General features: G+C 53.0%; 52 protein-coding genes, 2 tRNA genes and 3 pseudogenes (1 of these 57 running past the window's edge). 29 read left to right on the forward strand and 28 right to left on the reverse strand.

Annotated features, from left to right (window positions below; genetic code table 11):
* Positions 1–71: 71 nt before the first annotated feature.
* Together FY046_RS08305 and pqqU are read right to left on the reverse strand one after the other, a co-directional pair.
* The gene (locus FY046_RS08305; protein ID WP_167864118.1) at positions 72–2,453 is read right to left on the reverse strand and encodes a glucose/quinate/shikimate family membrane-bound PQQ-dependent dehydrogenase; all 2,382 of its coding nucleotides are present in this window, start codon (positions 2,451–2,453) and stop codon (positions 72–74) included.
* Positions 2,454–2,609: 156 nt separating this feature from the next.
* Positions 2,610–4,715 (reverse strand): TonB-dependent receptor PqqU, encoded by a 2,106-nt coding sequence (gene pqqU, locus FY046_RS08310; RefSeq protein ID WP_446186062.1) that lies wholly within the window; start codon positions 4,713–4,715, stop codon positions 2,610–2,612.
* Positions 4,716–5,232: 517 nt separating this feature from the next.
* On the opposite strand from pqqU, the gene FY046_RS08315 reads away from it, so the two are divergent.
* From FY046_RS08315 to FY046_RS08325, 3 genes are all read left to right on the forward strand, one after another.
* On the forward strand, positions 5,233–5,613 hold the full coding sequence (locus tag FY046_RS08315; protein ID WP_133845659.1) for a hypothetical protein: 381 nt from the start codon (positions 5,233–5,235) through the stop codon (positions 5,611–5,613).
* A 19-nt stretch (positions 5,614–5,632) separates the two neighbouring features.
* Complete coding sequence (locus FY046_RS08320) at positions 5,633–6,775, forward strand: iron-containing alcohol dehydrogenase (protein ID WP_133845660.1); 1,143 nt, start codon at positions 5,633–5,635, stop codon at positions 6,773–6,775.
* A 164-nt stretch (positions 6,776–6,939) separates the two neighbouring features.
* Entirely contained in the window at positions 6,940–7,359 is a 420-nt protein-coding gene (locus FY046_RS08325; RefSeq protein ID WP_133845661.1) for an RcnB family protein, read from the forward strand.
* A 209-nt stretch (positions 7,360–7,568) separates the two neighbouring features.
* Here the strand turns inward: FY046_RS08325 and FY046_RS08330 are convergent, their stop codons facing one another.
* The 14 genes from FY046_RS08330 to FY046_RS08395 form a co-directional block, all read right to left on the reverse strand.
* Positions 7,569–9,224, reverse strand: coding sequence for a methyl-accepting chemotaxis protein (locus FY046_RS08330; RefSeq protein WP_446185951.1), 1,656 nt, complete (start codon positions 9,222–9,224; stop codon positions 7,569–7,571).
* Positions 9,225–9,342: 118 nt separating this feature from the next.
* Positions 9,343–10,935 (reverse strand): ABC transporter ATP-binding protein, encoded by a 1,593-nt coding sequence (locus FY046_RS08335; RefSeq protein ID WP_446185952.1) that lies wholly within the window; start codon positions 10,933–10,935, stop codon positions 9,343–9,345.
* A 3-nt stretch (positions 10,936–10,938) separates the two neighbouring features.
* Positions 10,939–11,748: an ABC transporter permease gene (locus tag FY046_RS08340; RefSeq protein ID WP_133845664.1), complete on the reverse strand. Its 810-nt coding sequence runs from the start codon at positions 11,746–11,748 to the stop codon at positions 10,939–10,941.
* Between the two features lie 70 nt (positions 11,749–11,818).
* Positions 11,819–12,808: an ABC transporter permease gene (locus tag FY046_RS08345; RefSeq protein ID WP_446185953.1), complete on the reverse strand. Its 990-nt coding sequence runs from the start codon at positions 12,806–12,808 to the stop codon at positions 11,819–11,821.
* A gap of 6 nt (positions 12,809–12,814) precedes the next feature.
* Positions 12,815–14,359, reverse strand: a complete 1,545-nt coding sequence (locus FY046_RS08350) for an ABC transporter substrate-binding protein (protein WP_227535842.1) — start codon at positions 14,357–14,359, stop codon at positions 12,815–12,817.
* 62 nt (positions 14,360–14,421) lie between these two features.
* The gene (locus FY046_RS08355) at positions 14,422–15,324 is read right to left on the reverse strand and encodes a homocysteine S-methyltransferase family protein (RefSeq protein ID WP_446185954.1); all 903 of its coding nucleotides are present in this window, start codon (positions 15,322–15,324) and stop codon (positions 14,422–14,424) included.
* Positions 15,325–15,465: 141 nt separating this feature from the next.
* Positions 15,466–15,834 (reverse strand): DUF1640 domain-containing protein, encoded by a 369-nt coding sequence (locus tag FY046_RS08360; protein ID WP_133845668.1) that lies wholly within the window; start codon positions 15,832–15,834, stop codon positions 15,466–15,468.
* Positions 15,835–16,079: 245 nt separating this feature from the next.
* A complete protein-coding gene (locus tag FY046_RS08365) occupies positions 16,080–16,532 on the reverse strand; it encodes an RcnB family protein (protein ID WP_133845669.1) in 453 nt (150 codons plus the stop codon).
* A gap of 168 nt (positions 16,533–16,700) precedes the next feature.
* Positions 16,701–17,132 carry an OsmC family protein gene (locus FY046_RS08370; RefSeq protein WP_159337466.1) on the reverse strand — a complete coding sequence of 144 codons (432 nt, stop codon included), beginning with the start codon at positions 17,130–17,132 and terminating at the stop codon, positions 16,701–16,703.
* Positions 17,133–17,155: 23 nt separating this feature from the next.
* Positions 17,156–18,220 (reverse strand): hypothetical protein, encoded by a 1,065-nt coding sequence (locus FY046_RS08375; RefSeq protein WP_446185955.1) that lies wholly within the window; start codon positions 18,218–18,220, stop codon positions 17,156–17,158.
* A 213-nt stretch (positions 18,221–18,433) separates the two neighbouring features.
* Positions 18,434–19,693, reverse strand: coding sequence for a c-type cytochrome (locus FY046_RS08380; RefSeq protein WP_446185956.1), 1,260 nt, complete (start codon positions 19,691–19,693; stop codon positions 18,434–18,436).
* 4 nt (positions 19,694–19,697) lie between these two features.
* Positions 19,698–21,467: a GMC family oxidoreductase gene (locus FY046_RS08385; protein WP_167864111.1), complete on the reverse strand. Its 1,770-nt coding sequence runs from the start codon at positions 21,465–21,467 to the stop codon at positions 19,698–19,700.
* A 171-nt stretch (positions 21,468–21,638) separates the two neighbouring features.
* Positions 21,639–22,364 (reverse strand): gluconate 2-dehydrogenase subunit 3 family protein, encoded by a 726-nt coding sequence (locus FY046_RS08390; protein WP_446185957.1) that lies wholly within the window; start codon positions 22,362–22,364, stop codon positions 21,639–21,641.
* A gap of 354 nt (positions 22,365–22,718) precedes the next feature.
* Positions 22,719–23,732 (reverse strand): LacI family DNA-binding transcriptional regulator, encoded by a 1,014-nt coding sequence (locus FY046_RS08395; RefSeq protein ID WP_446185958.1) that lies wholly within the window; start codon positions 23,730–23,732, stop codon positions 22,719–22,721.
* A gap of 168 nt (positions 23,733–23,900) precedes the next feature.
* Between FY046_RS08395 and FY046_RS08400 the strand changes: the two genes are divergently transcribed.
* On the forward strand, positions 23,901–23,999 hold the full coding sequence (locus FY046_RS08400; protein WP_227535840.1) for a YoaK family small membrane protein: 99 nt from the start codon (positions 23,901–23,903) through the stop codon (positions 23,997–23,999).
* Positions 24,000–24,001: 2 nt separating this feature from the next.
* Here the strand turns inward: FY046_RS08400 and FY046_RS08405 are convergent, their stop codons facing one another.
* From FY046_RS08405 to FY046_RS08415, 3 genes are all read right to left on the reverse strand, one after another.
* Positions 24,002–24,646, reverse strand: coding sequence for an SMI1/KNR4 family protein (locus FY046_RS08405; RefSeq protein WP_159337471.1), 645 nt, complete (start codon positions 24,644–24,646; stop codon positions 24,002–24,004).
* A gap of 87 nt (positions 24,647–24,733) precedes the next feature.
* Positions 24,734–25,006, reverse strand: coding sequence for a cold shock small protein YmcF (gene ymcF, locus FY046_RS08410; protein WP_420361215.1), 273 nt, complete (start codon positions 25,004–25,006; stop codon positions 24,734–24,736).
* Positions 24,954–25,895: a LysR family transcriptional regulator gene (locus tag FY046_RS08415; protein WP_446185959.1), complete on the reverse strand. Its 942-nt coding sequence runs from the start codon at positions 25,893–25,895 to the stop codon at positions 24,954–24,956. Before FY046_RS08415 ends, ymcF begins: the two co-directional genes overlap by 53 nt.
* Before the next feature lie 146 nt (positions 25,896–26,041).
* Between FY046_RS08415 and FY046_RS08420 the strand changes: the two genes are divergently transcribed.
* The 7 genes from FY046_RS08420 (at position 26,042) to FY046_RS08450 (ending at position 32,606) form a co-directional block, all read left to right on the forward strand.
* Positions 26,042–26,683 carry an ankyrin repeat domain-containing protein gene (locus tag FY046_RS08420; RefSeq protein ID WP_446185960.1) on the forward strand — a complete coding sequence of 214 codons (642 nt, stop codon included), beginning with the start codon at positions 26,042–26,044 and terminating at the stop codon, positions 26,681–26,683.
* A complete protein-coding gene (locus FY046_RS08425; RefSeq protein WP_446185961.1) occupies positions 26,676–28,064 on the forward strand; it encodes an amidohydrolase family protein in 1,389 nt (462 codons plus the stop codon). Before FY046_RS08420 ends, FY046_RS08425 begins: the two co-directional genes overlap by 8 nt.
* 89 nt (positions 28,065–28,153) lie before the next feature.
* Entirely contained in the window at positions 28,154–28,516 is a 363-nt protein-coding gene (locus FY046_RS08430; RefSeq protein ID WP_133845680.1) for a copper resistance protein, read from the forward strand.
* 45 nt (positions 28,517–28,561) lie between these two features.
* The gene (locus FY046_RS08435) at positions 28,562–30,592 is read left to right on the forward strand and encodes a protein-disulfide reductase DsbD family protein (protein ID WP_446185962.1); all 2,031 of its coding nucleotides are present in this window, start codon (positions 28,562–28,564) and stop codon (positions 30,590–30,592) included.
* Positions 30,589–31,308 (forward strand): DsbA family protein, encoded by a 720-nt coding sequence (locus tag FY046_RS08440; protein WP_133845682.1) that lies wholly within the window; start codon positions 30,589–30,591, stop codon positions 31,306–31,308. Before FY046_RS08435 ends, FY046_RS08440 begins: the two co-directional genes overlap by 4 nt.
* Positions 31,305–31,808 (forward strand): protein disulfide oxidoreductase, encoded by a 504-nt coding sequence (locus FY046_RS08445; RefSeq protein WP_159337476.1) that lies wholly within the window; start codon positions 31,305–31,307, stop codon positions 31,806–31,808. Before FY046_RS08440 ends, FY046_RS08445 begins: the two co-directional genes overlap by 4 nt.
* A gap of 126 nt (positions 31,809–31,934) precedes the next feature.
* Positions 31,935–32,606 carry an SDR family oxidoreductase gene (locus FY046_RS08450; RefSeq protein WP_171148764.1) on the forward strand — a complete coding sequence of 224 codons (672 nt, stop codon included), beginning with the start codon at positions 31,935–31,937 and terminating at the stop codon, positions 32,604–32,606.
* On the opposite strand, the gene FY046_RS08455 is transcribed toward FY046_RS08450, so the two are convergent.
* Entirely contained in the window at positions 32,592–32,915 is a 324-nt protein-coding gene (locus FY046_RS08455; protein ID WP_133845685.1) for a cupin domain-containing protein, read from the reverse strand. The two genes, FY046_RS08450 and FY046_RS08455, sit on opposite strands and share 15 nt — an antisense overlap.
* Positions 32,916–33,245: 330 nt before the next feature.
* On the opposite strand from FY046_RS08455, the gene FY046_RS08460 reads away from it, so the two are divergent.
* The 6 genes from FY046_RS08460 to FY046_RS08485 all read left to right on the forward strand — a co-directional run bounded on the left by FY046_RS08460 (position 33,246) and on the right by FY046_RS08485 (position 40,373).
* Positions 33,246–34,319: an alpha/beta fold hydrolase gene (locus FY046_RS08460; protein WP_133845686.1), complete on the forward strand. Its 1,074-nt coding sequence runs from the start codon at positions 33,246–33,248 to the stop codon at positions 34,317–34,319.
* A 116-nt stretch (positions 34,320–34,435) separates the two neighbouring features.
* Entirely contained in the window at positions 34,436–36,055 is a 1,620-nt protein-coding gene (locus FY046_RS08465) for a methyl-accepting chemotaxis protein (RefSeq protein WP_133845687.1), read from the forward strand.
* Between the two features lie 240 nt (positions 36,056–36,295).
* Entirely contained in the window at positions 36,296–37,321 is a 1,026-nt protein-coding gene (locus FY046_RS08470) for a sensor domain-containing diguanylate cyclase (protein WP_133845688.1), read from the forward strand.
* Between the two features lie 573 nt (positions 37,322–37,894).
* Positions 37,895–39,433: a dGTP triphosphohydrolase gene (gene dgt, locus FY046_RS08475; protein WP_446185963.1), complete on the forward strand. Its 1,539-nt coding sequence runs from the start codon at positions 37,895–37,897 to the stop codon at positions 39,431–39,433.
* A complete protein-coding gene (locus FY046_RS08480) occupies positions 39,396–40,157 on the forward strand; it encodes a hypothetical protein (RefSeq protein WP_197931284.1) in 762 nt (253 codons plus the stop codon). The genes dgt and FY046_RS08480 overlap by 38 nt, the downstream gene beginning before the upstream one ends.
* A gap of 142 nt (positions 40,158–40,299) precedes the next feature.
* Positions 40,300–40,373: transfer RNA gene (locus FY046_RS08485), tRNA-Gly, on the forward strand.
* A gap of 55 nt (positions 40,374–40,428) precedes the next feature.
* On the opposite strand, the gene FY046_RS08490 is transcribed toward FY046_RS08485, so the two are convergent.
* On the reverse strand, positions 40,429–40,725 hold the full coding sequence (locus FY046_RS08490; RefSeq protein ID WP_159337479.1) for a hypothetical protein: 297 nt from the start codon (positions 40,723–40,725) through the stop codon (positions 40,429–40,431).
* A 283-nt stretch (positions 40,726–41,008) separates the two neighbouring features.
* Between FY046_RS08490 and FY046_RS08495 the strand changes: the two genes are divergently transcribed.
* Genes FY046_RS08495 through FY046_RS08510 form a run of 4 tightly spaced genes read left to right on the forward strand, consistent with a single transcriptional unit; the run spans position 41,009 to position 44,160 of the window.
* Positions 41,009–41,851 carry an ABC transporter substrate-binding protein gene (locus FY046_RS08495; RefSeq protein ID WP_446185964.1) on the forward strand — a complete coding sequence of 281 codons (843 nt, stop codon included), beginning with the start codon at positions 41,009–41,011 and terminating at the stop codon, positions 41,849–41,851.
* Between the two features lie 17 nt (positions 41,852–41,868).
* On the forward strand, positions 41,869–42,699 hold the full coding sequence (locus FY046_RS08500) for an amino acid ABC transporter ATP-binding protein (protein ID WP_205945425.1): 831 nt from the start codon (positions 41,869–41,871) through the stop codon (positions 42,697–42,699).
* Positions 42,696–43,481 carry an amino acid ABC transporter permease gene (locus FY046_RS08505; RefSeq protein ID WP_159337482.1) on the forward strand — a complete coding sequence of 262 codons (786 nt, stop codon included), beginning with the start codon at positions 42,696–42,698 and terminating at the stop codon, positions 43,479–43,481. Before FY046_RS08500 ends, FY046_RS08505 begins: the two co-directional genes overlap by 4 nt.
* The gene (locus tag FY046_RS08510) at positions 43,471–44,160 is read left to right on the forward strand and encodes an amino acid ABC transporter permease (RefSeq protein WP_133845694.1); all 690 of its coding nucleotides are present in this window, start codon (positions 43,471–43,473) and stop codon (positions 44,158–44,160) included. The genes FY046_RS08505 and FY046_RS08510 overlap by 11 nt, the downstream gene beginning before the upstream one ends.
* A gap of 68 nt (positions 44,161–44,228) precedes the next feature.
* Here FY046_RS08510 and FY046_RS08515 read toward each other — a convergent pair whose 3' ends face one another.
* Together FY046_RS08515 and FY046_RS08520 are read right to left on the reverse strand one after the other, a co-directional pair.
* A complete protein-coding gene (locus FY046_RS08515; RefSeq protein WP_133845695.1) occupies positions 44,229–44,957 on the reverse strand; it encodes a YoaK family protein in 729 nt (242 codons plus the stop codon).
* Between the two features lie 174 nt (positions 44,958–45,131).
* Entirely contained in the window at positions 45,132–45,722 is a 591-nt protein-coding gene (locus tag FY046_RS08520; RefSeq protein ID WP_159337485.1) for an OmpA family protein, read from the reverse strand.
* 160 nt (positions 45,723–45,882) lie between these two features.
* Here FY046_RS08520 and FY046_RS08525 point away from each other — a divergent pair.
* From FY046_RS08525 to FY046_RS08540, 4 genes and pseudogenes are all read left to right on the forward strand, one after another.
* A pseudogene (locus FY046_RS08525) lies at positions 45,883–47,601 on the forward strand (flagellar biosynthesis protein FlhA); the annotation flags it as partial.
* Between the two features lie 217 nt (positions 47,602–47,818).
* On the forward strand, positions 47,819–48,262 hold the full coding sequence (locus FY046_RS08530) for a hypothetical protein (protein ID WP_446185965.1): 444 nt from the start codon (positions 47,819–47,821) through the stop codon (positions 48,260–48,262).
* Position 48,263: 1 nt separating this feature from the next.
* Positions 48,264–48,839 carry a hypothetical protein gene (locus tag FY046_RS08535; protein ID WP_200641439.1) on the forward strand — a complete coding sequence of 192 codons (576 nt, stop codon included), beginning with the start codon at positions 48,264–48,266 and terminating at the stop codon, positions 48,837–48,839.
* A gap of 146 nt (positions 48,840–48,985) precedes the next feature.
* The gene (locus tag FY046_RS08540; RefSeq protein WP_339456135.1) at positions 48,986–49,330 is read left to right on the forward strand and encodes a DUF1294 domain-containing protein; all 345 of its coding nucleotides are present in this window, start codon (positions 48,986–48,988) and stop codon (positions 49,328–49,330) included.
* Between the two features lie 360 nt (positions 49,331–49,690).
* On the opposite strand, the gene FY046_RS08545 is transcribed toward FY046_RS08540, so the two are convergent.
* Both FY046_RS08545 and FY046_RS08550 read right to left on the reverse strand, forming a co-directional pair.
* Positions 49,691–51,763, reverse strand: coding sequence for a hypothetical protein (locus FY046_RS08545; protein ID WP_446185966.1), 2,073 nt, complete (start codon positions 51,761–51,763; stop codon positions 49,691–49,693).
* Between the two features lie 354 nt (positions 51,764–52,117).
* A complete protein-coding gene (locus FY046_RS08550) occupies positions 52,118–52,759 on the reverse strand; it encodes an EcsC family protein (protein ID WP_446185967.1) in 642 nt (213 codons plus the stop codon).
* Between the two features lie 193 nt (positions 52,760–52,952).
* Between FY046_RS08550 and FY046_RS08555 the strand changes: the two are divergent.
* Both FY046_RS08555 and FY046_RS08560 read left to right on the forward strand, forming a co-directional pair.
* Positions 52,953–54,033 (forward strand): annotated as a pseudogene (locus tag FY046_RS08555) (IS3 family transposase).
* 16 nt (positions 54,034–54,049) lie between these two features.
* A pseudogene (locus FY046_RS08560) lies at positions 54,050–54,391 on the forward strand (site-specific integrase); the annotation flags it as partial.
* 21 nt (positions 54,392–54,412) lie between these two features.
* On the opposite strand, the gene FY046_RS08565 reads toward FY046_RS08560, so the two are convergent.
* Both FY046_RS08565 and FY046_RS08570 read right to left on the reverse strand, forming a co-directional pair.
* Positions 54,413–54,489, reverse strand: a tRNA-Arg gene (locus FY046_RS08565).
* 234 nt (positions 54,490–54,723) lie between these two features.
* Complete coding sequence (locus FY046_RS08570; protein WP_133845700.1) at positions 54,724–55,041, reverse strand: hypothetical protein; 318 nt, start codon at positions 55,039–55,041, stop codon at positions 54,724–54,726.
* Between the two features lie 244 nt (positions 55,042–55,285).
* On the opposite strand from FY046_RS08570, the gene folD reads away from it, so the two are divergent.
* Positions 55,286–56,152 carry a bifunctional methylenetetrahydrofolate dehydrogenase/methenyltetrahydrofolate cyclohydrolase FolD gene (gene folD, locus FY046_RS08575; protein ID WP_167864084.1) on the forward strand — a complete coding sequence of 289 codons (867 nt, stop codon included), beginning with the start codon at positions 55,286–55,288 and terminating at the stop codon, positions 56,150–56,152.
* Positions 56,152–56,364, forward strand: coding sequence for a ribosome-associated protein YbcJ (ybcJ, locus tag FY046_RS08580; protein ID WP_133845703.1), 213 nt, complete (start codon positions 56,152–56,154; stop codon positions 56,362–56,364). Before folD ends, ybcJ begins: the two co-directional genes overlap by 1 nt.
* A gap of 85 nt (positions 56,365–56,449) precedes the next feature.
* On the opposite strand, the gene cysS is transcribed toward ybcJ, so the two are convergent.
* Positions 56,450–57,671: the 3' portion of a cysteine--tRNA ligase gene (gene cysS / locus FY046_RS08585; protein ID WP_167864083.1), read on the reverse strand. The gene runs 167 nt beyond the window's last position; the window shows 1,222 of its 1,389 coding nt (coding positions 168–1,389); the start codon falls outside the window, past its right edge; it ends in the stop codon at positions 56,450–56,452.

Raw genomic sequence — 57,671 nt, forward strand, 5'->3', positions numbered from 1 at the left:
CCCTACGAAGAGCGATCTTGCTTTGCATCATTCGTAGGGGCGAAGCATGCCTCGCCCGAGGTTAACCGCCTTTATTTGCTGTCAGGCAGCGCGTAAGCTTTCACGTAATCACCCAGCTTGGTGCCGAACGAACCGTGGCCACCCGCAACGATCAGCACATACTGCTTACCGTTCACTTCATAGGTCATTGGTGTCGCCTGGCCACCCGCTGGCAGACGCGCTTCCCACAGCTGTTTGCCGTTAGAGACGTTGAATGCACGCAGGTAGTTATCGGCGGTGGCAGCAATGAAGAACACGTTACCGGCAGTGGTCACCGGTCCGCCCAGCATTGGCATACCCATTTTAAACGGCAGCGGAACCGGTGAGCTGTCGCGCACGGTGCCGATACGTTTTTTCCACACGATATCATTGGTTTTCAGGTCAACCGCAGAGATGTAGCCCCATGAAGGCTGTTTGCACGGGAAGCCCAGCGGAGACAGGAACGGATTCAGCGTCACGCCGTACGGCAAGCCGTACTGTGGCTGAACACCGGACTCAGTACCGGTACCGCCCTTATCATTCTCATCCGGCTCAATCGGGTTACCCGGACCACGAGGGATCAGACGGGAAACAAACGGCAGCGCCATTGGATTCGTGACCGCAACCTGACGATCGGTATCCACGGCAATACCGCCCCACTCGAACATACCGAGGTTACCCGGGAACACCAGAGTCCCCTGCTCAGATGGCGGAGTGAACGGACCTTCATAACGTAACTGGTGGAACATCACACGACAAATCAGCTGATCGTAGATAGTGGCACCCCACATATCTTTCCCGGTCAGCTGCGCTTTCGGGCGGAAGCTCAGCTCAGAGTAAGGCTGCGTAGGGGAAACGTGATCGCCCTTGGCTGCGCCACCCGGAACCTTCATTTCCGGTGCCGGAACAACAGGCTTACCGTTGGTACGGTTCAGCACAAAGATGTCACCGGTTTTGGTCGGAATGTAGATGACCGGAACCTTGTTACCGTCTTTGTCGTTGATATCAGCCAGCGTTGGCTGTGCCGGAACGTCCATATCCCACAGATCGTGGTGAACCGTCTGATAGAACCAGGCCAGTTTACCGGTGGTGGCATTCAGTGCCAGCATACCCGTGGCAAAGCGCTCCATTTCCGGGGTACGGTGACCGCCCCAGATATCAGGGGTCGAAACACCAATTGGCAGGTAAACCAGGTCCAGTTTGGCATCGTAAGACGCCGGAGCCCATGAGTTCGGAGAGTTCGGCGTGTAGTGCTGCTCGCCTTCCGCAATCACGTTCGGATCTTTCGCGCCGGTATCGAAGGCCCACAGCAGTTTACCTGTGTTGACATCGAAACCACGGATCACACCGGACGGCTCTTTGGTTGAGTAGTTATCGGTGACCGCACCGGCCATCACAATAGTGGTGCTGGTGATGATAGGCGGTGACGTTGGTTCGTAAGAACCCACTTTATTGTAAGGCAGATTGCTCTGCAGGTTCAGCTTACCGTTGTCGCCGAATTCCGGGCACAGAGCGCCGGTTTCAGCGTCCAGCGCATACAGACTACCGTCATTGACCGGCAGTAACACGCGGCGTGAGCACAGCGCAGGCTGAGTTCCGGCTGGGGTCGCTGCGGCTTCTGGCGTCTGGTAGTAAGACACACCACGACAGGTCACATGCTGGAACGTCGGGTCCGTCTTCATCTTCGGATCAAACTTCCACTTCTGCTTACCCGTCGCCGCATCCAGAGCAAACAGCTGCTGGTGCGCAGTACACAGATACAAAGCATCGCCGATTTTGATTGGCGTGACTTCGTTGGTGATCTCACCCGGATCGTTAGGTGTTTTCAGGTCGCCGGTCTGGAAGGTCCAGGCTTCCTGCAGCTTATCAACGTTAGTGTCGTTAACCTGCTTCAGCGGGGAGTAACGCGTACCGCCCTGCGTACGGCCATAAGCCGGCCAGTCACCTGCCGGAATACCGTCGTCAGCCGGGGCCGCCGCGGCCTGATCCTGGCTCAGCGTGCCGTTGATTTCCTGCGGGTCGTTAAACACCGAGTAAGCCAGCACCGCGACCACAAACACCAGCACGGCTGAAAGTGCCACGCGAGGGAATGCACCCGTTGAACCCAGGCCACGCCAGATGAACGGCAGCACCATCCACAGGCCGAGGAAGAAGGTGACGTCCAGACGCGGTGTCAGCGCCCAGAAGTCGGAACCCACTTCCCACAGTGACCAGATAGTGGTCGCCAGCAGAAAGAGTGCGTAGAACAGCAGCGCTGCGCCACGGCGGCGATACAGCATAAAAGCTGTGATCAGCAGAACCACACCAGCGATGATGTAGTAGAGCGAGCCACCCAGTTTAGCCAACCAGATACCGCCAATTAACAGATACAGACCACTCAGAGTGGCGAAAATCGCTGTTAACAGGATCAGTATTCTTGATGCTTTACTTTGCATAGTTTGAACCTTACCAAAATTTAAAGTCATCGATTAAGCGAGAGCCCAATCTTTTAGTTTTATACTTCCTATCCATACGGTGTCATTGACCCGCCACTGCAGGCGCTTCAGCAGGCCATTACTGGATTCATTGCCATATTGTCTTCGGCGAAATACTCAGAACTGATACGTCACGGTGGCACCGCCGCCCCAGTTACGCCCCGGTGCGGGTTCGTAGTAGCGGTTATTACCTTCATTCACGATAACGGAGCCGACGTACTCACGGTCGAACAGGTTATCGACGCGGCCAAACAGGTCCAGCGACCACTGGCTCCAGTTGAAACGGTAGCCACTGTTCAGGCTGGTTACTGCGTAGGACGGTGCCTGGGCATCGTTCGCATCATTGGCCTGAATGTCACTCATATAACGAATATCGGCACCGGCATGCCAGCCGCTTTCCGGTGCATACGCCAGTGATGCGTAGCCCATATTGCGTGCAATACCCGGCAGGCGGTTGCCCGCAGGCGTACAGACATTCTTCGCATTACAGGTTTCATTGCGGTACGTGGCATCCAGCAATGTCCACGCCAGCTTCAGGTGCCAGTCCATCGCGAACTGCTGGTCAAAGCCCAGCTCCAGGCCACGACGGCGCGTCTCTCCGGCATTTTTATACACGGCACGCCCACCGGAGCTGCTGTCGACCACCAGCTCGTTATCGGTATTGGTCTGGAACACGGCGGCGGTCAGCAGGCCATAACCAATACGGGTTTTACTGCCCAGCTCGAACGTATCGCTGGTCGCGGGTTTCAGCCCCAGGTTCAGACCGGTCTGCGTACCGGAAGTCGAACGGTAAGAAAGCTCATTAATCGTCGGGGTTTCAAAACCACGCCCGGCAGAAGCATAAAGATTCCATGCATCGGTCACCGCATAGTTCACCGAGCCCATCGGCAGCAGCTTGTGATAGCGCGCGCTGCCGCTGTCATCACCGTTAACACTGGTTATATAGTAGTCGGTGGAATCAAAGTTCACCGTGCTGTAGCGCAACCCGGCATCCAGCGTCCACTTTGGCGTCAGCTGCCAGCTGGTTTGCAGATAGGGATCGAGGTTCCACATGGTGTTTTTTTCGTTACGGCGCTGCTCGCCCTTTTCACCGAACTGGTTAACCCCGTTGACCGTATTGTAGTTCTGGAAGCCCTGACGGCGTTCGGTCATGGTTTCATAGTCGAGGCCGCCAATCAGCGTCACCGGTACAGAGCCGAGCTGACCGTCGTGCTTCCAGCGGGTATCCACTCCCTGATATTTACGCTCCAGCACAATGACGCCGCCCGGATAGGTAGCGAGCTGCTGAGTACCATAAGGGATCGACTGATATTGCGTAGTGTGGCGCTCACCGTGCCAGGTGGTCAGCGTCAGTTGGTCATTTTCACTCATCTCACGCTGATAACGCAGGCCGACCTGAGTCTGGTCGAGGCTCTTACGGGTATTAAAGTTATCGCCACGCGGCGACTGGCGCGGATTGGCTTTATATTCTTCTTCCGTCAGACCACCGGGATCGTTAGCATCCACGGAGACGCTGTTAAACATCAGCGTCAGGGTACTGACATCATCAAGACGCACGCCGAGCTTACCGTTACCGAGGCTTTTCTGCGTACCGCTGTGGTCGCGGAAGCCGTGGGTGGTAAAGCGCGAACCGGAAATCGTGTAATTCACGTCCCCCGCCTGGGTGCCATCACCGGTGGCGCCGCTGGCTTTGACGCTGTTACGCCATGAGCCGTAGCTGCCGAAGTAAGTGCCCGCTTCCAGCGTGGTGGGCTGGCTGCCCGTTTCGCTGTCAATATTCACCACGCCGCCGGACGCATTGCCGTACAGCGCAGAATAAGGCCCACGCAGCACTTCCACCTTGCCCACCGAGTTAATATCAATGTTCGACGTCTGCCCCTGCCCATCCGGCATGGTGGCGGGAATGCCATCAACATACAGCCGCACGCCGCGCACACCGTACATGGAACGGCTGCCGAAGCCGCGCACGGACAGTTGCAGATCCTGAGCATAGTTCTGGCGATTCTGAATTTGCAGCCCCGGCACGCCGCCAAGGTTTTCGGAAAGGTTCACCTGAGCGCTGGCACGGCGCAGCTCGTCGCCGTCCACCACGCTGACCGCTGCCGGGGTATCCAGTTCGGACAGGCCCGTGCGCTGTTTAATCACCATCAGGGACGATTCCTGTCCCTGAACAGGGGCGGCATCGGTAGAAGTTTGTGCATAGCTGACAGCAGCAGGCGTCATCAGAAACAGAGGCGTCAGAAAGTAAGCAGAGGTTTTATTATTCACTGGAATTATTCGATAAGTAAAAATAATGCTAAAAGTCTTACCCGGCCCAGCCCGGTAAGCGCCCGACGTTCCCTGACGTACACGGCTTTGTCTTCACCAGGCAACCTCGTCAAAAGTATATAACCCCTGGTCAGGTTTGCTCAGTTCATCGACAAAGAACGCTTCCCTGTTACGCGCTGACGTCTTTTTCTGTGCGGCAGTTACGCGTCCCTGCCAGCACTTATGTGATGCATGTCACAAAACGGTGGCGATTGTAGCACTCATTAATTTGCTTGCGAACTATTGTTAACGTTTTGGCTGAATTGATTCATTTTAACGTTACAAAATAGAGGGTTATTGAATCTTATGCTACACAGCGATAGTGAACACTAACTATCCAGAGAAGCATGACTCTACAATGACGTTATTATCGGGCCGGGCTATAATCAGTCGCATCACACCCAATGTGGAACCGCCACTAACAGGATGTACTATGCCGAATTCAGGACACTGGCTGTTGCCCTCTCTCCCTTCACCGCAGCGTGCCATCCGTATACTGTTGCCTTCGCTGGTCTTTCTGCTTGCTGCGTGCTCCTCAGACTATAAAGGTCAGTCGTGTCCCGGGGAGATACAAACCTTGACCGGGCAACCGCAGGGGGCCACCCAGGCGATGATTATTGACCGCTTCAGCTCATTCTCCGTTGAGTTGCCAGACCTCAGGCTCGACAGCGGGCCACTACAGTCCAACGATCGCCAGCTCTATATTCCCTCAGCCACCACGCCGGATGGCTGGCTGGCACAGCGTATTTCCGATCATCGTTTCGCGATTATTAACGCCCCGAAAGACCAGGCGATCACCTTTACCTGCCCTTAACCTGCGAGAACTTCTGCCGATGTCCACGCGTCAATTGATTACTAACCGACACACTTTTTTTGGCCGCGGTAGCCTGCAACAACTGGTCCCGCTGCTGAACGATCCGCTATTGCCCACGCTGCTGTTCTGTGGCCGTTCGTTTCTTAACGGCAGCGCCTGGCAACAGCTTCAACCCCAGCTGGAGCCCCTGCTGTGCGGCGTGGAAATCGTCAGTCATGAAGCTTCCCCTGATGAGATCGATGCCTGGGTGGCACGCTGGCGTGATAAGGCTAAACGCGTGGTCGCTATTGGCGGCGGCAGCGTGCTGGATGCTGCCAAAGCGGTTGCCGCACTCAGCCAGCATCCGCTTAATACCCTGCGCTATCTGGAAAAAGTCGGCGATACCGCCGTGAGTGGTGCCACACTTCCGCTGATTGCGATCCCCACTACGGCGGGAACGGGCAGCGAAGTGACGCAAAATGCCGTGATCACCGACAAAAATAAGCTCAACGTCAAAGCGTCATTACGCCACGCTAACTTTGTGCCGCAAATAGCGATCCTCGACCCAGACCTGCTGCGCGGTGCGTCAGATCATGTGCTGGCCTGCTGCGGTATCGATGCCTTTACGCACCTGTTTGAAGCTTATCTCTCCCAGAACGGCAATGCCTTTACCCAACAGACCGCCATCAGTGGGATGCGGGCCTTTATGCGCGGCTGGGCGGCACTCAATCAGGAGGATGAAGCCGGTAACGAGGCACGTGAACAGATGATGATGGCGTCATGGCTCGGTGGGCAGAGCCTGAGCATGGCCGGGCTGGGCGTGATCCACGGTATCGCCGGAGAGCTGGGTGCTATCAGGGATTTCCATCATGGGGAAGTGTGCGGTCGCCTGCTGCTGCCGTTCCTGCATCTGCTGAATGAGAGCGAACATCCGCAGCAGATCGCCCTGATGCAGCAGCTGGGTGCGGCCCTGTTCCCGCTGGGAGAAGGGGCAACGGCAAGACGGCTGGCCAGTTGGCTGACCGATAACGCGATTCACCCGTTCTGGCAATCTCCTCCCGCCCTGAACAAACAAGAGATCGACTGGGTTCTGGCCCGTTCTAACAGCAAAAACAGCCTGGTGACCTACAGCGTGGAACAACAGCGCTGGCTGCTGGAGCAGGCCTACCCGGGCGCAGATTAAGCACGGATGCCGGGCACACTGTGGAGAGGTGCCCGGCATTGCGTTAAGGAAGTTTAAAGATTTCGTTAAACCCGGCGACTTCAGACTTTTACCCTTGTTCAACCGCCCGCCAGACGCCACATTCCTTCTGTCTGAACATTGATTCAATCGCAAGGAATAATAAGATGAAAAAGATCGCCACGATTGCCCTCTCGGTCATGATTTGTGCCAGCAGCAGTCTGAGTGCCTTTGCTCAGGGTCCCGGTAATGGCCCAGACCAGCAGCAGCCGGTCAAACATCCACAGCAGCCACAGCATCAACAACAGCAGAAAAGCCCGCAACAAGGTCATGACGCACGGCCCCAGCATACATCGCAGCATCAACAGCGTAGTCACCAGCAGGCAGAGCATCAGCAGAAGCCTGACTTCCGCCGGGGCCACGCCCTGCCGCAGCAGTATCGGGGGAAAGGGTATCAGGTCAGTGACTGGAAAAAACGCGGATTGAAATCGCCGCCATCCGGTCATCGCTGGATGAACGTTGACGGCAATTATGTCTTGATTGCGGTGGCGACCGGCGTAATTGCCTCGGTGATTGCACACCAGTAATAACAGCGGGCGAGGCGTGCCTCGCCCCTACAAATACCGGCTCCCGCCAGGGGACGGGTATACCCGATCCTACAAATACCGCCTCCCGCCAGGGGTCGGGTATCCCCGATCCTACAAATACCCCCTCCCGCCAGGGGGCGGGTATCCCCGATCCTACAAATACCGCCTCCCGGTAGGGGTCGGGCATGCCCGACCCTTTCCATCAACGCTTAGAAAGAACTCCAGTTATCATCCACAGCTGCCGCCGCAGGTTTCGCTAAACGCGCGGCGGGCGCAATGGCCGGTACTTTCTTCTGATGAGTTTCGACCGGAACACGGCGATCGGCCTGCAACCTGAATGCCGATACCAGCTGGCTCAGGGTCGATGCCTGCTCCTGCAACGACTGCGATGCCGCCGACGCTTCTTCAACCAGCGCGGCGTTCTGCTGGGTCACGCTATCCATCTGACCAATCGCCAGGTGAACCTGCTCGATGCCCTGGCTCTGCTCAGAGGTCGCCGCAGCCATTTCACCGACAATATCCGCCACCTGACGAATTGACCCCTGCACCTTAGCCATGTTCTCACCGACGTCGGCCGCCTGCACTGCGCCGCTCTCCACCAGCTGCGCGGAGGTGACAATCAGATCTTTAATCTCGCGGGCAGCGGTCGATGAACGCTGTGCCAGGTTACGTACTTCGCTCGCGACCACGGCAAAACCACGCCCCTGCTCACCCGCACGTGCCGCTTCTACCGCCGCATTCAGTGCCAGGATGTTGGTCTGGAAGGCAATGCCTTCAATCAGCCCGGTGATGTCAGAAATTTTACTGGAGCTGATTTTGATTTTATCCATCGTGCCGACCATCGCAGCAACGGCATTCCCACTGTGGACTGACAGATCGTTAGCGGTGCTGGCAAGAGAGCTGGCCTGACGGGCATTTTCGGCGCTCTGTTTGACCGTATCGTTCAGGGTACTGATGCTGGCGGAGGTCTGCTCCAGAGAGGCAGCCTGTTCTTCGGTACGTGCAGAAAGATCTTCGTTACCCGCAGCAATCTGGGTTGATGCGGAGCTGACAGACTGAGCGGAAGAGGTCACCGAGCCCAGCACGCCGGAAACACGCGCCATCAGGCTGTTAAAGGCCGCAGCGGTTTTACCAATCTCATCGCTACGCGTCGCATCCGCCTGCTGGCTGAGATCCAGCGTCTCGCTGACCGACACCATCAGGTTCTGAAGACCGTTCAGGCTGTTACGCACGCTGAAGATGGTTTTCACCGCCAGCAGGCCCAGCACAATGATCGCTGCAGTGGCAAAAATCAGCATGCCCCAGAAGACCTTGCTGTAAATCTCGGCGTTTTCGCGGCGCAGATCGTTACCGATATCAATGTTGAGCTGAATCTGTGCTTTCAGGCCTTCAGACAGTTTACGTACCACGGCACCCACACCGTTTTCGCCCTGCAATAACGGCAGAGATTTCGCATCATCGTGGGCACGTGAAACACTGTAAAACGCCGGTAACGATCCCTGGATCGCGGTAATCGTCCCCAACGCTTCCTGGGTCATCGTGCGGTCGCGATCGCTGGAGATGTCATTGGCCATGTAGTAGTCGGTCAGCGTTTTCAGTTGGCCGACAATCTGGTCAATTTTAGCTTCGATGGCAGGCTGCTTGCTGTCGTCGTTCTCACTTTGGTGCTCATACAGCGCCAGGCTCAATTCACTGGCCGCGCTAATGGTTTTATCCAGGTCTTTAATACTGGGAATGGCATTAACCTGTACAAATTCAAAACGGGACTGGAAGCCGCTTATCGCTGAAAGGGAATATGCCGACAGCGCGATCAACGACAGCGCCAGTAAGGTGAAAATCAAGAACAGCCGTTTAGTTATGGTCATGCGATATCCCCGGTGTGTTTACAGATAAATTGGACGATCTTTGTCGTCCATCAGCACAGGGTTATCGGTAAACCAGCGGCGTAACTTTATTCATTTACCGTTGGTTTACATTTTATTTTTACATTTGGGTTACAGGCACGCTGACTTCCTCCAGCCAGCCGGGGCGCATTTCCGGCACTGCCCGCAGCAACTGCGCGGTATAATCATCCAGCGGTGCGGTGAATACCTGCTCCAGACGTCCCTGACGCACCACGCTGCCATAACGTAACACCATGACTTCGTCGGCTACGGCTCTGACCACATGCAGGTCGTGGGTGATAAACAGCAGTGAAACGCCGGTTTCCTGTTGCAGTTTTTTCAACAGCGCCAGTACCTCACGTCCCACCAGCGGATCAAGCGCCGAGGTGGGTTCATCACAGACAATCAGCTCCGGCTCTACCGCCAGCGCCCGTGCGATGCAAACACGCTGTTTCTGCCCGCCGGACAGCGAATGGGGGTAGCGCGCGGCCAGCAGTGGCGACAGGCCGACTTTCTCCAGCAGTTCCCCCACCCGGGCCTGGCGCTGCTGTGCCGTCAGCGACGTCAGACAGACCATGGCACGTTCAATTTGCAGACCAATCGTCAGACGGGGGTTAAGCGCCGTATCGGGATGCTGATGAATCATCTGGATGGTTTGCATCTGCTGACGCGAGCGCTGGCGCAGCTGTGGAGGCAGCCGCTGACCGTTAAAGGTGATATCCCCTTCTGAGGGTGCCACCAGGCCACATACTGCCCGGCCGAGGGTTGATTTACCCGCGCCAGACTCGCCGATCAGCGCCAGCGTGCGTCCCCGCCCTACCGTGAGCGATACCGCATGCAGTACCGGGTCGCCATGATAGCCAATGCTGACATCGCGCAGACTCAACAGCGGCAATGTCGCGCTGCGCGGCTGATGCGGTTCACCGTGACTGTGCAACAGATCACGGGTGTAGTCCTGAGCGGGCTGCGTCAGCAGCGATAGCGTGTCACCGCTTTCCACTTCACGGCCGTGGCGCAGGACCATAATGCGCTGGCTGAGCTGGGCAACCACCGCCAGATCGTGGCTGATATACAGTGCCGCCACGCCGGTCTGACGAATAACCTGCTGAATCGCCTTGAGCACTTCCAGCTGAGTGGTCACGTCCAGCGCCGTGGTCGGCTCATCAAACACAATCAGTTCCGGCCCGGCGCAGATCGCCATCGCAATCATCGCCCGCTGAAGCTGCCCACCGGACACCTGATGCGGGTAACGGTGGAAAAACACCTCCGGCTGCGGCAGCTGTAGCTGGGCGAAGATCTCAATCGCGCGGCGAATGGCGGCCTGTCGGTTCATCACCCGGTGACTAAGCGTGCTTTCAATCACCTGTTCACCGATTTTCTTCGCCGGGTTGAAGGCGGCGCTGGCCGACTGCGCCACGTAGGCAATCTTCACCCCGCGGACTTTGCGCCACTGGCGTTCCGATAGAGCGGTCAGTTCCTGCCCGGCAAAGTGGATGTGCCCACCGCTCAGGGTCATTCCGTGGCGAAAATGCCCCAAAACGGCCTGGCCGATGGTCGATTTCCCGGCACCTGATTCACCAATTAATCCCAGCACTTCTCCTTTGCGCAGGGTAAAGGAGATATCGTCAACCAGGACGGCATCTCCCGCGGTCACCCGCAGTTTATTCACGCTTAACAGCGGTTGTTCACTCATCTTCTACTCCTGCCAGCTACGGCTATGCTGGCTTAACAGCCAGTCAGCAACACTGTTTAATGCCAGTGCCAGCAGGGCAATTGCCGCGCCGGGGATCAGTGCCGCCCAGACGCCAAACAGGATGCCATCTTTATTATCACGCGCCAGGCCACCCCAGTCGGCAGTTGGCGGCTGGATCCCTAAGCCCAGGAAAGAGAGTGCCGACAGGAATAAAAGAATGAAGATAAAGCGCAGGGCAAATTCCGCAATCAGCGTGGTAAAGGCATTGGGCAGGATCTCACGCCACAATACCCAGCCCAGCCGTTCGCCGCGCAAACGTGCGACTTCAATAAATTCCTGTGCCGCGATATCCAGCGCCAGCGAACGTGATACGCGCAGCACACGGGTTGATTCGAGGATGCCCAGCACCGCCACGATCACCGGAATGGTTTTTGGCAGCATCGCCAGCACAACCAGGGCTAAAATCAGCGTTGGGATCGCCATCAAAATATCATTAACGCGCGAGATCACTTGATCGACCCAGCCACGGTAATAGCCCGCAATAAAACCGAGGAAGGTGCCGATGGCAAAGGCCAGCAGCGTAGCCACCGCGCTGACGCTCAGTGAAGTACGGGTACCCCAGATCAGACGAGAGAGAAGATCGCGCCCGAGGTTATCGGTGCCCAGCCAGTTTTCCGGCGTCACGCCACTCCAGGCGCTGCCCACCACGTCGCCGGGCGCATACGGTGCCAGCCACGGAGCCAGAAGTGCCACCAGTACAAACAACACCAGCCCGATGGCACCGGGCAACACAGCAAGTTTCAGCCTAAACATCCACATCAGTTCCTTGTAAAACCCTGCCAGCCTCAATCAGTGCTGTCAGGGTGTATAGCATGACTATTCGTTAGCGACTGTGGCGCAGGCGCGGGTTGGCCAGCAGGGCGACAACATCGGCCAGCAGATTCAGCAGGATATAAATACCCGCCAGCAGTAGTGCACAGTCCTGGATAACCGGGATATCACGCTTACTGATACTGTCCACCATGTACTGACCGAGACCAGGGTAAACGAAGACGTTTTCAACAATGACCACACCGACCATCAGCCAGGCCAGGTTCAGCACAATCACGTTAATGATGGGCCCCCAGGCGTTCGGTAACACATGACGGAACAGAATGGCGGAGGGCGATAACCCTTTCATCAGGGCGGTATCGACATACGCGGCATTCTGCGCACTGACCAGCGCAGCACGCGTCATATTGCTCATATGCCCGAGAATGGCGAAGATCAGTGTCATACACGGCAGAGCAATGGCCAGCAGGCGATCGCCCAGCGGCATATCGTCAGCAATACTGCTGTTACTCGGCAACCAGAACAGGGTGATAGAGAAGATCAGGATCAGCAGATAGCCGGAGAAAAATTCCGGCAGCGAAACGGCAGCGCGAGTAAACAGATTCAGCAGCCGATCGATCCAACTTCCCTGGTAGCGCGCGGAGATAAAGCCAATCGTCAGTGCCAGCGGCACCGCGACAATGGCGGTGAAAAAGGCCAGTGACAGGGTATTGGCCAGACGATCAAGCAGCACCGGGGCGATCGCTTCACGGCTGGTAAAGCTGTGACCAAAATCGCCGTGCAGCACGCCGCCCAACCAGACCAGATAGCGGCCCAGCGCAGGCTGATCCAGCCCCAGCTGTTGATTGAGTGCGGCCACCGCCTGTGGCGTGGCCGTTTGACCGAGGATCGCCGTGGCGGCACTGCCCGGCAGCAACTGGATGCCAGCAAAAATCAGTATCGATACCACCAGCAGCATCACCACACCGGCCAGCAAACGCAGGGCCGTCAGTTTTAACAGGGGAAAGTGACCCTTCCCCCGACGTTCACTAAAATGACTCATTCGCTGTTATGCAAACCACACTTTTTCAGCGGCACGGTTACCGCTCATGGTAAAACCAGGGATAGCAACAAAGCCCTTCACTTTGGTACTGGATGCATCAAGCGCATCGGCGTACAGAGGGATAATTTCACTGCCCTTCTCCACCAGCATCACCTGAATGTCATGATAGATCTGACGGCGCTTCTGCTCATCTTGCTCACCACGTGCAGCAGTGACTAACTGGTCAAACGCGGGCTCTTTCCATTGCGACTCGTTCCACGGGGCATTGCTGGTGAACACCAGCGACAGCAGCGCATCGGCCGTCGGACGCAGCGACCAGTTGGACGAAACAAAAGGTTTCTTCATCCAGACGTTATCCCAGAAGGCATCGTCCGGCACGCGTTCCACTTTCAGCGGAATGCCAGCACGTTCAGCCGAGTTCTGATACAGCTGGCCAGCATCGACCGCACCCGGGAAGCCAGCTTCAGCCACCGACAACACCAGCGGACCGCTGAAGCCACTTTTCTGCCAGTGATATTTCGCCTTTTCCGGGTCATACGGACGCTGCGGAATGTCTTTAGCAAAGTACGGGCTGGACGGGAAAATCGGGTTATCGTTCGCAACAGTACCGTAGCCACCCAGCACGGTTTTAATGATCTGTTCGCGGTCGATGGCGTATTTCAGCGCCAGGCGGCCATCCAGGGTGTTAAAGGGAGCGGCAGTCGCCAGGCCCGGGAAAGTGAAAATCTGGCTGTCGCGTGAGCGCAGCAGCTGAATAGTCGGCATGTTTTTCAGGCGATCAACAATGCGCGGATTCACACGGTTGATGATGTGCGCAGAACCGCTGGCAAGGGCCGCCACTCGTGCCGTGGAGTCATTCATTGCCAGTGTTTCAACGGAGTCAACGTGACCGCGCGCCGGGTTCCAGTGGTTTGGATTACGCTTCACCAGCGTACGCACGCCAGGCTTAAAGCTTTCCAGGATGAACGCGCCCGTCCCGATGCCTTTATCAAAGTTCTCGTTTTCTGCGGTGATGGCAAAATGGACATCGCTCAGCAGCGCAATAAACTCCACATTGGGTTCTTTCAGCTTGATGGTCACCTGGTCAGGTGAGGTAGCCTCCAACGAGACGACCGGCTCCAGATAGCCTTTGACCGATGAGCTCGATTTCTCATCACGGTGATGATTCAGTGAATAGACCACGTCTTTCGCCGTCAGCGTGCGGCCATCGTGGAACTGGACCCCTTTACGGATATTCAACACCCAGGTTTTGCTGCCATCGTGGGTTTCCCAGCTTTCCGCCAGTGAAGGGGTGATTTTGCCCTGCTCATCCACTTCGGCCAGGCAGTTAAACAGCTGTGAACCGACAAAATACATATAGGATTCAAACCAGAATGCCGGATCGATGCGGTCAGTGCTGGAAGCGTTATCCATACCGACAATCAGATGCCCCCCTTTTTTGGGGGTGGCCGGTGCGGCTTCAGCCGCCCACAGCGATTGTAATGGCAGACCGGAACAGGCCGCCGCAACGGAGAGCGCACCGGTAGTTTTAATAAAGTCGCGACGATTCATGATGTTGTTTTTTCCTGGTTTCTTATTATTTTTTTCCGCCGAAGCGGTAAAGAATAGCGTATTTACTTCAGCGCAGAGGCCAGACGCTGAATATGTTCAGGGCCAATCCCGCAGCAGCCCCCCACCAGCGTAGCACCCGCGCCCACCCACTCCTGTGCCCAGTGCAGATAGCCTTCCGGGTGAGTGTCTTTACGTAAACCACTCAGACCTTCGTTCGCCCCGCCACCGTTGCTGCCGTGCTCAAACGCATTGGCATAAACGCCAATACCCGCCGGGGAGCCAAGGCGTTTCAGGGTCGCCGACGCCTGCTGTACAGCAGAAATCATCACTTCCGGGTGGCTACAGTTAAACAGGACGTTGGCCGCCCCCAGCTCGACCGCTCGGGTGACGGCGGCGGAGACGCTTTCCCCTGAACGCAATGTACTGTCGGCCTGCGGCTGGTCAGGATCGTCGTGCAGACTGAATGACAGCCATAAAGGCTGGGGCTGACCGGATATCGCTTCGTGAATAGCCTCGGCTTCGGCAATCGAACTGATGGTTTCACCCAGCCAGATATCCACATAAGGTGCCTGGGCGTTGACCAGCACGCGATGGATCTCCAGCGCAAGTGGCGCGTTAAACAGATCGGGACGGTAGGATCCCAGGGCCGGAGGTAAGCTGCCAGCAACCTGTACCGGATGCACTGCGGCATCGGCGGCCTGACGGGCCAGTTGCCCTGCCAGGGTGGCCAGGCACTGAGCATCAGCGGCAAAGCGTTCGTCACCAATATGGAAAGGAACAACCGCATAGCTGTTGGTGGTGATGGTGCCTGCCCCGGCAGCAATATAGCTGTCGTGCACTTCGCGCACGCGCTCAGGGGCTTCATACAGGGCCAGTGCCGACCATTCAGGTTGACGGAATGGTGCGCCCACCCGGGCCAGTTCACGCCCCATTCCTCCGTCCAGAATCTTTATATGCTGCGTCATTGGCCTGTTCCCATTCAGAATTTTCTAATCTCTGCATGCTACATAAATTGATGGCTACATGTCCAGACGTCTATAAGCTTAAATTCAGGAGTGTTTAGTACACAGAGGCAAGTACGCAGATAAATGATGAGCAATGAAGAATTAAAACAGCAGTTTTGCCAGCCCAAGGCCCAGGGCAAGCAACCCAAGCTGCGAGGAGGCAAACCACTTAGTTTGCAGTGCCAGTGACTGATGCAGTTCGGTACGCAGACTTTCCATTTTAAGGTCGATCTTTTTATCAAGCCGCATAATATCCTCCCTGGTGGCATAGTTGGACTTAATTACCGCCACATCGATTTTCAGCGTGCCCACATCCTCCTTGAGTTTACTGACATCCCCTTTCAGGATGTGCACATCGTCTTTAAGACGGCTGACATCGTGCTTTAACAGACCAACATCTTGCTGTAGCAAGCCAACATCCTTCTGTAAATTACCGACATGTCCTTCCAGTTTTCCTACACGAGTATCCATTCTTTTTCTCCCTGATATGAATGTTTTTCATACTAACAGGGCCAATAATAAGTGAAGTCAGGGAGCGATAGCAAGCCAGATGAGGGGATATTTTGCGGCCTGCGCCGGGAAAATGGAATGTAACGCCATGCAACGAGAAAAATATAAACACGAATTAAATGAATAATTTACGGTTTAAAGTAAGCAATCAGGATAAGAGGGGGGAAGGTTAATTGTCGGTGGCGGGTGCCACCGACAGCGGTAGATTAACGATGGCCTAATACGTTGCCGAGAATGATCGAGGTGATCACCCCGGTGGCTGCTGCAATCAGCACATAATTACCGTCAACATAGGCCCAGTGTTCGCCGCGTGGCGGTTCATACAGGCCACGATGGTGCCAGTCATCAACGCGGTAATCATCCCCGCGAAAGCGCTCGGGAGCAGGATGACCACGACGGAAATCATGGCCGTTCCAGGCAAAATGGTCACGCTCATCAGGGCCACCCCGGCCACGATCGCCATGACCCCGATCGTCATGGCCGCGATAGTTATCATGATCGCCGCCACCACGACGGTCGTCTCCGCGGTTGTCGCGCCCGCGATCCTGATGCCACTGTTGATCAGGGCCGTTGCCCGGCCCCTCTGCATGGGACAGGGTGGAGAAAAGGCTGCTTGCTGTGAAAAGACTAATCATCAAAGTCAGTGTTGTTTTTTTCATCTTGATATCCTCAGTTGCTCACGACCTGCGAACTGCCGCAACATCAATATCGGGGATACCACAACACTTCCCTATCTCACGAACTCCTAAACGGGGCTAATTAGCGTGTTTTTTTCACAGCCTTAACAGATTCCTTACCTTCACGCGGTGAGAACCTCGGGTTCAGACTTAATTTTCCAGCTGATAGTCGAGGGTAATCTCAGCACTGAGTAGTTTTGACACCGGGCAACCCGCTTTTGCCTGCTGAATAATCGTATCAAAAGCCGCTTTCTCAATACCGGGAAGCTTCACCTTACTTTGCAGGGCCACTTTGGTGATGGCAAAACCGCCCTCCACTTTGTCCAGGGAGACATCAGCGGTGGTATCAATGCTTTCAGGTGTGTGGCCCGCATCGCCCAGCATCAGCGATAGCGCCATGGAGAAACAGGCAGCATGTGCGGCCCCAATCAGCTCTTCGGGGTTGGTCCCCGCTTTACCTTCAAAGCGTGTATTGAAACCATAAGGCTGTTGGCTTAACGCCCCACTTTCGGTTGAGACGGTGCCTTTCCCCTGCTTGATATTGCCTTCCCAGTGCGCCTGTCCTTTCTTATGAATGGTCATTGTTATCCTCCGGTTATTTAACATCAGCTACCAGTATAGACGCTTTCACCGGGAACGACGGCACAGCGGCGCGCCACCAGCAGGCGCTGTCCGCAGAATGCCATGGGTGACGCCGCCTGCGGCCACACCTGAAGTAATTCAAATCCAGACTGTTGCAGCACCTGATGACAGTGCGCTTCCGCACCGCTCCCCCCGCGGAAAGCGGGTTGCCCATACGCCAGCGCCTGCACGGCCGCAGGCGTGACACGATGCAGCAGATGCTCACCGGTATTTTCCACCAGAATTAACGTCGCATTCGCTTTCAGCCAGGTATGCAGTTCCGACAGGCGACGGGCGGCGTCAGGCTGCACCAGCAGATCGCTGGCAAGGATGGCATCATGCCGGGCATCCTGTGGCAATTGGCTGTTGAGGGACTGCCCGGGTTCAGCCGCTATCCATACTGCACCAGCGAGATCGTCAATGGCAGCGCACGCACCCAGCGTCAATAAGCGGGGTGTATCGCACGCATCCAGCAGGCAGGGCAGCACGCTGGCGATGATCCCGGTAAAGTAATCATCAATAATCCCCGCATGGTGATGTAACTGATGCAGGCCTGTCAGGCTGGCTGGCTGCAAAGCCAGAGAAGGCGTGCGCAGCCAGTCATCGATGCATTCATGCTGGCTGAACAACGCCTCGGCCAGCGGTTCAGCATCGTCAAGCCAGGCCATCAACTGACGCAGGCGATGCCGGGCGTCATCAATTCCCTGTTCCAGCCGCATCTCAGCAGGAGCGCAGTCTGCCAGCGACCAGCGCTCATCCTCACATTCCAGCATCCCCTCCTCTTCCAGCACCTGATGCCAGTGTTGGAGCAGTTCGCTGTAGCAATCCGCAATCCGCAGCTGCTGGCTGCGTGATGCAATGTGCCAGCTTCCTGCATCACAAAATCCCAGGCGTTGCAGGGTTTGTAACATCAGTAGCGGTGCCAGACTTTCACTTTCGGCGAGAAAAGCAGCCAGCGACGCACGCCGCTGGCTGTCAGGCAACTGCGCCGCGGCAGCTTCTCCTGCCCGCTGCCAGTCGGGGATGAGGCTATTGTTGAGCGTTGTCATTGTCGTTCCTGTGCGTGACCGCCCGTTATCCGGGGATAAGTGAGGGTAAGTTACTGGTGATAATGATTGTTATTTCGCTTTATCGTGCAATGTTCGTGGAGGGGGTGCAAGGATTTTGTTCGAGGGGGCAGATCACGATCACAGGCCGACCATCACTGAAGGTCGGCCTGTCAGGCAAGAGAATAAAGGGGATGTTGAAGCGCTTACGTCACGCTATTTTTTCAGACTCTCCCTGACCTCTTTGACTTGACCCGCGCTCACCGCCTCCGCCTTATTGCTCCAGCCCTGACGAATAAAGGTCGCCAGTTGCGCCACCTCATCATCGCTCAGGCGGCCGGCAAAGCCTGGCATTACCAGCGTGGAGGGGGCTTTTGCCGTAGAGGGCTGCTGTGCCCCGGCCAGGATGGTGTGGATCAGCCCGGTCGGGTCGCCAGCATTGACGATAGTCGCCTGATCCAGCTCAGGGAAGATACGTGGTGCGCCCTTACCGGTGACAAAGTGGCAGGCACCACAGTTATCCAGATAGAGACGCTCACCTGGGGTGAGGTTCTTCGCCGCGGTCAGTTTCGCTTCCGTAGCACTGACTGTCGTACTTGCCGCCGCGGGTGCTGCCGGATTACCGCCAATAAACTTCAGATAGGCGCTGATGGCTTTCAGATCCGCTTCGGTCATCCACGACGTGCTGTGCTCGATCACCGAGGTCATCTCACCGCCTACCGCTGCTTTATCGTTACGCCCGGTCGCCAGATATTCGACGGTTTCCTGCTCGCTCCAGCGCGGCAGACCGCGCAGAGAAGGCACTTCCCAGCCGTTCAGGCTACCGCCGGAGAGGAATGTACTGTCGCTGCTGTCGAGCGCTTTCTCATTCATCGCCAACCCACGCGGCGTATGGCAGCTGCCGCAGTGGCCGAGGCTTTCGACCAGATACGCACCACGATTCACTTCTGCTGTTGCGCCGCCAATCGGCTGGAAGGGCTTATCGCTGGCAAAAGCCCAGTTCCAGAAACGCATGCCCCAGCGCTGGCTGAACGGGAAGCTGAGATCGGTTTCTGGCGGCTGCTCGTCACTCGCTTTCACTCCCTGCATAAAGTACGTGTACAGCGCATGCATATCCGCGTCGGTGATTTTTGCGTAAGCCGGATAAGGCATCGCCGGATAGAGACGCGTCCCGTCAGGCAACACGCCTTTACGCACGGCATCCGAGAACTGCTGCTCACTGTAGTTGCCGATGCCGTGCGCTTTATCCGGGGTAATATTGGTGGAGTAAATCGTCCCGAGGTTCGACTCAATCGCCAGCCCACCGGAGAACGCCGGTTTACCCGGAATAGTGTGGCAGGCACCGCAGTCGCCAAGCCGGGAAATATACTCGCCCTGTTTCACCAGACTATCATCGGCCTGGGCCATCGAAGCAAAAGTGCCTGCCAGCAGGACGGCATTCGCAAGCAGTAAACGTTTGAAATTGATCATCGTCATCTCCTTATGCCTGCACCATCGGGCCGGGGTTTTTCAGGTAAATCTCTTTGATCGCCTGCGCCGCCATCAGCGTGATCGCCCCGATGGTATCGGTCGGATTCGCCTGGAAGTTCTGCGGGAAAGCATTGCCGCCCGGCACAAAGACGTTATGCACATCCCAGCTCTGCAGGTACTTGTTCAGCGCCGAGGTTTTCGGGTTATCGCCCATCACCGCGCCACCAACGTTATGGGTGGAGACGTATTTGGTCAGGTCAAAGTGGGCATCCATCGGCAGGAAGCTTTCGCTGTAACTGTCCGGGTTAAGCTCTTTAGTAATGTTGCTGACGATGCCTTTCAGGTGCTGCTGTAATTTCAGCTCGTTCTGTTTCCAGTCGAACGTCATACGCAGCAGCGGATAGCCATAGTCATCGGTGTAGTTCGGGTCGAGATCGAGGTAGATATCGCGATACGACATGCAGGTGGTGGTGATGCTGATCTTCATCGAGTGGCCGTACCACTCTTCCATCCCTTCTTTCCAGCCTGCGCCCCAGGCCGGTGTCCCTTTTGGCAGTGCGGTACTGATCGGCGTACCGGTGGCCTGTGAACTGTGGATCTTGGCTCCGCCGATGAACCCCAGCCCCGGGCCATCAAAGTTGCCCGGTGAGATGTCGTTAAACATCTGCCCTGTGGCTCCCGCCGTAGCGAACGGATTGAAGTTTTTATCTTTGAAGAACAGCGTGGCACCGCCGTTACTGAGGAAAGCGTAGTTACGTCCAACCACGCCTTCTTCCGTCAGCGGGTTATAAGGCTGGCCGATGCCGGAGAGCAGCATCAGGCGGACATTGCAAAACTGGAAGCTGCTCAGCACTACAATCTTTGCAGGCTGGAAGCATTCATTGCCGTCTTTATCGATGTAGATCACCCCTTTCGCGGTTTTCTTATCATCATGCAGCACCACTTTCATCACGTTGGCATGGACTTCGTAGGAGAAGTTATCCATGCGCTTCAGTGCATCCATCACCGCCGTCTGCGGTGAGGCCTTAGAGTAGTTCAGGCACGGGTATTTACTGCAATAGCCGCAGTAATTACACGGCGCAATCTGGTTACCGTACGGGTTTGTCCAGGCACGTGAAACACAGGCTGACGGGTTGGGGAACGGGTGATATCCCAGCTTCTTCGCCGCCTTAACAAACATTGTGTTGTTCAGCGTGTCATCCAGCGGCGGCAGCGGGAACGGATTAGCACGCGGGCCTTCGAACGGATCGCCCCCTTCGAGGATCTGCCCGCGCAGGTTGCCGGTTAAACCGGACTGGCCGCAGATCATCTCAAACTTCTCGTAATAGGGTTCGATCTCTTCCCAACTGAACGGGAAGTCCATAATGCGCATATCGTCCTGCAACACGCCCGGTCCGTAGGCCTGGTCAGCATAGGTTTTCAGTTTAAGATCGGTCGGTGTCGGACGGATCAATACCGCCGTCCAGTGCAAACCCGAACCGCCCACGCCGTTACCCGGGCAAAAAGCGCCCCATTTGCGCGTTGGCAGCGCGGTCTGGCTCATGTTGTAACGCACCGTCACCGCCGCTTCTGCTGGCGTGGCCATCACTTTGTTACGCACGGCGTAGGCATATTCATCGGCTGGCTTGGGGTAGGCAAACTCTTCGTAACCGCGATCGGCTCCGCGCTCCAGCGCCCGCACTTTCAGTCCGGCCATCGCCAGCTCAATGCTCATCAGCGAGCCAGCCCATCCCAGGCCGACAACGACAACGTCGACTTCTTCTTTATTAATTTGTGACATATTCAACCCTTTCAACCCTTCATTTTTCGCGCCGCAGATGCGTTGGCTGCCTTCATTCACCCTGGTCACTTACTTCAGTAAGCTCCCAGGGATTCATTCAATTGCCGCCTTCCTGCAACACGAAATATTTTGGGTGTCATTTACAAAAATACGAAAAAAGTCTCAGTGAACTCAGGCGCGTTCGCCCTTGATGCTGACCGGGCCAAGTGGATAGGGAATGTTGTGCTGCTTCACCCATTCCAGATAACTGGCACGGGCGCCCGGGAAGCCGATAGCAATCCACGCTTTCATCCCTTTATTGCCGCCGTACATTGGATCGGAGAGATAGCCGTGTTTGGCATCGGACAGCAGCCCGCTGAAGAACTGAGAGGCTTTCAGGTCGGCCTCGCCCAGTTCAGCGAAGTGGATATCGTTTTTTTGCAGTTGGGTCAGAACGCTGTCTTTATCCTGCGATGACAACTGATGGAAGGGTTTCTGGTGGGTCTGCTGGCACCACTGGTTAGCCAGTTTGATACCGGTTTTATAGATCTGCTGCGGGCGGAACGGGATCTGGTAACCCATGGTGGCAGGCGCTTTGGTATCAAACGGCCCTTTCATATAGATCTCATCACCGAGATCGCCATGCATCTGCTGATCGATAAAGATCGGTACATTGGTTTCCAGCGCGCCCGGCGCTTTGCCTTTGCCTCCGGCGGGGATCAAACTGTCACAGGCGGCAAGAATAAACTGCCATTCATCCTGACTGAAAAAGATTGGCTGATAATCTGCCAGTTCCGGCGCTGCCATCTCGGCTGCCTGTGCGGCGGTCAGGCCTTTAAAGACCATCTCACCTAACGGCAATGCCAACAGCGACCCGAGTAAAAACTTACGGCGGGTAGTTTCTTTTTGAAGGAGCATTTTGACGACTCTCACACACTCAGAAAAAGACACCGATGGAGCACGTGTCATTAAGGTTAAAGAACTGTTTTTATCTGTTTACATTGCCGCAATGTTAACGATACAAAAGTGTCAAAATGTAACAATTGAAGTGGTGATATTTAAACTTAAGATGAAGTGTTTCTTCTAACATTTCATAACAATGCCATTATGAAGAGAAGGGATTAAAGCCGGGGATTTATCGGAAATTCAGGGATAGTAAAAGAAAAAAAGCCGTAAAACGGCGCTTATTTGATTACATTGGGAAATAATACCCACACAAAATAAAGTCATATAATGATTGTTTCATTCCAGCGTAACACTGCCTGCCAGACGTTAACCGGAGTCACGAACCACCATGGTGAACCCTAAATCGACCACCGCCTCTGCGGGCATGACGCCTTCTATTTTATTAGCCAGCAGCATCGCGGCATCTTCACCCATTTTTACCCTGTCGATAGCTACTGTCGTGATCGCGGGCCGGTTGGCCGCGGCGAACGCTAAATTGCCAAAGCCGATAACAGCAAGCTGATCCGCTACACTCAGCCCACGTGCTTCAGCCTCCATGATCACGCCCTGCGCTAAGGTGTCAGAACTGCAGATAATCGCATCGAACTTATCCCCCTGAGCAAGTAACTGATGCAAACCCTGTCGACCGGCACCGAGCGACGTTGGCACCGGGGCATTGACCCCGCGAATACGGCTTCCTGGCAGCCCCTGCATCACATCGGATAGCCCTTTACGCCGCTGCCGGGCGCGACGATCGCCGGCCCACACCAGACCCAGGCTCAGGTAGCCCTGTTGCAGACAGTAGTGACCCAGTTGGGTGCCGACTTTTTCATGAGAAAACCCGACCAGCATGTCCAGCGGCGTTGGCGTGAGATCCCAGATTTCCACCACCGGCAGGCCAATATTGAGAATGGTTTTGCGCAGTTCAGGACTGTGATGAATGCCGGTCAGTATCATGCCGTCGGGGCGGCGCGAAAGGATGGTGGCAACAATAGACGCTTCGCTGTCCGGAGAGTATCCGGTGACACACAGCAGCATATGGTAGCCACGCAAGGCCAGACGATCGCTGATCGCCTGTACGGTATCGACAAACATACTGTTGTTAATTTGCGGAATCACTACGGCAATCAGGCGGCTACGTTTGGACGCCAGCCCCCCTGCCAGCATATTGGGGATATAGCCGGTGATCTGAATCGCTTCCATCACCCTGGCAACGGTGGCAGGCCGTACCACCTGCGGTTTGTTAATGGCACGGCTGACGGTCATCGGAGATAATCCCGCGACACGGGCAACATCCTCAAGCGTAGGGGTTTTTACCGTGGCAGGGTCAGGATTTTCCATCTGGCATCCGATAACTAAAATGTTTGCGCTATCATTTTGCCACAAAACCGCACAGTGAAACAGGGCTGAACAACATGCCTGAGGGCGGGCTGACTATGTTACACTCAGCGCCGCCCGAAAGCCTGGCTCCCGGCTTTCCCCCGATCCCATTGTGAAAGGTGTTATGCCGTGAATAAAAGAGCAATTGCCCCTGGCCTGATTTTTGTTGCTGCGATGGCGTTTCTGGTGTGGTTTATCGCCTCCGGCGCGGCAATGCCGGGAAGCTGAGATCAGCTTTCCGGATCTGACGGGCTGACGGCAATGCGCGTGCCTTCAGGAAGATCCCTGATCTGCACGGCAAACTGCGCGCGGGTACGCATGGCATCTTCACTACGTACCGCCTGGAGGTTATCCGGCACGAACTCACCGCCAACAATAAACGGTGTTTTCGGCACCAGGCGATAACCCGCCGGTAATGCCCCGTGCTGATCCTGCCAGTCCAGCGCCAGCGGATAACCCGTTAACACTGAGTACTCTTCCAGAATCAGGGCACTCCAGTGCTCCAGACTTGCCGCCAGCCAGGTGAATTCGCCGGTTTCCGGCTCAAAGCTGAACACCCCGTCCTGCCGCAGACAAAACTGCACGCCAAAGATATCTTCAGCAAAGAACAGCGCATCCAGCGCCATATCCTGAAACGCCGAAATCCACAGATCAGGCTGGTTCCACTGTTGCAGGCCAGGTTCACTCTCCGTTGCCTGCCAGGGAAAGATATGCAGCGCAGAAACAAAACCATAGCAGCCGTTTTTAATCGCCAGCAGTTGACGCAGTTCTTCGAGCAGCGCGGGATTAACCGTGGCGCTGAAGTGCATGTCCTGTGGGGCGGCAGCCAGGCTGTCACTACAGAGAGAGAGAAGTTTTGCGGTTGAGGTAGTCATCATACGGCCCTGAGATGTCGACATTTAACAGTGATAAGCCGCTAAGGTTAACATCAACAACAGGCCAGGGGAAAACGCTCGACGGGTTTAGTTCTGTATCGCAGTGGCAGGCAGACAAACCATCTGGGATTTACAGAAAATACAGTTGGCACCATGGGGATTTTTTGCGGTGATACTGAAAGGCGAGAAGCGGTACTGACATCCGTGACAAGACGGACACTGATATTTAATATTTTGGATAATAGACCTACATATTTTTATTTTAAGAGAAATTTTTATTGGTACGGGCAAGACGTTAACACAGTTTTTACATTCCGTCTGTTTTATCTTCGCGATGCAGTAAATCCTGATAGAGCTCACTCAGCACGCCATCTGGGGCAAACTGCTGTTTTATCCACAATGCGACCTGTCCGCTGGCGGGCTGGCGGATAGCCAACAGCAGCCGTGAATCCTGGCGGGGGTTCATCACCTCACGCGTTACCAGCTTCTCCCCGGCGTCGCGCACAATATAGTCCGGCAGAAAGCCAATGCCCTCCCCCAGAATCTGACACTGACATTTGGTGTTGAAATCAGGCACCAGAACCGCCTCCTGCCCGTGCAGCAGCCAGCCAACACGCTGGTTCAGCATCTGTGCCGTGTCGGCCACCATAATATTGGTATAGCGCCGCATCTGACCTTCACTGATGGGCTGAGGCAATGCGGCCAGCGGATGATGGGGCGCGATCGCAAACTGCCAGTGCACATAGCCGATATCAAGACAGTCAATGCCATCCCTGTCCAGCGGCACATCCGGTGCCCCCAACGCCAGCGTTGCCTGGTGATGGATAAACGCATCCCAGACGCCGTTATACACTTCCTGAGTGACCGTCACCTGACAGGTGGGGAACTGCTTTTTCAGCAGCTGTAGCAGCCGGGCAGTGTGATGCGGGGTATACAACAGATGGTTGATGCAAATACGCACCCTGGCCTCTACGCCCTGGGCGATAGCATCGACACCGTATTGAATGGCACCGAAATCGTTAAGTAGCGTCAGCGCCTTACGATAAAAGTAGTCGCCGGACTCCGTCAGTTCAATCCGGCGGGGATGGCGCACAAACAGCGGAACACCCAGCCCGGTTTCAATGCGTTTAATGGTGTAGCTGACCGCTGAAGTGGTGACCCCCAGCTCAATCGCCGCCTTACTGAAGCTGGCACACTGCACCACGGTGACAAACACCTGCAAATTCTCTTCACTAAAAATGGAGTTCATCGCACATTCCCTCGTGTTCCGGTTTCATTGATTATTATTCAACAAGAAAGGCCTTTCAGGTGAATTATTTTTACACGGATATCACCGTCTTTCACTGGCTGCTATTGTCGTTTCCTGGACCATCACTTGCTTATCCGGGAACCTGTATGTCATTTGCACATCCTGACTTTTCCACCTCCAACGACACACTACAGGCACGCTTCCTCCGTGCTGCCCAACAGGGCGAGCAGGATATCTTGCAGCAGTGTCGGGATCAGGGCGTGGATCTCAACGTCACCACCGCGCAGCGCACCAGCGCCATCACGCTGGGGGCACAGCACCAGCACTATGCCTGTGTCGCCTGGCTGATCGAGGCGGGCGCCGATATTAATCAGCAGGACGATACCTGTTTGAATCCGTTTTTGCTCGCCTGCCTGAATAACGATCTCACTCTGCTGCGCCTGCTGCTGCCCGCGGCACCCGACCTCACCCGGGTGACACGCTTTGGCGGCATTGGCCTGACGCCCGCCAGCGAAAAAGGCCATGTTGAGATCGTGCGCGAGTTACTGTCCCGCACCACCATCAACGTCAACCACACTAATTTCCTCGGCTGGACACCGCTGCTCGAAGCCATCCTGCTGAATGACGGTGGCGCAAAGCAGCAGGAGATCGTTCAGCTATTACTGGATAACGGTGCCAGCCCGCACCTGACGGATAAGTACGGTAAAACCCCTCTGCAACTGGCGCGTTCACTGGGTTATGACGCCATTGCTATACAGTTAATCCATGCAGGAGCCCGTGATGAATAAGCCCGATCAGCAGCGTCGTACCTTTCTCAGCCACGGCAGTAAAATGCTCGGTGCCTGCGCCATCCTGGGTGCAGGCACCCCGCTTGCCATTGCCGCCGGATCGTCAGCCCTCGCCCAACAGGAAACGCCCATGACCACCGTCGGTGCACGCCACTACTATCTAGATAACGTCCTGCTGGAAACCGGATTTCACTACCAGGAGGGGGAAGTGGTCGCCACCCGCACCGCGTTGCACTGCCTGGAAATCAATAACGGCAAGATCGTTGCTGTACGTGCTAACGCGGTACGCCCGGATGCCAGCCTGACGCGGGTTGATGCCGGAGGAAAACTGCTGCTGCCCGCCATGCGCGATATGCATATCCATCTGGATAAGACCTTCTATGGTGGCCCGTGGCGCATGCAGTCACGCCCGGCAGGGACCACCATTAAACAGATGATTGCACTGGAGCATCGCCTGCTGCCAGAGCTGGCGCCCCACACACAGGAGCGGGCGGGTAAACTGATCGACCTGCTGCAATCAAAAGGTTCCAGCGTGGCGCGGAGTCACTGCAATATCGAGCCGGTTTCCGGACTGAAAAATCTGGAAAACCTGATGGCGGTACTGGAACGCCGTCGATCCGGTTTTACCTGCGAGATCGTCGCCTTCCCCCAGCACGGGTTGCTGCTGTCAAAATCTGAACCACTGATGCGCGAAGCGATGCAGGCCGGAGCGCACTACGTCGGCGGGTTGGATCCCACCAGCGTTGATGGCAATATGGAAAAATCCCTCGATACGATGTTTCAGATCGCCGTCGACTATGGCAAAGGCGTGGATATCCATCTGCATGAAACCAGCCCGGCCGGGGTGGCCGCCATCAATTATATGATTGACCGGGTGGAAAAAACGCCGCAGCTGAAGGGCAAAGTCACGATCAGCCACGCATTTGCACTGGCCACCCTCACACCACAGCAGGTAGAAGAGACCGCACAGCGTCTGGCCGCGCAGCAGATCAGCATCGCCTCAACGGTGCCGATTGGCACGCTGCATATGCCGCTGAAACAGCTTCAGGATAACGGTGTTTTTGTGATGACCGGCACCGATAGCGTGATCGACCACTGGTCGCCCTATGGCCTGGGCGACATGCTGGAGAAAGCCAACCTGTACGCTCAGCTCTATGTGCGCCCGGGTGAACTGGCGCTGTCGCGCGCGCTGGCAATTGCTACCGGGAACCGCCTGCCGCTAAATGATAAAGGCGAGCGCGTCTGGCCCGTGGAACAGGACGAGGCCAGTTTTGTGCTGGTCGATGCCTCCTGTTCGGCAGAAGCGGTGGCGCGCATTTCACCACGCACCGCCACCTTCCATCAGGGGAGTTTGGTCTGGAGCACGCTCAATAAGGTGTAATCCCCCGGTAGACAAAAGTTTACATGCGTAACCATTGTTAAACGCGACCGTTTGATTAAGATGGTCGCTCTTTTCAAATGGGGCGGGTAATGGCAACACGACAACGCATCGCAATGGGCTTTCTGGCGCTCGCCTGCCTGGTCATACTGGTCTGTATGGCACAGCGCATGGCAAGCCTGCACGCCCTGCAAATGCCTCCAACCACGTCGTTCAGCCTCAGCAATACCGCCCCGGACAACGCAGATGACGCGTCGATAACCCCTTGTGAACTCAGCGCCAAAACGCTGCTGCTGGCTGCCCCGCTGCTGTTCGACAGCGTCCTGCCTGCCACGGTCATTCTCCTGTTAGTACTGGCACTGTGCTGTCTTCTCCCATTGATTTTTCCTCCGGCACGCCCCTGTCGTGCGCCGCTACTCCGTATCCATCTGATTAACTGTAATTTCCGCGAATGACACACCGTTCCACCGGTGTCTTTTAATCATTTACGGAGAAATAACATGTTTACGCTTATCAGGAGCTTTGCTCTCCTGCTGCTATTCTGGCTGCCCGCATTGCAGGCCGCTGACAGTGGCTGGCTGCAAAACCCCCAAAACAGTCACGCTCAGGTTCGCCTGCGTGCCGATGCCTCACAGGCCGACCGCACTCGCATCTTGCTGGATATTCAGTTACAGGATGGATGGAAAACCTACTGGCGATCGCCGGGTGAAGGCGGGATTGCCCCGACCATTCGCTGGCAGAATGCCGTAACCCAGGCACACTGGTTCTGGCCTTTGCCGCAACGTTTTAACGTCGCGGGGATCACCACTCAGGGTTATCATCAGCGCGTTACGCTGCCGATTGAACTGTCCGGCCCGGCCCCGAAAAGTCTGGTCGAAACGCTGACGCTCTCCACCTGTAGCAACGTCTGCATCCTCACCGACTATCCGTTCACTATTGATATGACGTCATCTGTTGATGCGTCGTTTGAACATGATTATGCCCAGGCGATGGGCAGCGTACCGATTGAACGCGGCCTTGCTGACACCCTCGTCGCGGGTTATCAACAGGGAGAGCTACAGATTGTTGCCGAACGTCAGGACGGCTGGCAGCAGCCTGCGCTGTTCCTTGACGGGCTGGAGGGTACCAGCTTTGGCGAACCACGCTTTACCCTCAGAGGTTCAATGCTGATAGCCCGCGTGCCGGTCAGCGATGAATGGGGTGACAACGCACCCGATATCACCGGAAAGAACCTGTCTCTGGTACTGGCGGATAACGGCCTGGCGCAACAGATTACCCTGTTGGTTGATGAAGGATGGGGACAGCGCTCCCCGGTGTTGCCGCTGTGGCAGATGCTGCTGACGGCACTGCTGGGAGGCTTTATTCTCAACCTGATGCCTTGCGTACTGCCGGTGTTGGGCATGAAACTCGGCAGCATTGTTAATACGCCACAGCGCGACCGCCGCAACGTGCGACTCCAGTTTATCGCCTCCAGTGCCGGAATTATCACCTCGTTTATGGTGCTGGCGCTGCTGATGACGGTACTTCGTCTGGGTAATCACGCCCTGGGCTGGGGTATTCAGTTCCAGAATCCGTGGTTTATTGGCTTCATGGTACTGGTGACCCTGCTGTTCAGCGCCAACCTGTTTGGCCTGCTCTATCTGCGCCTGCCATCAGGCCTGAATACCCGTCTGGCAACGTACTCTGGCCGTGGTCCTGGCGAGCATTTCTGGCAGGGTGCATTTGCCACGCTGCTGGCCACCCCGTGTTCAGCTCCCTTCCTCGGTACTGCGGTGGCATTTGCCCTGGCGGCACCGCTGCCACTGCTGTGGGTGATGTTTGCCGCCCTCGGCATCGGCATGAGCCTGCCCTGGTTGCTGATTGCCGCCTGGCCCGCCCTGGCGCTGAAGCTGCCACGCCCCGGGCGCTGGATGAATGGAGTACGTATCGCCCTGGGAATGCTGATGCTGGCCTCCTGTTTCTGGTTGATCAGCCTGCTGGTGAATCATATTGGCCTGCTCGCCACACTGGCTGTTGCGACCGCGATCGTACTGGTATTGCTCGCCACACTGGTGAAACAGTTCGGCCTCCGGCGGGCGGCACTGGTCACGGTAGTGCTGTTGCTGGTGGCCGGTGGCGTGTTGCTGGCGGGTACATTCAGCGCGACATCAGATCAGCACAGAATGCAGGATCGGCTTACCTGGCAGCCGCTGACAGAACAGGCGATCCGCCAGGCTCTGGGCGCGAAAAAACGGGTGTTTATTGATATCACTGCCGACTGGTGCGTGACCTGTAAAGCCAATAAATACAACGTATTGCTGCGCGATGATGTGCAGCAGGCGCTATTAGCAGATGATGTGGTGACCCTGCGCGGTGACTGGAGTCGTCCGTCTGAAACGATCACCCATTTCCTGCAACAGCGCGGCAGCGTGGCCGTGCCGTTTAATCAAATTTATGGACCGGGTGCTCCCCAGGGCGTGGTGCTTTCTCCGCTGCTTGACCGTGCCACCCTGCTGAAAACCCTGAATAATGCCAAAGGAATTGAACAATGAAAAAATCTCTGATTGCCCTGTTACTGGTTGCTACACCGCTGTGGGCTGCGGCCCCGTTTACCCCGGAGCAGGAGGCACGGATTAAGCAACTGATCCGCGAAACACTGGTGGAAAATCCACAGATTCTGGCTGAAGCCGCCAATGCTTACGATAAACAGGCACAGGCGCAGCAGGCCAATGTGACTGGCCAGGTGATTGAACAGAACAAGGCGGCACTGTATGACGATGCCGGATCGCCGCGCCTCGGTGCAAAGAATGCGAAGCTGACGCTGGTATCGTTTACCGACTACAACTGCCCTTACTGTAAACAGTTCGATCTGCTGCTGGAAAAAATTGTGCAGCAGTACCCGGACGTTGCCGTGATCATCAAACCGCTGCCATACCGTGCCGAAAGCTCGATGACCGCTGCGCGCGAAGTACTGACGCTGTGGCAACAGCAGCCGGATCGCTGGCTGGCACTGCACCAGCGTCTGATGGCAAAGAAGGGCAACCATGATGACGCCAGTATTCAGGCCGCAGAGAAAAAGCTGGGCGTGACGATAACGCAGCCGGATAAACAGAGCCTGGAGACGGTGAATACCAACCTGAAGCTGGCACAGCATCTGGGCATTGAAGGCACGCCAGCCACGCTGATAGGTAACCGTCTGCTGCCTGGCGCCGTGTCGTATGAAGAGCTGGAGCGTCTGGTGAAACAGCAGCTGGCACAAACGCCATGAGCCGCCTGAAACGTTGGGCACGTGAGATACTGGTACTGGCGCTGCTGCTGGCCGGGGGGATGTGGGTGATGGACAGCTGGCGCGCGCCAAAGGCACCGCTGGCCTTTGCTGACCAGCCATTGCTTACCCTCGACGGGCATGAGGTCACGCTAAAGGCGTTAAGCCAGCAGCGCCCGCTGCTGGTCTATTTCTGGGCCAGCTGGTGCGGTGTCTGTCGCTTTACCACGCCAACGGTGGCTGATATGGCACAGCAAGGCCGCAACGTTATCGGCATTGCGCTCCGTTCCGGTGAAAATGACAAGGTGCAGCGCTATTTACAAGCAAAGCAGTATCACCTGCCGCTGGTGAATGACCCGGAAGGCAGACTGTCTGCCAACTGGCATATCAGCGTGACCCCAACGCTGGTGATTATTGATAAAGGCAAGGTGGTGGGCACCACTACCGGTTATACCAGTGGCTGGGGCATGCAGCTGCGGCTGTGGTGGGCGGGCCTGAGCTGACCGTCAGAGGTGGATGAGCATTCGCTTGTCCGCCTCACTTAGCACAGGCAATCACCTGACAGCTTGAATTTTTGCTATGCTTTTCCGCACGATCCCTACGCTTCCGACATGACATAAGGCATTCTCATGACAACCCCACAGGCTTTGATTATTGGCGCTTCGCGCGGCATCGGTTTAGGGCTGGCAACGACTCTGGCCGATCGCGGCTGGCAGGTTACCGCAACGACGCGCAAGGACACGCCGGACAGTGCGGCGTCCATCCACTGGCTAACGCTGGATATTAACCTGGCGGATCAGAGAGAAGCGCTGGTGGCGGAGTTGGCTGGCCAGCAGTTTGATGTGGTGTTTATTAACGCAGGCGTCTATGGACCGGAGCATCAAACGCTGTCGCGTACCCGCGACGAAGAGCTGATGGCGCTGTTTATGACCAACACCTTCTCGCCGCTGCGCTGCGCTGAAGCGCTGCTACCACAGGTCAAACCCCGCAGCGGCATTCTGGCACTGATGACCTCGCAGCTCGCCAGTCTGAATGAGAATCCTGACGCAACGTATCCATTGTATGCGGCCAGCAAAGGCGCGTTAAATATGCTGGCACGCGGGTTGTCGGCGAAGACGGATGCCCAGGGCCAGACGCTGCTCTGCGTTCACCCGGGCTGGGTGCAAACCGATATGGGAGGGACAAATGCCCCACTGACGGTGGCGCAAAGCGCGGGTGGCATTGCCGATCAGCTGGTCGCCTGGCGTGGCAAAGGCGGGCACCACTACATTGATTACAGCGGAAAATTACTCGCCTGGTAAGGCCTCATCGGCATCGACCAGCAGTAATGTGCCGCTGCTGCCGGGCAGTACCCGATGAGGGCTGCCCGGCGGTATCACAAAATAGTCCCCGCTTTTCAGCGCCACGATCTGCCCGTCAATCGCCAGATCCATCTGCCCGTCAATCACCACCAGTAGCTCGGCAAAATGCTCATGCACTTCATCCGGTATCCCCTCTCCGCCCATGCGGATCAGTTTCACATTCGCCTGGCCAATCTTGCTGATAATGGCAGAACGCCACACATCCGGCAGCGCTGCGGCCCCGGTTAATAATGATGCTGCCTGAAACATACCATCCTCCTGTCGGGTGACAGACAGAGATACCCGAAATTTCGCGCAGCAGGAACGAAGATATTTCACTAAGCTATTCCACACGGCAGTTAGTGACAGTGAAATGACAGTAAGATGAAAGCGTGACTAAAGAAATATTCAGGGAAGACTAAAGTGGAATATCCGATGTGTTAACGTAATAAAAATTAGCTGGAAAACATCTCGTGTAAACAGCAACAATCAGAACATAATCTGTTTTTATCATTGATGATGTTTATGTTTATTGGGATTTATCTCAATTGACATTAACATCGGCCATCCAATACTCCTTGCTTACCGATGAGTTGTTTTATGGCTAACCGTATCGTATCAGGATTAACAGGCATTATTCTGTTAAGCCTGTCACCTTTAACACAGGCAGTCAGCACGGTGTTATCACCGAAAGAGGCCGACTGGGTTGCACCGGAATTCACCTTTAACAGCGGTGAGAAGCTGAAAGACCTGCGCATTCATTACTACACGCTGGGTGACAGTAGTAAACCTGCTGTATTATTACTTCACGGAACTAACCAGCCAATAAAAGCACTATTAGCCGAGGGATTTGGCGGCGAATTATTTGGTGCCGGCCAGGCACTGGATATCAGCAAATATTTTATTATCATGCCGGAAAGTATTGGGTCCGGAAAATCATCCAAGCCGTCCGACGGTTTGCGTATGGCGTTTCCGCACTACGATTATAACGATATGGTCACCGCGCAATATCGTTTAATCAAAGAAGGGCTGGGCATTTCCCATTTACGTCTGGTCATGGGGTATTCGATGGGGGGTATGCAAACCTGGCTTTGGGGTGAAAAATACCCTGGCATGATGGATGCCCTGGTGCCCATGGCTTCGCAGCCTGCTGAGCTGTCCGGTCGTAACTGGATGATGCGCCGTATGTTAATTGAGTCCATCAAGGGCGATCCCGCCTGGGCTGAGGGCAATTACCGTCAGCAGCCCCCTGCGCTGAAAACAGCCAGCATTATGTTCAGTATTGCCACCACTGGCGGCACACTGGCCTGGCAGCATAAAGCACCAACGCGTGCGCTGGCCGATAAGCTGGTTGACGACCGCCTGGCTACCCCGCTTACCGCTGACGCCAACGATTTTATTTATATCTGGGGTTCGTCAGCGAATTATAATGCGCAACCCGCATTAAACCGTATCACCGCCCCCATGCTGATTATTAATTCGGCAGATGATGAACGTAATCCGGTGGAAACAGGCACGCTGAGCCGCGAATTAAACAAGATTAAAAAGGCCGAGCTGTGGCTTATTCCGGCCAGTGCAGAGACCAGCGGGCATGGCACCATGATGTCGGCAAAATTTTATAACGAGAAACTGAAGTCATTTTTAGCCAGCACCAGGGAACACGCGAATAATTAACAGCCGTACCTGACCGGAAGTGACCCATGTCGCCTCCGGTCTTTTATTTTTATTATGCCTTTATTTCCGACACCACTCTTTTTCCTCATTATCAAACCGGCAACAGGGAATACGCTATGTTTCGTAAAATAAAGATCCGTACCGCACTGAGCATGATGATTTTTTCATTAGCCGCATTATTACTTTTTGTCGGTATTCTGGGATTAGTTGCGGTGCAGTCTGGCAATAAATCCTTTGCCCGCGTGGATACCGAAGTGCTGCCAGGGCTGGTTGCACTGAATGAAAGTTCCGAGCTGCTGCTGCGTGGACGATTAGATTTGCGTCTGTATGAATCACTGATGGTCAATGGCGACACCGAGAAAGCCAAAGTCGCCTTAGAACGAGCCAGAGGTAAAGTAGACAGTGCCGGGGCGAAATGGCAGGACTATCTGAAATATCCGCAATCAGAAGAAGAGCAGGTGATTGCCACAGAAATGGCTGCCGCACGCGATACCCTGATGAAAACCTTTATTGACCCGGCGTTTTCCGCGCTGGAAGCGGGTAATCTTGACGACTATCGCCAGCGCGCCGGGAAGTCGACGGCACTCTATGCCGCCTTTGATAAAGCCTCAAAAGCGCTGGTCGCCTTTAAGCTCTCAAGCATTGATGTGGCGTATGAAGACTCCAGCGATCGGGTGAGCACTATGCAGTTCATCCTCTACTGCGCTATCGCCTGTGCCCTGCTGCTGGCCGGACTGGCCTGGTCAGTGATGACCAACCTGGTAGTGAAACCACTCAACAATGCCGTTACCGTGTTTGACCGCATTGCTGAAGGCGATTTACGTGCGCGTATTGATGCCAGCGGAAAAAATGAGATCGCCCATCTGTTTGCCGCCGTTCAGCGTATGCGTGACGGACTGGAAAATATGGTGCTTGTCGTGCGTAACGGTACCGATGCGATTGGCGCGGGCGTAGAGGAGATTGCTTCCGGCAATATCGATCTTTCCAGCCGCACCGAACAGCAAGCCGCCTCGCTGGATGAAACCGCGTCGAGCATGGAACAAATCATGGCGACGGTTAAAAACAATGAGGACAACACACGCAAAGCAAACGAACTGGCGCAAAAAGCCTCAGCCTCGGCTTCACGCGGTGCCAGCGTTGTCTCTGATGTCGTGTCGACTATGAGTGCCATCGAACACAGTTCGGCCAAAATCGGTGATATCGTCGGCGTGATTGATGGCATTGCATTCCAGACCAACCTGCTGGCGCTCAACGCCGCAGTAGAAGCGGCACGTGCAGGCGAAGCCGGTCGCGGCTTTGCGGTCGTCGCCTCTGAAGTACGAGTACTGGCCCAGCGTAGCGCAACGGCGGCGAAAGAGATCGGTTCGATGATCGATAACTCTCTCAGCCGTATTGAACAGGGCGTCGGGCTGGTGAAAACGGCAGGCAACACCATGAATGAAGTGATGGTCGACGTGAAAGAAGTGGTGGACATCATGGATGAAGTGATGCTGGCTTCCGGGGAGCAGACGCGCGGTATCTCGCAGATTAATATTGCCATTCATCAGATGGACGGCGTGACACAACAGAATGCCTCACTGGTCTCTGAGGTGGCAACGGCAGCCAGCTCCCTGCAACAGCAGGTGGTGAATTTGCAGCAGTCGGTCACCCGCTTCCAGGTCGAGGATGAGAAAACCACGCTGGAAAACGACCTGTTTAAAGGGCCACAAGATATGGCGTTAGTTAACCTGCGATAAACTCAGATGGGCCGGATGATGACGGCCCTTTTACCCATAAGATTATTCCCAACTACTCAATTTGCATTCTCCCCTCAATGTTTTTCTTTTCAGTCCGATGATAAACTCAGTGACACAAGGCCGGAGCGGCCGGAGCACATTTATATACGCTCCTAAAACTAAAAATTATAACGAACAACATTGTTTTGACGCCTCACTTTCTCTTTTTGAATATCAACACCATGTCCGGGAAACTGACCTATGAAGGAAAATTTGATTGAGCGCATTTCAACGGCGCTTGGATCGGAAAAAACGCTCGAAGGTTTTGTACGCCAGCTGCTAGAGATGCTGGAGCTGGTCACGGATATGGAGTCCACCTACCTGACCCATATTGATGCAGACGGTATCAAGCAACACATCGTTTATGCGCGCAACAGCGAAGCAATGCAGATCCCTGAAGGGCTGTCTGTTCCCTGGGAAGATACCCTGTGTAAACGCGCTCTGGACGAGGGCCGCAGTTATACCTGCGATGTTCCGGCAGTCTGGGGGGATTCCGAAGCCGCGAAAGCGCTGGGGATCACCACTTACGTCAGTACCCCGGTGTGGCTGGGTGACGGCGCGATTTATGGCACGCTATGCGCAGCAAGCTCAGAGTCTCGGGAACTGTCAGATCGCGCTGAACAGGTGCTTCAGCTCTTTGCCGAGCTGATTTCCCAGTACATTCGTAAAGAACAGCTGCTGGAAGAGCTGCAGGAAGCCAACGCTGCGCTTACGGCAGTGAGCCACACCGATGAGCTCACGGGCCTGCCAAACCGACGGGCAGTGTTTGCCAACCTGCCAAAGCTGTTTGCACACGCGCGTAACGATACACATCATCTGATGATGGCCTTTATCGATCTTGATGGATTCAAGCAGATTAATGACCGTTACGGGCACAAAACCGGTGATGAATTTTTGCAGGCCATCGGCGAGCGCTTGAAAGAGTTGGTGCACGAGGATGACGTTCTGGGACGCCTTGGGGGGGACGAATTTATTATTGCCACCCTTGATGCCTCAGATGCTCAGACCGCAGCCGCGACGACATTCAAAAACCGTATTTCGGCACTGTTGAGCGGACGCTATCATCTCTCGGGCACAAGGATAGACTATGCTGGTGCCAGCATCGGCATCATTCACGTGGACCCATCGCTCAGCACCCCGGACAGCGCCGTGCGCGATGCGGATGCCGCCATGTACGAAGATAAAGGGCGCCGCAAACAGCGTCAGGTCTGTGGCCAGTCGCTTTAGCAGACCCTATACATTGCCTGAACTTGCCGATTTCCGGGCAGGTATCCCTAAAGTTTCAGTGAAAGAGACCGATGTAAGTAGCACTCATCCTGAATTGTACGGACCTGTCATGTACCTGATTAAACCTGCAGAGCTGATTCTGCTGTCACTGACACTGGCATACTGTCTGGCAACGTATGTATGGTTCTAGCCCTCAAGGGATGAGGCATGAACAGCAATACTCATGTTTTTTGCTAAAGTATTTTACCGCCCTGCCGATGAAATTGAAGTCGGGGGGTTGCTGGAGAGACAGAAATGTCGACGACGGCAACCAGGTAAACCTGATGGCATAATACTTGAGTATCTGCAAAATTTAGCCGACAGATGAAGTCGGTTTTTTTGTTTTTGTTGTTTATTATATTCCATTCGTAATAAAATAACACACCACTCACACTGCCACCATAGTGAAATATCATAACGCCGTTACATATAAATGTGCGCATCATTACAATTACCACCGTCACTCACCAAAAAAAATAGACCACTTTCATTGTATTTGATAGTTTCACCTTACATATAAACATCAAGGATGTGATGATGAAATGGCAAAATCTTCTCTGTACTGCACGCCGTAAAGATAAAGAAAAAGAAAAAGAAAAAGAAAAAGAAAAAAGCAATCCATCTCATGCTCAAGCTGACACCTTATCTTTAAGCAAAGGACGTCAGGAAATTGAACGTGATTACGACCGCCTCCTTTTTTCTGCTCCAACTCGTCGGCTGGCAGATAAAACACAGGTTTTCCCCCTGGACCGTAATGACAGTGTTCGTACCCGTTTAACACATTCACATGAAGTGGCTAACTTTGCCCGAGGGATAGGGATAAGGCTGGCGTTTGACCTGAAAAAAGAAATTTTTGGTCACTTGGAGGACATCTGTGTGGAACGTGATGTCCCGGCTCTCCTTGCAGCCATTGGGCTAGCCCATGATTTGGGTAATCCACCCTATGGCCATCAGGGGGAAGCAGCAATGCGTTCCTGGTTTACTCGACATCTGACACATCTGGTCAAGAAAGAGGACAACCCACAAATCTATGATGACTTCTTCAAGTTTGATGGCAATTCACAAACGTTTCGTCTGGTCACCAAATTGCAAATTCTCAACGACCAGTATGGGCTTAATCTGACCTACGCCACGCTAGCGGCCTTAATTAAGTATCCACAATCTTCTTATACCAGGAAAAAAACACCGTGGAAAAAACAAGGTTTCTTCTATTCAGAATCTGACGTTGTCAGTGAAGTCTGGGAAAGAACCGGATTGAGTGAAGGGCTACGCCATCCGCTCACCTATATTATGGAAGCCTGTGATGATATTGCCTATTCCGTTCTGGATGCAGAGGATACAGTGAAAAAAGGCCTGGCCTCCTACCATGATCTGATTAATTTCCTGCAATGTTGGGATAAAAGTGACGATGAGGAAATTAAGTCCGTTATTAAAAAAACAGAGGAAAAAAATCAGGGATGGAAAACAAAGGGAAGCGATCTTTCTCCTGCTGAACTCAATGATATGAGCATGCAAATGTTCCGGGTTAACGCAACGAGCTCCCTGATCAATGCCGCTGTCGATGCTTTCCATGATCATCACCAGTCACTTCTCCGTGACGAATGCGACATCAAGGACTTAATGGGAATAAGTCGCGGTGCCGAGCTCTGTGATGCATTAAAAGAATTCGATAAAACTCGCGGCTACCGCCACCGTTCTGTTCTGGAACTTGAGCTGAAAGGGTCAAACTATATTCAGGGCTTAATGGATATGCTATGGGTGGGGATCCATGGACATAAAACCCGAGCGGCTACTCAGGAGGAAAAAGAGCGGGCAAAAAGTGAGTCTGGTTTCACACCCCAACCTACGCATCTCTCAGAGACGCCATTTGGGCGTTACGCTTATGGTCGCATTTCAGAAAACTACAGGCGAATCTTTGAAGATCCGAACAATACGTTACCAGGATTGTACAAAGAAGCACAGTTGCTGACTGATGCTATTGCAGGGATGACCGACAGCTATTTGATGGATCTTCATGATGAGTTAAAATCACTCTATGAATATGAAAGTCGTCAAAAACCAACAGCATCTTAAACGCCGTATCGACGATTTTTTCCTTTCCGGTTATGAAGGAAAGGCGGCCAGAGTGTTGATTGACACGCTGGCCGAACACAATCGTGCATGGATCTTCGGTGGAATGATCCGCGACATAGGGCTTTTTGGTCACAAAGGTTTCACTTCCGATATCGATATCGTGGTCGACAGTAACCACGAGGACTTGTTACGTGTTCTTTCAACCATCGATGTCCAAAACCTCACCTGTACTAAGCTAGGAGGTATACGCTTTCACTATCACGATATGGATTTTGATGTGTGGTGCCTGTCAGATACCTGGGCCTTTAAAGAAAATATTATTCCTCTTGAAGGCGCGCACAGTCTGTTTAAAACAACACTTATGACATGGGACGCCATTCTTTATGACATCCACAGTAGAGAGGTGATCAGCCCGGAAAACTACCTGGACGATCTTCATGAACGACGCCTGGAATTGGTACTGAGCCAGACCCCCAATGAGTCAGGTTCTTTGATTAAAATTCTGCGTACTATCTATTCCAAACGGGTAGAGGTGCTGGGACCAGAACTGTGTACATTCTTACATCAGCGACTTTATACATATAATTTCGATGCTTTGATGCATTATGAAATGACGCATTACCACACTAATTCCTTTACCGCTGCTCAAATTAATCAATTGTTGCAGAGTTTGCGTCTAGCCAACCCGGAATCCGATCTCAGGGTCAACATCAATCCAACGTAGCACTCCCAAGTTTCAATTGACCCGTACAGCGTTTTTTCCGGGAAAAAACAACCTTCCGGCTGAAGAATGATTATCCCACCGATTTATCTTTGATATGACTCAACATTTCCTGTCAGACCTGTGGTAGTATCCCTCCCGCTCTGCGGCCATCGTATAATGGTATTACCTCAGCTTCCCAAGCTGATGACACGGGTTCGATTCCCGTTGGCCGCTCCAGTTCTTCCCCTCTTCGCTTTGCCTCAGCCCGTTAACAACGCAACCATGAACACATTCAGGTTTTACTGACCGTATAGTTTTTGACCTTGTCATTTTGTAGCTGAATCGTCAGCGTTCTGCCTTCGGTCGTCGTTCCGGTTTTTGCCTGGCTCCAGGTCCACATCAGAATGCTCTGCCCCTGCGGGAAAGGTGTGTCTGAAGAGGGCTGACCAAACCATGTGATCAGTTCCTGCTTTGTGGTCACGTCATGATGGATTTTTGCCAACTGGGTATCATCAAAGTTCTGCCCTACAGAGGCGGTGCATCCGGTGAGCAGCGCCAGCGTCAGGCACCACATTACTTTTCTGTTCATTTCTGGCACCTTTGCCGTTAGGTTTATTCTGCTGCCCTCTAAACTACATTAAAAACCTCCTGAATAGTCACTCACTGCCGCTAACGTCCTGCCAACACCGGAGCAACCCACGCAATACAGATATTTTACTTATGCATAATTTAGCAGGTGATAGACCTTTTTGTTTGTAGCCGTCATTTTTCCTTTATGTAACGCTATCAATCCTAAAAGAAAATAATAACTATCACCTGCCTTCAGGAAAACGGGGTCATTCCCCCTTTCGGACTATACATAAGGAAAAACTATGATTATGGCGACACGCAACAACCGCTCATTCCATAAAACCCGCCTTTCTGCTGCACTGCTGCTGGCACTGACCAGCATCACCACTTTTGCCGTGCATGCTGACCAGCTGGCGGATATCAAAAAAGCCGGCGTGGTGAAAGTCGCCACCTTTGACGCCAATCCGCCGTTTGGTTCAGTGGATGCCAAAACCCACGAAATCGTCGGTTATGACGTCGACTTCGCGAAAGCTCTGGCAAAAACCCTGGACGTGAAGCTGCAACTGGTACCGACCAACCCGGCAAACCGCATCCCCCTGTTGCAGTCAGGTAAAGCGGACCTGATTGTGGCCGATATCACTATCACGCCTGAACGTGCAAAAGTGATCGATTTCTCAGTGCCTTACTTTGTCACCGGACAGCAGTTCCTGGTGCCCGTCAGTTCACCGGATAAACTGGATGGCTACGCGACGGCACGCATTGGTGCCGTAAAAGGCACCACCGGCGAACAGGAACTGCATAACCGTTTCCCGCAGTCACGCGTGCTGTCGTATGACGATATCCCACTGGCGCTGTCTGCCCTGCGTAATGGCAACGTGCAGGCAATTACTCAGGACAGCACCATTCTCGCTGGCCTGCTGGACGGTGCACCGGATAAAGCCAAATACAAAGTACTGCCTGAGTTACTGAGCAAGGAAGAGATTGGCGTAGGGGTGAAAAAAGGCGAAGCCAGCCTGCTGAAAGTGGTCAATGACGAACTGTTGAACCTGGAGAAAAACGGTCAGGCGGTGAGCATCTACGACACCTGGTTTGGCCCGCAAACTAAATCGCCACAACCCCGGTTATTCAAAATCGAAGCAAAATAATCAGCCAGGTATCACACATGCAGCAAGAAAATGTATCAACCGCAGCGGCGTCTGCGGTTTTTTCACATTCATCGCCGGGACAAAGTACCGCCGTCGAATTCCGCCAGGTCAGTAAGTCGTTTGGTCACCATCAGGTGATCACCACGGTCGATCTCAGCGTGGCCAGCGGTGAAGTCGTTGCCGTTTGTGGCCCGTCAGGTTCCGGTAAGTCAACGCTGATCCGCCTGATTAACCAGCTGGAAACCGTGAGCGATGGCGAGATCCTGATTGACGGTAAGCCAACGCGTGGACTGAAAGGGGCAGCACTTCAGCAACTGAGAACACATATTGGTTTTGTGTTTCAGCAGTTCAACCTCTACGCCCATCTGACCGCACAGGACAATGTCAGCCTGGCGCTGATCAAAGTACACGGCTGGAAGAAAACGGAGGCACGGGCAAAAGCGCTGGCCTTACTGACGCGCGTCGGCCTGGCCGATAAAGCACAGCATTATCCTGAGCAGCTCTCCGGCGGCCAGCAGCAGCGCGTGGCGATTGCCCGGGCGCTGGCGACTGACCCGAACATCATTCTGTTTGATGAACCGACCTCGGCACTTGACCCGGAGATGATCGGAGAGGTGCTGCTGGTGATGCGCGAACTGGCACGCAGCGGTATCACGATGATTGTGGTGACCCATGAAATGAGCTTTGCCCGCGAAATCGCTGACCGGGTGATCTTTATGGACGGCGGTGAAATTCTGGAGCAGGCCAAACCGGAAGATTTCTTTACCCGTCCCAACCACCCGCGCGCCAAGCGTTTTCTGCAGAAAGTGTTGTTCCCACTGCATCCTGAATCGCAGGTGGGCCTGTGAACTGGCAGCCCGACTGGGCAGGCGTGCTGACCGGGCAGCCTCTGCAATGGATTATCTCCGGTTTTTTCACCACCTTTTACGTCAGTCTGATTGCCAGCCTGTTCAGCACACTGTTGGTGGTGCTGCTGCTGGCCATGCGTCTGAGCCCATCGCGGATCGCCCAGGGCGCGGTGTCGGTATTTGTTTCCCTGTTTCGTAATACACCGCTGCTGGTACAGCTGTTGTTCTGGTATTTCGCCGCCTGGGGCGCGCTGCCGCAGAACTGGCGTTTTTACATCGGGGATATTCATCCCTGGGCAACGTTTCCTGGCGATATCAGCTGGCTGACGCCGGAGTTTCTCTGCGTTGTCTGGGGGCTGGGGCTGTTCACGGCGGCATTTTTAGTGGAAGAGGTTCAGGCCGGGCTCAACTCCGTGCCAAAAGGCCAGCGCGAGGCAGCGATTTCACAAGGCTTCAGCCGCTGGACGCTGCTGTGGGACATTTTGTTGCCCCAGGCGCTGACCAATGCCTGGCAACCTGTCGCCGGGCAATATCTGAACCTGATGAAGCTCTCCTCGCTGGCAACCGGTATTGGCTTTTCCGAACTGACCTATCAGGTCAGCCGTATTGAAAGCTACAACGCGCACGCCTTTGAAGGCTTTGCGGTGGGCACCGCACTGTATCTGTTACTTGGCCTTATTTTGGGTGGACTGTTAACCGTGATCGGCCCTAAACGCCCGCCGCGCCATCAACCAAAACGGGTGGAACCCGCCCTGTCGGAGCGTTCAAAAGATGGAATTTGACTACTCAGTACTGCACGATAATGCTGGCTACATGCTGTGGGGAAGAGTGGCGGAAGGTGAACCGGGCGGCGTATTACTGACGTTAATTATGGCCGTCTCTGCCGGTTTTCTGGCGCTGTTGCTGGGTGTGCTGATGGCTACGCTGGCCTGGCGCTACGGCGGCTGGACGCGCAGAGCGCTGTTTCTCTGGGCCTCCTTTATCCGAGGCATCCCGCTGATTTTTGTTATTTTCTGGCTCTACTTTCTGCTGCCGGTGGTGTTTGGCGGTTCAATCCCCGGCCCGCTGACGGTGATTATTGCGCTGGCATGGTTTACCTCAGCGGCGGTCATGCACTCAACGCTGGCCGGGCTGGAATCTCTGCCCGCCGGGCAGACAGAAGCAGGAGTTGCGTCAGGCTTCAGTAAAATAAAAATCCTCACCGTGATTCTTCTGCCGCAGGCGTGGCCAAATCTGCTGCCCTCATACCTGGGGTTACTGATTTCGCTGCTGAAGGACACATCGCTGGCATTTATTGTGAACGTCCCTGAACTCACAACGGTTGCCGGACAGGTTAACAATCGGGTGCAGATCTACCCTGCAGAGATCTTTCTGTTTGTTGGCGTCATCTATTATCTGCTGTGCAGTGCGCTGGCCTATCTGGCAGGAAAGGGATTAACACGGTGGCGTCTGGCTCGCTGATAAGCGCCTGCAAAACGGGCCGCCAGGATCAGGGTGTGACGGCCCGTTGTCTGACGGCACAGCGCAGGTTAACTGCCCTGTGCCGGCGACAGCCGTTTGCTGAACATCGTGTTCATCGCCAGTAAGAGAAGCCCCATGCCGATAACTATCAGGAAAAAATACCCCAGCCAGTGGAACAGCCAGATACCGGCCACACCGCCGATAAGAAATGCCATCACCGTATAAAAATGCAGACGCAGGCGTTCCATATAGAGAGGGGCATTCTGAGGTGACTCTTTACGCCGCAGAACATCAAACAGCATCGCCAGCTCGATGCCGATATCCGTTGCCGTTCCCGACACATGCGTTGTTCTGACACGCGCGTTGGAAATGCGTGTCACCACCGCATTCTGCAGCCCCATCAGGAAACTCAGGCTGAGGACCAGCAACGCGCCCGGAGAGGCCAGCGTCAGTCCGATCTCTGCTGCCCCCAGCGCCATCAGAGCCAGGCCTTCAATAAAGATATTTACCGCATAGATGGTACTGATGCCCCGCCTGCGGCCCGCATTAATGATCAGCGTTGAGCACACGGATCCCGCGATAAACAGGAATACGATAGCCAGAAAGAAGATGCCTGCACTGAAGTTGATTTTCGCCAGGTGATCGGACAGTGAAGAGATGTTCCCTGTCATATTGGCGGCAAAAAAACCCACACTTTCAAAAGCGGCGGTGTTCAGCGCCCCGGCGACGGCGGCCAGGGTGCAGGCAAGACGGCTGTCCGTATTAAACGTCCTTGCTGCATCGGTGGTGATTAACATTTAGCGAACTCAGGTCAAATGCGGGATGATGAATGATCCCCTTGTTTGTCGTGACAAACAAGGGGCCAGACAGCGTCTGAATCAATGTCTGGCAGGAACGATGCCAGGTCAGCAAAAAAGTGGGCACAATACCACCCGATTACCCCATGCGGGGATCGAAGAAGCATGTGAAAACTAATGCAGGCGATCAACTATTGGCTTCACCACTTTTACGCCATGCTGACCGTAAAATTGATATAACGTGTCGGAAGCAGCCTGGGTCAGAACCATAATTTCAATGCGCCGATTGCGTGCAGACAGGGGATCGTCAGGGACCAGCAGCATGCGATCGGCCATCGCGTTAACCTGAATGACCCGCTGTATTTCAAGGCCACCTTTTTCTAATACACTTCTGGCGGCCAGTGCACGGTCACCGGACAGATTCCAGTTGTTATATCCCGCGCTCTCAGGATAGGTCGCTGAATCCGTGTGTCCGTTGATGATCACCTGGTTATCAATACGATTGAATACCGGTGCCAGTTCACTCAACAAGCGAGTAAAGAAAGGCGTTATCTTTGCACTACCGCGCGGGAACATCATCCGGTCTTCATCATCCTGCAGCAAAATGCGCAGCCCCTGCGGCACTTTTTCCAGCGACAAATTTCCCTGTGCGTTTAATTCCGCGGTGATGCGTGCAATGGCCTCGCTAAGTTCATTTAACTCCTGATCCGAACGCGACAAGACGGTTTCCAGCGCCTCAGGCTGAGGGGGGGTCTGCGCGTCCAATTCTCTCTCTGCATCAGCCATAGCAGGTACAGAAGAGATGAGTGGCAGAGGGCCTCCGCCAGAAGCGGGATCGTTGACCGGGCTGAACGTCCCCCCATCAAAAATAGACACACCGTTCAGATGGGCAACAATTTCCCTTCGCTCCTCTTTCGATACGGAACTGACGATCAACTTCGTGGTGGTGACCAAGGGGGCGGAGCGTATTTCCGAAGTCTCGGCACGTTTCACCCTGGACGCCCTGCCCGGCAAGCAGATGGCGATCGATGCGGATATGAATGCCGGGTTGATTACGCAGGAACAGGCGCGAGCACGCCGTAAAGACGTTGCCAGTGAGGCCGACTTCTACGGTGCCATGGACGGTGCCTCCAAGTTTGTACGCGGCGATGCGATAGCCGGGATTATGATCCTGCTGATCAACGTGGTCGGCGGTATTCTGATCGGTATCTTCAAATATAATCTGGATGCCGGACAGGCCTTCGATCAGTACGTTCTCCTCACTATCGGTGATGGTCTGGTGGCGCAGATCCCTTCCCTGCTGCTGGCGACCGCCGCCGCCATTATCGTCACCCGCGTCAGCGACGATGACAGTGCGGGTATTTCGGATGACATTCAACGTCAGCTGCTGGCAAAACCCGGTACCCTTTATACCGCCGCCTTTGTGATGTTTGTGCTGGCCGTGGTTCCAGGGATGCCACATCTGGTCTTCCTGGTCTTTACCGCGTTACTGCTGTTTACGGCCTGGCGTCAAAGCCGACAGGTTGAGAAACCCGCCAGACATGAGCAAGATATGGCGGCATTAAGCAACGCACTGGAAGACAGCGACAGTATTAATATCTGCTGGCAGAGCATTCCCATGATTGAACCACTGGGGCTGAACCTCGGTTATAAACTGGTCACGCTGGTCGATAAAGCGAAAGGCAACTTACTGACCCAGCGCGTGCGTGGGGTACGCCAGGTTGTCTCGGAAACCAGTGGGGTACTCCTGCCGGAAATCTCTATCCGCGAAGATTTCCGTCTGAAGCCTGCACAGTATGCCATTAAGGTAAATGGCGTCCGCACGGCGGTCGGTGAAGTGCATCCCGATCGTCTAATGGCCATCCCCGGCGCTGAACAGTACGGTGAAATAGATGGGGTTCTGGATACCGATCCGGCGTACGGTATGGCTGTCACCTGGATCACCCCGGACATGAAGCCCCAGGCGCTGAACCTGGGCTATCAAGTGGTTGACTGCGCCAGTGTCATCGCCACGCATATTAACCGGGTGACACGTGAACATTTACCCGAACTGTTTAACTATGACGATATTACTCAGCTGAACCTGCGCCTGGCTGGGGTGGCCCCTAAACTGGCAGACGATCTGAACAGTGCGCTGAATTTCAGCCAGCAGTTGAAGGTGTATCGCCTGCTGCTACAGGATCAGGTATCGCTGAAGGACATCGCCACCATTGCCACAACGCTGGTTGAGAGCGCTGCGGTCACCAAAGATGCCATTCTGCTGGCCTCCGACGTGCGCTTTGCGCTGCGCCGGGCAATGGTGGCGGCTATCGCGCCAGACAGTAAACCGCTCTCCGCCTATACGCTGGATAACCAGCTGGAGAACCTGCTGCTGGGTTCACTGAATCAGGCACAACAGGCCGGAAAAGTGAGTCTGGACAGCTTCCCGGTGGACCCCAATATTCTCACCCAGCTGCAATCGACGCTGCCAGTGGTGCTGGAGCAGTTGAAAGCACAGAATCTGACGTCAGTGCTGTTGGTGACGCCACAGCTGCGCCCACTCATCGCCCGCTACAGCCGCCTGTTTGCTGCCGGTCTGCATGTGCTTTCCTATAACGAAGTGCCTGATGAAGTGGATTTACGTATTGTCGGCACGGTGAGCTGAGGAAGAAAAACAGCCGATAATTAACAACAAAAGATACAGGGAGGGGCAACGTAAAATCATTGAATCCTGGCAGGGAAAATACGTGTCCTTGCCAACTTCGTGTTTACAAAATAAGCAACTTAACTTAAATTAGACAAAGTCACATCTGCCTTACCAGAGGCAAACGGTTCAGGGAATGATCGTTAGGGATTATGTTAGTTTTATCATGGAGGATACAATGGCAACAAAATCATTTAGATTTTCAACTTTAGGATTTTTAACCCTTGAGGGGGTGGGTGCTTTACATGCATCTTCAACCTTGCTTTTGAATGTGACTGAACATGATGTAAAAGAAGGAAAAAAGTTATTTATATCTGCTTCTATGTTGTGTAATGCAGCCAGAGCTTATGGCTCAGGCCAGGTTAAACCCTGGTGCATCGTAGAAAATAACATTGACCACAAAAAATACAATTTAGATGCCAGAGATAAATCTTTTGCGCTCACACATGATGAAATACTTATCGGAAGTGCGGAATTTATAATACCCGCCAAGAAGTATATCCAGCCAATGTTGACGATTGAGAGCGGTTATATTTTAGCTACTGGATATACAGGTTCAATAGCGCCTTTCCCAAAGAAGTCAACATCAAAAATTTACCTGAATAACTTCAGGCAGATTTAACATGAAAAAAATATTATTATCTTTTGCAGTTATAGCCATTTTTTTCATGTGTAATTACACGTATTCTTACCCCGAACAGACTTCCTTTAAAAGCAACGCTGCCACCTCCCCTACCGCTCAGGTGGCAAGTTTAGTTGAAAAGTTGGTTATGGCTGACACTAAACAGAGTAAAAAAATTCTTGCTGAAATAGATTCAATCCGTAGAGAAAACCCAGAAAACACCGACATCCTGTTAATGTATGCAAACAGTCTCATAGGCGAAAAACAATACAAGCAAGGAATTAACTCCCTCAGGGCTCTCTATGAAAAAAAACCAATTCGTACGTATTTACTTACACAGTGCATGTTAAAAGAAAGGTTGGGTAATAAGGATAAAAGCTGTTACGACGAAGTCGTACATCTTTCTGAACAAAAAGATTTGATAGATTCCGATTATATAACAGCTCTTTTCTTTTCCGATACAGAAAAGTTCAAAAGCGTAAAAAAACAACTTATTAAAAAAAAGGAAGTTAAGAAAAGTGATTTTCTTATTTATACGTTGGGCCAGAAAGAGATGCTGCATGAACTTTTCCCCTAGATCGCTACCGGGTGGGGGCCTCTTCACTAATCAACATACCGAGCCAACTGTGCACGTTGTTTCAGGCAGTCATCTTCCACGACTCAAAGACCTGAATCGGGTATAGTGCACCTCTTTTCTGGCTGAGTACCGCAGTGGCTAATGGTATGACCCTCAATCGCTTTTGTTATTTTATTCTGATTCTGGCTGCTGCGGGCAGTGCGTTCTCTCTACATCCCTTTATAACGTGGGCCCTGCTCGCCAGCGCGCTGACGCTGATGGTTTATGGCATGGACAAAATGGCGGCCCGCAAAGCCTGGCGCAGGGTCCCTGAGTCCACCTTGCTGATATTGGGTGTTGTCGGTGGCTGGCCTGGCGCCATTCTCGGCCAACAACTCTTTCGCCATAAAACGCAAAAACAACCGTTTAAAACGTACTTCTTCCTCAGTGTGATAGTGAATATTATGGCGGTATTGATGATGCACTGGTCAGTGAGCTTGATCAGTTTTTAAAAGAATTTCCAACAAATGATCTCGCCGTAACGGCAATAAATATCATCACTGAAAAACGGCATGGTGACTGCGCTGATTATCCTCCTACCTTAGTCGATTTCCTCTCCTGGCTATCTTGTAAGCATCCCTGAAATCCGCGTAATTCACTTTTAAAGATCTTCCGACATGCTGATTATATCCCTTGAGGAGATCGCCATGCGCAAAGCCTGAAATAACGACTCATGGCTGATAAACCGGAAATATCAAAAAGTGTGTAAAACTAAAAATGGGATACTTAAAAAATTAAGTAAGATTGAAAGTATAACAACCCCACCTATAATGGGGTTGTTTATTAATCTAACATATTCATTGCGTTCAATATCAATTTATTGCTTTCGTTACATATTCAATTGTTTTTTGAGAATAATTTTTTGTATTAACATCTCGGAATGCAGCATCAGTAATGCTCCCCAAAATATTGGCATCAAGGTAATACATATGCCCTTCAGAACTTATAACACCGTCTTTTATTAACTTTTCTAAAAGCGCTCGTCCATCATCATCTCTCAACATGCGAGTATGGTTAACTTTATCCTGAAGTCTGGCTAAACGTCCTTTACTATGAGATCTGAAAGCCATAACAATACGACGAAAAACTCTCAACGCATCTTCAACACGCTCATCAGAGCTACTACTAGTGAGTTTATTTGAAAATGCAGACCAAGGGAATGCATCTGAAGATGGCCAATTAACATGAAGTTCAGCACCGTTCCTCACTAGAGGTACGGCTATAGGTTTGTCACATTCAAAATTCTTAGCATCGAAAACAACACTCGTATTCTCTTCATTTTTTTTGACTGACTTGATGATTATCTTGTCGCTATTTATGCGTAACTCATCACAAGTAATACTTATCGGAGATATCAGCTCTAATTGTTCACTGACTGAGAAATTAACATCGGATGTATCAGTATTGATAAAAACGCCACCAACCTTGCTACCGAGTGATATAACATCACAACCATCAGAAGAAAACTCAACTTCTTTGAATGCATCACCTTCAGAAATAACGAACTCAATGTTAAGCGTCATATCTTCGTCATCATTGACGATCAAAGTTGCATCATCTGTATTTTTTAGTTTCGACAAAACAGAATCATAAATAATACCAATTTGAGAACTCTTTATCTTTAAACATCCACCTTTAGGACTTGCCTCAACAAAAAAATCAAACAAGAACGGATTAGGCGTAATCTTCCCTGAGAGACAATATTTATTAGCAGCAATACAAATGTTTTCATCATCGCTTAACAAAGCATGTGAGAGAATGCATGCTTCAAAAACAGAACCCGCAGATTTCCTGCCTGTTCCATCTAAAAATGGATGCTGAGGCAGCATGTTACCTATGGCATCATCATATATAGAAATCAGGTCATTACTTAAGCAACGAGGCGTAGCTATAGCGCTCATACCAAAAATTCGGCAGGCCAACCTCTCTAACTGTTCGTCTATGGTATAAAGCTCGCTTTTAACATCATTAAATTTCTCTGATAGTTGAGATGTCAACTTACCTTGCTCTCTGGTAAGAATTGCCCTAGAGATATTTAACAACATTTCGCCATTCAAGATGGTTTTCATCTCTTCAGCAATTTTAGATGGGTTTCTTATAGCTCCTATTACTTTAGATACAGCATCTAAGACTGGGGCATATCCAAAAAACCTTGTTGACTCACTACCCGATATTTCTTTTAAAGCTTGAACCACCTCAGTAATTGAACTGTTATATACTGATTTATGATCGCGGAGAGAGATAGATAGATGTTTGTAATCATCACTAACTTCACTATCAAAAGCAAGTTTATTTAAAGATTTGTTAATAAACTCTATAGCTTCTGAATCATCAAAAAACTCAATATCGAAAACAGGACAATTTAAATCATGGTTTTCTTTTAAAATAAGCCATGTTTCTTCAATAATACCAACTCGCCCAAATATTATTATAGGTTTATTACTTCGAGTTGATACATTATTAACATCTTTCAAGAAGTCCTCGAATGAAGTCTGAGTTACCCTCAAACGTGCTTCATCCAGTGAGTCTATAACCAAACCGACTGTACCTTGGTCCCATTCTTGAAGGATATTTTTGTTTGCTAAACCTCCAATAACGTAATTACCAGCTATAGTCGATGCCACTGATAGATCAAGATATATAGATCCTGTTTTATTGCATAACTCCTTTGCCATCATTGACTTACCAACAGCGCCAGGGGCACTTATCAATATAATCCCAGCACCATCAACATCGCCTTTCAAATACTCATTAAGAGTTAACCTAGCTGATACGTAACCTTCGCTATCCTTTTTTGAAAAAAACCAACCATCAGCATCTTCCATAGAATCGGTTGATTTCACGCCTTGAAAATAACTTGATATTTCATTTATTCTATATTCCATATTAGCCTCATATTCTAAAGTATAATTTTACAGTGCTCTCCAAAAAATCACTGTAATTTACATGACAATCACTCATATCAATGCCGAAGCAACCCTCACCAATTTAAAAATAACATATTGACAAAGCAAATCGGCATGGTAATTATTATCAGCTAAAGAGGGCGTGCATTATCCATATAATTAAATCACCCAACCTTTTGAAGGTGATATTTAAAAATCAATTACTACAAAAATAAAAGTCACTCTCCTCATATGTGGTCACCTAATAAGCTAATTTTTATATTTTAATAATTAACTTTCTATAACTGACATTTATGCTGTTAGGCTGACTGTCAGTTATAGTAAGTAGCATTATTATTCTAACGCACTATTTTCAATAAATGTTTTACGAGCTACATTGCCAACAATGTTAGTAGAAACACCATCAAAGGCTCCACCAATAATCCCGCCAACGATGGGAATCATTTTTCCTAAGTTGATAGCTCCTTTTTCACCAAATTTTGTTAATAATCTAAAACCGACTTGCTTGTTGATTGCGAATATAGTTTCCTTGGAAATACTTTTGATTAACTGTGTGGACATTTTAGAACCGATGATAATGCCAGTACTTTTGAGGATGTCTTTTGCGGCGTTCCCGGCAAGGCAGCTATACACGAGGGTTTTTACGCGATCATCTTTGACATCATATCCGCCCATGAGAGCTATGGCTGTTATCATGCGTATCTGGACATAAATCACAGTCGCGATGCTTGCTGGAATTGCTACTGGAAGGGTGATTATTCCGCCAAGGCCCGAGACAAAACCAGTCGTTGCTGATTTGGTATTTTGCCAGCGAATGAGAGAGTTGACCTTTTCAGCTAAAAAGTCATCGCCTTTGAGATAACTCTCGGCCATTTCATAAGCCGAATCTGTTCCAGGTATGCTTCCATCCAGTGCCTTATCGTAAGCCCAGTTGAGGGCTTGCATGATTTTACCTTCGCTTAGTGCTTCAGCCATTCTAATTCCCTATTAAAATTATGTTAAGACAAAAATATTATCGGAATCATTAAGATAATCTTTAGAGTTGACCACCAAAAAAATTGTCCTTACCCCTGAAAATAGTTACTGTCTAAACTGAGGTTTCTGGTCTTTCTTTCATCACAGCGAGAAACCCATCGTCATGAAAAAGATCCGTTATAGCTAAGAATACATAGCGCTTGCGCTAAAGTAGGCAGAAACTGGCACCCGCGACGTGGAAGTCTGCAGAAAGATGTGTGTTTCTGAGGCCGCCTTTTGCAATTGGAAGAAGAAATTCGCCGGTCAGGGCATGATGGAACTCCGACTTCTGCGGCAATTGGAGGATGAAAATCAGTGGCTGAAGAAACTGGTGGCTGACCAAAATCTGGACAACGAGATGCTACAGAAGGTATTGAAGCAAAAGTTCTGAGGCCGGCTTAGAAACGCTAGGCGTTGCATTTACTGCTGGAAGCATATCTTATCAGTTTCCGCCGGGGATACGGCTTGCTAATGCAGAGCAGAACTGTCTACCACAGGTAAAACCGGCGTGACGTTCGGGCTATTACCCAGCGTATCCGGGGGATAGCGGAAACCCCGATACGATATGGTTGTCCGCGTATTCATACCCAGTTGCGGCGGGAAGTCTGGCGGGTTAACCACAAGAAAACACATCGTATTTATTGTCTGCAAGGTCTCAATCTTCGCAGAAAACGTCCTCGCAGGCATTTCAGTGTAGCACGTCGCCAGCAGCGTCCGGCCCTGACGCACATTGCTCAGTGCTGGAGTATGGATTTCGTGTCGGATAGTCTGCTTAATGGGAGGCATTTCCGGGCGCTGACTGTAGTGGATAATTTTAGTCGGGGGTGTCTGGCGTACATGTATGGAAATCACTGAAAGGTGAAGATGTGGTCGTCGTAATGGAGGCGCTACGGGTGTTGAACAAGCGCTTACCGGTACTTATTCAGACGGATAACGGCAGCGCGTTTAATCCAAAAAGTCTGGGTAAATGGGCGCACGAGCTTGGTGTTACCATGGACTTCTCCCGCCCCGAAAAATCGATAGATAACCCGTTTATTGAATTATTTAACGGGACTCTTCGGAGTGAATGTCTGAACATTCACTGTTTTCTGTCACTGTCAGAAGCCCGCATACTAACAGAGGACTGGTGCACAGAATATAACGAGGAATGCCCACATAGCTCACTGGGTGATATACCGCCTGTTATCTATACGAGGCAAAAACTGGCCGGTGACCCTCATTGGCGGTGGTACTAAAAACCGGAGGGACTACAACACCACGGCATCTAAGCGCAATGACGGCACGGCGACAGCCTCTGTCAGAAAGATGCGCGTTGATTCTAACACTACCTGGCGGGCGGCGTTAAAGCGTGCAGGCATTGAAAACTTCCGCTTTCATGATTTGCGACATACTTGGGCGAGCTGGTTAGTTCAGGCTGGCGTTCCGCTTTCGGCACTGCAGGAAATGGGCGGATGGGAAAGTATAGAAATGGTACAAAGGTATGCGCACCTGGCACCTAACCACCTGACTGAACATGCCCGGCATATTGATGCAATTTTTAAGGTGGATGTCCCAAATCTGTCCCACTCGGGAAAATTGAAAACGGGGAGTTGACTGTAATTCATTGAAAAATATTGGTACGCCCTACAGGATTCGAACCTGTGACCTACGGCTTAGAAGGCCGGTGCTCTATCCAACTGAGCTAAGGGCGCATTGTGATTGCGTCGAATTATACGGTGGGATCCTGCTGAGTCAACGTTTTTACCGCCTGGTGCTCCCTAATGCTGAAGTTATGAACAGTATCTAAGCTTTATCTCATAACGAGCAGGCAATCAGAGTAAGCGGTATGCGTTTTGTCTGTCGCCACAGAGGCAGAAGCAATAAGGCGCCCATAAAAAAACCCACCTGACGGTGGGCTTATCTTCTGAATAACTGAACAGAGCGCCTTAGTTGGTCGCTTTGTTTTTCAGCTCTTCTGCACCCTGCTTGGTTTTATCCCAGCCTTTTTCGGTGCCTTCTTTGGTTTTGTTCCAGGCCTTTTGGCTGCCTTCAGAAATCTTGCTGCTGGTTGAATTGCTCTCACCTTCTGCAGCATGTTTCGCCTTCAGCTTCATCTCTGCCCCCTCATTCTGGGACTTATGCAGTTTCTCTTTGGCGGTATCGGCACCTTTATGCGCTTCAGCAACGGTGTTATCGGTGGTCGTTGCGGCGAAAACCGGAGAAGCCAGCAGCAAAGCAGACAGTGCAATAATAGTCTTTTTCATTATTCCCTCTTTCTCTTTTTAGATGATTTGCCGTGTTACAACGTCATCCTGGCACAGTCAGTACCAGAAAGATTTAGGAATAAACCGGGAATGACCCGGTAAGTGTGGTTGTGGCTTAGTGGAACACCTCTGTCGCTGGACGAATGCACCTCAACGATTGAATCTCTGCCTGACAGCGGGGCGCGCTTCTGACAAAATAGGCGCAATCCCCGATTTAACTCAAAACAGATGGATCCCCTCTCTGATGGCAGCAAAAATTATTGACGGTAAAACGATTGCGCAGCAGGTGCGACAAGAGGTTGCAGAACGTGTTCAGCAACGTCTCGCAGCAGGTAAACGTGCGCCTGGTCTGGCCGTGGTTTTGGTGGGCGAAAACCCGGCTTCGCAGATTTATGTTGGCAGCAAGCGTCGTGCCTGCGAAGAGGTCGGTTTCCTCTCACGTTCTTACGACCTTCCCGCCACCACCAGCGAAGCGGAACTGCTCGACCTGATTACCAAACTGAATAACGACGCAGAAATCGACGGCATTCTGGTGCAGCTTCCGTTGCCTGCGGGCATCGACAACGTGAAAGTCCTGGAGCACATCGCGCCAGAAAAAGACGTCGATGGCTTCCACCCTTATAACGTGGGCCGCCTGTGTCAGCGCGCACCGAAACTACGCCCGTGCACGCCGCGCGGTATTGTTACGCTGCTTGAGCGCTATAACATTGATACCTTCGGCCTGAATGCCGTTGTCGTCGGTGCTTCCAACATTGTTGGCCGTCCGATGAGTATGGAACTGCTGCTGGCCGGTTGCACCACCACCGTGACCCACCGCTTCACCAAAAATCTGCGTCACCATATCGAACACGCCGATTTACTGGTGGTTGCCGTCGGTAAACCTGGCTTTATCCCCGGTGAGTGGATCAAGCCAGGCGCGATCGTGATTGATGTCGGTATTAACCGTCTGGAAAGCGGCAAAGTGGTGGGCGACGTGGAGTTTGATGTGGCGTCTGAGCGTGCCTCTTACATTACGCCAGTGCCTGGCGGCGTGGGGCCGATGACGGTTGCCACCCTGATCCAGAACACCCTGCAGGCCTGCGAAAACAACGACAATGGAGCAACAGCATAATGGCAAACTTCTCTCTGGGCGATCATCCCCATGTCGACCTGTGCGACCTGATGAAACTGGAAGGCTGGGTAGAAAGCGGCGCAATGGCGAAAATCATGATCTCTGGCGGTCATGTTACGGTGAATGGCGTAAAGGAAACCCGTAAGCGCTGCAAAATTGTGGCGGGTCAGAAGGTTGAGTTTGACGGTGAAAGCGTTACCGTGACGGCCTGACTTTCCGGCTGTGAAATAAAAAGGCGACCCGCGGGTCGCCTTTTTTTATGCTGCATCCGCAACGGGCCTGCGGCCCGTCGGCAGATTACTTACGGCGCCAGCTGGTGCCGCCTGCGGCATCTTCCAGCACGATGCCCATCTCATTGAGCTTGTCGCGTGCCACATCGGCCTGCGCCCAGTTCTTTGCCGCACGAGCATCAATACGCATCTGGATCAGCGCTTCAATCTGCGCCACTTCTTCATCGTTGATATTCACACCGCTTTGCAGGAACTGCTCCGGGTCCTGCTCCAGCAGGCCCAGCACGCCAGCCAAAGTACGCAAGCGCGCAGCCAGGCCGTTCGCCGCTGCTTTATCGGTGTCTTTCAGGCGGTTGACTTCACGCGCCAGGTCAAACAGCGCCGAGTAGGCTTCCGGCGTATTGAAGTCATCGTCCATTGCGGCGCGGAAGCGGGCTTCGAACTCTTCCCCACCCGCTACTTCAGCGCTGGCGTCGGTGTTACGGATAGCAATATAGAGGCGCTCCAGCGCGGAACGTGCCTGATTCAGGTTATCTTCGCCATAGTTCAGCTGGCTACGATAGTGGCCGGACATCAGGAAGTAACGCACGGTTTCCGCATCGTAATGCTCCAGCACATCACGCACGGTAAAGAAGTTGTTCAGCGATTTGGACATCTTCTCGCGATCAATCATCACCATGCCGGAGTGCATCCAGACATTCACATACGGGCCATCGTGGGCACAGGTAGACTGGGCAATTTCGTTTTCGTGATGCGGGAACATCAGGTCAGAACCGCCGCCATGGATGTCAAAGTGCTCACCCAGCTGTTTGCAGTTCATCGCCGAGCACTCAATGTGCCAGCCCGGACGGCCCATTCCCCATGGAGATTCCCAGCCGGGTTCGTCCGCTTTCGACATTTTCCACAGCACGAAGTCCATCGGGTTGCGTTTAACGTCAAGAGCCACTTCAACACGCGCACCGGCCTGGAGCTGTTCCAGATCCTGGCGTGATAACGAACCGTAGTTAGGATCGCTGTCGACGGAGAACATCACGTCGCCGTTGCTGGCCACATAAGCATGTTCACGCGCGATCAGTTTGCTGACCAGCTCAATGATCTCAGGAATATGGCGTGTCGCACGCGGTTCCAGGTCCGGCGGCAGGATATTCAGCGCGGCGAAATCCTTGTGCATCTCGGCAATCATACGATTGGTCAGTTGCTCAATGGTCTCACCGTTTTCATTCGCACGTTTGATGATTTTGTCATCAATATCGGTGATGTTACGCACATAGTTAAGCTCATAGCCGCTG

Source organism: Erwinia sp. 1181_3, assembly GCF_052824965.1.

Excerpts from the sequence above, each read along its gene's own strand:
- folD (WP_167864084.1), top strand. The coding sequence starts at position 55,286 with ATGGCAGCAAAAATTATTGACGGTAAAACGATTGCGCAGCAGGTGCGA.
- FY046_RS08455 (WP_133845685.1), bottom strand. The coding sequence starts at position 32,915 with ATGTTTCAGGCAGCATCATTATTAACCGGGGCCGCAGCGCTGCCGGAT.
- FY046_RS08420 (WP_446185960.1), top strand. The coding sequence starts at position 26,042 with ATGTCATTTGCACATCCTGACTTTTCCACCTCCAACGACACACTACAG.
- FY046_RS08390 (WP_446185957.1), bottom strand. The coding sequence starts at position 22,364 with ATGCTCCTTCAAAAAGAAACTACCCGCCGTAAGTTTTTACTCGGGTCG.
- FY046_RS08340 (WP_133845664.1), bottom strand. The coding sequence starts at position 11,748 with ATGTTTAGGCTGAAACTTGCTGTGTTGCCCGGTGCCATCGGGCTGGTG.
- FY046_RS08350 (WP_227535842.1), bottom strand. The coding sequence starts at position 14,359 with ATGAATCGTCGCGACTTTATTAAAACTACCGGTGCGCTCTCCGTTGCG.
- ybcJ (WP_133845703.1), top strand. The coding sequence starts at position 56,152 with ATGGCAAACTTCTCTCTGGGCGATCATCCCCATGTCGACCTGTGCGAC.
- FY046_RS08490 (WP_159337479.1), bottom strand. The coding sequence starts at position 40,725 with ATGAACAGAAAAGTAATGTGGTGCCTGACGCTGGCGCTGCTCACCGGA.
- FY046_RS08530 (WP_446185965.1), top strand. The coding sequence starts at position 47,819 with ATGGCAACAAAATCATTTAGATTTTCAACTTTAGGATTTTTAACCCTT.
- FY046_RS08500 (WP_205945425.1), top strand. The coding sequence starts at position 41,869 with ATGCAGCAAGAAAATGTATCAACCGCAGCGGCGTCTGCGGTTTTTTCA.
- FY046_RS08435 (WP_446185962.1), top strand. The coding sequence starts at position 28,562 with ATGTTTACGCTTATCAGGAGCTTTGCTCTCCTGCTGCTATTCTGGCTG.
- pqqU (WP_446186062.1), bottom strand. The coding sequence starts at position 4,715 with ATGACGCCTGCTGCTGTCAGCTATGCACAAACTTCTACCGATGCCGCC.
- FY046_RS08330 (WP_446185951.1), bottom strand. The coding sequence starts at position 9,224 with ATGACCATAACTAAACGGCTGTTCTTGATTTTCACCTTACTGGCGCTG.
- FY046_RS08405 (WP_159337471.1), bottom strand. The coding sequence starts at position 24,646 with ATGACTACCTCAACCGCAAAACTTCTCTCTCTCTGTAGTGACAGCCTG.
- FY046_RS08335 (WP_446185952.1), bottom strand. The coding sequence starts at position 10,935 with ATGAGTGAACAACCGCTGTTAAGCGTGAATAAACTGCGGGTGACCGCG.
- FY046_RS08550 (WP_446185967.1), bottom strand. The coding sequence starts at position 52,759 with ATGGCTGAAGCACTAAGCGAAGGTAAAATCATGCAAGCCCTCAACTGG.
- FY046_RS08365 (WP_133845669.1), bottom strand. The coding sequence starts at position 16,532 with ATGAAAAAAACAACACTGACTTTGATGATTAGTCTTTTCACAGCAAGC.
- FY046_RS08380 (WP_446185956.1), bottom strand. The coding sequence starts at position 19,693 with ATGACGATGATCAATTTCAAACGTTTACTGCTTGCGAATGCCGTCCTG.
- dgt (WP_446185963.1), top strand. The coding sequence starts at position 37,895 with ATGATGAAATGGCAAAATCTTCTCTGTACTGCACGCCGTAAAGATAAA.
- FY046_RS08325 (WP_133845661.1), top strand. The coding sequence starts at position 6,940 with ATGAAAAAGATCGCCACGATTGCCCTCTCGGTCATGATTTGTGCCAGC.
- FY046_RS08430 (WP_133845680.1), top strand. The coding sequence starts at position 28,154 with ATGGCAACACGACAACGCATCGCAATGGGCTTTCTGGCGCTCGCCTGC.
- FY046_RS08370 (WP_159337466.1), bottom strand. The coding sequence starts at position 17,132 with ATGACCATTCATAAGAAAGGACAGGCGCACTGGGAAGGCAATATCAAG.
- FY046_RS08425 (WP_446185961.1), top strand. The coding sequence starts at position 26,676 with ATGAATAAGCCCGATCAGCAGCGTCGTACCTTTCTCAGCCACGGCAGT.
- FY046_RS08570 (WP_133845700.1), bottom strand. The coding sequence starts at position 55,041 with ATGAAAAAGACTATTATTGCACTGTCTGCTTTGCTGCTGGCTTCTCCG.
- FY046_RS08495 (WP_446185964.1), top strand. The coding sequence starts at position 41,009 with ATGATTATGGCGACACGCAACAACCGCTCATTCCATAAAACCCGCCTT.
- FY046_RS08470 (WP_133845688.1), top strand. The coding sequence starts at position 36,296 with ATGAAGGAAAATTTGATTGAGCGCATTTCAACGGCGCTTGGATCGGAA.
- FY046_RS08535 (WP_200641439.1), top strand. The coding sequence starts at position 48,264 with ATGAAAAAAATATTATTATCTTTTGCAGTTATAGCCATTTTTTTCATG.
- FY046_RS08305 (WP_167864118.1), bottom strand. The coding sequence starts at position 2,453 with ATGCAAAGTAAAGCATCAAGAATACTGATCCTGTTAACAGCGATTTTC.
- FY046_RS08315 (WP_133845659.1), top strand. The coding sequence starts at position 5,233 with ATGCCGAATTCAGGACACTGGCTGTTGCCCTCTCTCCCTTCACCGCAG.
- FY046_RS08540 (WP_339456135.1), top strand. The coding sequence starts at position 48,986 with ATGACCCTCAATCGCTTTTGTTATTTTATTCTGATTCTGGCTGCTGCG.
- FY046_RS08460 (WP_133845686.1), top strand. The coding sequence starts at position 33,246 with ATGGCTAACCGTATCGTATCAGGATTAACAGGCATTATTCTGTTAAGC.
- FY046_RS08360 (WP_133845668.1), bottom strand. The coding sequence starts at position 15,834 with ATGGATACTCGTGTAGGAAAACTGGAAGGACATGTCGGTAATTTACAG.
- FY046_RS08445 (WP_159337476.1), top strand. The coding sequence starts at position 31,305 with ATGAGCCGCCTGAAACGTTGGGCACGTGAGATACTGGTACTGGCGCTG.
- FY046_RS08385 (WP_167864111.1), bottom strand. The coding sequence starts at position 21,467 with ATGTCACAAATTAATAAAGAAGAAGTCGACGTTGTCGTTGTCGGCCTG.
- FY046_RS08480 (WP_197931284.1), top strand. The coding sequence starts at position 39,396 with ATGAATATGAAAGTCGTCAAAAACCAACAGCATCTTAAACGCCGTATC.
- FY046_RS08510 (WP_133845694.1), top strand. The coding sequence starts at position 43,471 with ATGGAATTTGACTACTCAGTACTGCACGATAATGCTGGCTACATGCTG.
- FY046_RS08345 (WP_446185953.1), bottom strand. The coding sequence starts at position 12,808 with ATGAGTCATTTTAGTGAACGTCGGGGGAAGGGTCACTTTCCCCTGTTA.
- FY046_RS08320 (WP_133845660.1), top strand. The coding sequence starts at position 5,633 with ATGTCCACGCGTCAATTGATTACTAACCGACACACTTTTTTTGGCCGC.
- FY046_RS08440 (WP_133845682.1), top strand. The coding sequence starts at position 30,589 with ATGAAAAAATCTCTGATTGCCCTGTTACTGGTTGCTACACCGCTGTGG.
- FY046_RS08395 (WP_446185958.1), bottom strand. The coding sequence starts at position 23,732 with ATGGAAAATCCTGACCCTGCCACGGTAAAAACCCCTACGCTTGAGGAT.
- FY046_RS08375 (WP_446185955.1), bottom strand. The coding sequence starts at position 18,220 with ATGACAACGCTCAACAATAGCCTCATCCCCGACTGGCAGCGGGCAGGA.
- FY046_RS08515 (WP_133845695.1), bottom strand. The coding sequence starts at position 44,957 with ATGTTAATCACCACCGATGCAGCAAGGACGTTTAATACGGACAGCCGT.
- FY046_RS08355 (WP_446185954.1), bottom strand. The coding sequence starts at position 15,324 with ATGACGCAGCATATAAAGATTCTGGACGGAGGAATGGGGCGTGAACTG.
- FY046_RS08450 (WP_171148764.1), top strand. The coding sequence starts at position 31,935 with ATGACAACCCCACAGGCTTTGATTATTGGCGCTTCGCGCGGCATCGGT.
- FY046_RS08415 (WP_446185959.1), bottom strand. The coding sequence starts at position 25,895 with ATGAACTCCATTTTTAGTGAAGAGAATTTGCAGGTGTTTGTCACCGTG.
- FY046_RS08545 (WP_446185966.1), bottom strand. The coding sequence starts at position 51,763 with ATGGAATATAGAATAAATGAAATATCAAGTTATTTTCAAGGCGTGAAA.
- FY046_RS08465 (WP_133845687.1), top strand. The coding sequence starts at position 34,436 with ATGTTTCGTAAAATAAAGATCCGTACCGCACTGAGCATGATGATTTTT.